Annotated in this window: 48 protein-coding genes and 1 pseudogene (2 of these 49 cut by a window edge); 29 read left to right on the top strand and 20 right to left on the bottom strand. The window is 61.3% G+C overall.

Features of this window, described 5'->3' with window-relative positions; all coding sequences use genetic code 11:
* The 6 genes from AC4LE2_RS12665 to AC4LE2_RS12640 form a co-directional block, all read left to right on the top strand.
* Positions 1-734 carry the 3' portion of a pyocin-S2/colicin E7-DNase domain-containing protein gene (locus AC4LE2_RS12665; protein WP_491828126.1) on the top strand. It extends 1099 nt beyond the left edge of the window, so 734 of the gene's 1833 nt are visible here — the last part of the coding sequence; its start codon lies beyond the left edge, outside the window; the stop codon is at positions 732-734.
* Positions 735-778: 44 nt separating this feature from the next.
* Positions 779-1378, top strand: a complete 600-nt coding sequence (locus tag AC4LE2_RS12660; protein WP_491826096.1) for a MiaE family protein — start codon at positions 779-781, stop codon at positions 1376-1378.
* 139 nt (positions 1379-1517) lie between these two features.
* Entirely contained in the window at positions 1518-1991 is a 474-nt protein-coding gene (locus tag AC4LE2_RS12655; RefSeq protein ID WP_491826095.1) for a MarR family winged helix-turn-helix transcriptional regulator, read from the top strand.
* Complete coding sequence (locus AC4LE2_RS12650; RefSeq protein ID WP_491826094.1) at positions 1988-3445, top strand: efflux transporter outer membrane subunit; 1458 nt, start codon at positions 1988-1990, stop codon at positions 3443-3445. Before AC4LE2_RS12655 ends, AC4LE2_RS12650 begins: the two co-directional genes overlap by 4 nt.
* A 15-nt stretch (positions 3446-3460) precedes the next feature.
* Complete coding sequence (locus tag AC4LE2_RS12645) at positions 3461-4699, top strand: HlyD family secretion protein (RefSeq protein ID WP_491826093.1); 1239 nt, start codon at positions 3461-3463, stop codon at positions 4697-4699.
* On the top strand, positions 4696-6225 hold the full coding sequence (locus AC4LE2_RS12640; RefSeq protein WP_491826092.1) for a DHA2 family efflux MFS transporter permease subunit: 1530 nt from the start codon (positions 4696-4698) through the stop codon (positions 6223-6225). Before AC4LE2_RS12645 ends, AC4LE2_RS12640 begins: the two co-directional genes overlap by 4 nt.
* A 13-nt stretch (positions 6226-6238) precedes the next feature.
* Here the strand turns inward: AC4LE2_RS12640 and AC4LE2_RS12635 are convergent, their stop codons facing one another.
* A complete protein-coding gene (locus tag AC4LE2_RS12635; protein WP_491826091.1) occupies positions 6239-7042 on the bottom strand; it encodes a TlpA family protein disulfide reductase in 804 nt (267 codons plus the stop codon).
* Positions 7043-7176: 134 nt separating this feature from the next.
* Here AC4LE2_RS12635 and AC4LE2_RS12630 point away from each other — a divergent pair, with 134 nt between their 5' ends.
* The 4 genes from AC4LE2_RS12630 (at position 7177) to AC4LE2_RS12615 (ending at position 11550) form a co-directional block, all read left to right on the top strand.
* Complete coding sequence (locus tag AC4LE2_RS12630; protein ID WP_491826090.1) at positions 7177-7860, top strand: response regulator; 684 nt, start codon at positions 7177-7179, stop codon at positions 7858-7860.
* The gene (locus AC4LE2_RS12625; protein ID WP_491826089.1) at positions 7857-9197 is read left to right on the top strand and encodes an ATP-binding protein; all 1341 of its coding nucleotides are present in this window, start codon (positions 7857-7859) and stop codon (positions 9195-9197) included. The genes AC4LE2_RS12630 and AC4LE2_RS12625 overlap by 4 nt, the downstream gene beginning before the upstream one ends.
* Before the next feature lie 182 nt (positions 9198-9379).
* Positions 9380-10120 carry a gamma-glutamyl-gamma-aminobutyrate hydrolase family protein gene (locus AC4LE2_RS12620; RefSeq protein WP_491826088.1) on the top strand — a complete coding sequence of 247 codons (741 nt, stop codon included), beginning with the start codon at positions 9380-9382 and terminating at the stop codon, positions 10118-10120.
* A 137-nt stretch (positions 10121-10257) separates the two neighbouring features.
* Positions 10258-11550 carry an MFS transporter gene (locus AC4LE2_RS12615; RefSeq protein WP_491826087.1) on the top strand — a complete coding sequence of 431 codons (1293 nt, stop codon included), beginning with the start codon at positions 10258-10260 and terminating at the stop codon, positions 11548-11550.
* A gap of 18 nt (positions 11551-11568) precedes the next feature.
* Here the strand turns inward: AC4LE2_RS12615 and AC4LE2_RS12610 are convergent, their stop codons facing one another.
* Positions 11569-12498: a DUF1853 family protein gene (locus AC4LE2_RS12610; protein ID WP_491826086.1), complete on the bottom strand. Its 930-nt coding sequence runs from the start codon at positions 12496-12498 to the stop codon at positions 11569-11571.
* 138 nt (positions 12499-12636) lie between these two features.
* Between AC4LE2_RS12610 and AC4LE2_RS12605 the strand changes: the two genes are divergently transcribed.
* From AC4LE2_RS12605 to pepN, 6 genes are read left to right on the top strand one after another with little or no spacing between them, the layout of a single operon-like run.
* A complete protein-coding gene (locus tag AC4LE2_RS12605; RefSeq protein ID WP_491826085.1) occupies positions 12637-13527 on the top strand; it encodes an NAD(+) kinase in 891 nt (296 codons plus the stop codon).
* Positions 13527-14498, top strand: a complete 972-nt coding sequence (locus AC4LE2_RS12600; RefSeq protein WP_491826084.1) for a metallophosphoesterase — start codon at positions 13527-13529, stop codon at positions 14496-14498. Before AC4LE2_RS12605 ends, AC4LE2_RS12600 begins: the two co-directional genes overlap by 1 nt.
* On the top strand, positions 14495-15370 hold the full coding sequence (locus AC4LE2_RS12595; protein WP_491826083.1) for a rhomboid family intramembrane serine protease: 876 nt from the start codon (positions 14495-14497) through the stop codon (positions 15368-15370). The genes AC4LE2_RS12600 and AC4LE2_RS12595 overlap by 4 nt, the downstream gene beginning before the upstream one ends.
* Before the next feature lie 36 nt (positions 15371-15406).
* Complete coding sequence (locus tag AC4LE2_RS12590) at positions 15407-15667, top strand: YeaC family protein (RefSeq protein ID WP_491826082.1); 261 nt, start codon at positions 15407-15409, stop codon at positions 15665-15667.
* Positions 15664-16494 (top strand): DUF2797 domain-containing protein, encoded by an 831-nt coding sequence (locus AC4LE2_RS12585; RefSeq protein WP_491826081.1) that lies wholly within the window; start codon positions 15664-15666, stop codon positions 16492-16494. The genes AC4LE2_RS12590 and AC4LE2_RS12585 overlap by 4 nt, the downstream gene beginning before the upstream one ends.
* A gap of 11 nt (positions 16495-16505) precedes the next feature.
* Positions 16506-19163 (top strand): aminopeptidase N, encoded by a 2658-nt coding sequence (gene pepN / locus AC4LE2_RS12580; RefSeq protein ID WP_491826080.1) that lies wholly within the window; start codon positions 16506-16508, stop codon positions 19161-19163.
* Between the two features lie 98 nt (positions 19164-19261).
* Here the strand turns inward: pepN and AC4LE2_RS12575 are convergent, their stop codons facing one another.
* The 4 genes from AC4LE2_RS12575 to AC4LE2_RS12560 form a co-directional block, all read right to left on the bottom strand.
* Positions 19262-19984 carry a FadR/GntR family transcriptional regulator gene (locus tag AC4LE2_RS12575; protein ID WP_491828125.1) on the bottom strand — a complete coding sequence of 241 codons (723 nt, stop codon included), beginning with the start codon at positions 19982-19984 and terminating at the stop codon, positions 19262-19264.
* A gap of 129 nt (positions 19985-20113) precedes the next feature.
* A complete protein-coding gene (locus AC4LE2_RS12570) occupies positions 20114-20836 on the bottom strand; it encodes a hypothetical protein (protein WP_491826079.1) in 723 nt (240 codons plus the stop codon).
* A gap of 133 nt (positions 20837-20969) precedes the next feature.
* The gene (locus tag AC4LE2_RS12565) at positions 20970-21707 is read right to left on the bottom strand and encodes a hypothetical protein (protein WP_491826078.1); all 738 of its coding nucleotides are present in this window, start codon (positions 21705-21707) and stop codon (positions 20970-20972) included.
* 51 nt (positions 21708-21758) lie between these two features.
* The gene (locus tag AC4LE2_RS12560; RefSeq protein ID WP_491826077.1) at positions 21759-22508 is read right to left on the bottom strand and encodes a hypothetical protein; all 750 of its coding nucleotides are present in this window, start codon (positions 22506-22508) and stop codon (positions 21759-21761) included.
* A 305-nt stretch (positions 22509-22813) separates the two neighbouring features.
* On the opposite strand from AC4LE2_RS12560, the gene AC4LE2_RS12555 reads away from it, so the two are divergent.
* Together AC4LE2_RS12555 and AC4LE2_RS12550 are read left to right on the top strand one after the other, a co-directional pair.
* Positions 22814-23830 (top strand): IS30 family transposase, encoded by a 1017-nt coding sequence (locus AC4LE2_RS12555; protein ID WP_491823487.1) that lies wholly within the window; start codon positions 22814-22816, stop codon positions 23828-23830.
* 169 nt (positions 23831-23999) lie between these two features.
* On the top strand, positions 24000-24842 hold the full coding sequence (locus AC4LE2_RS12550) for a hypothetical protein (protein ID WP_491826076.1): 843 nt from the start codon (positions 24000-24002) through the stop codon (positions 24840-24842).
* Positions 24843-24903: 61 nt separating this feature from the next.
* Here AC4LE2_RS12550 and AC4LE2_RS12545 read toward each other — a convergent pair whose 3' ends face one another.
* A complete protein-coding gene (locus AC4LE2_RS12545) occupies positions 24904-26643 on the bottom strand; it encodes an IlvD/Edd family dehydratase (RefSeq protein WP_491826075.1) in 1740 nt (579 codons plus the stop codon).
* 193 nt (positions 26644-26836) lie between these two features.
* Between AC4LE2_RS12545 and AC4LE2_RS12540 the strand changes: the two genes are divergently transcribed.
* The 4 genes from AC4LE2_RS12540 to AC4LE2_RS12525 all read left to right on the top strand — a co-directional run bounded on the left by AC4LE2_RS12540 (position 26837) and on the right by AC4LE2_RS12525 (position 30713).
* Entirely contained in the window at positions 26837-28147 is a 1311-nt protein-coding gene (locus AC4LE2_RS12540; RefSeq protein WP_491826074.1) for an MFS transporter, read from the top strand.
* A 22-nt stretch (positions 28148-28169) separates the two neighbouring features.
* Positions 28170-29159: an AraD1 family protein gene (gene araD1 / locus AC4LE2_RS12535; RefSeq protein WP_491826073.1), complete on the top strand. Its 990-nt coding sequence runs from the start codon at positions 28170-28172 to the stop codon at positions 29157-29159.
* 49 nt (positions 29160-29208) lie between these two features.
* A complete protein-coding gene (locus AC4LE2_RS12530) occupies positions 29209-29490 on the top strand; it encodes a DUF5629 family protein (protein WP_491826072.1) in 282 nt (93 codons plus the stop codon).
* Between the two features lie 65 nt (positions 29491-29555).
* Entirely contained in the window at positions 29556-30713 is a 1158-nt protein-coding gene (locus AC4LE2_RS12525; protein ID WP_491826071.1) for a lactonase family protein, read from the top strand.
* Between the two features lie 50 nt (positions 30714-30763).
* On the opposite strand, the pseudogene AC4LE2_RS12520 reads toward AC4LE2_RS12525, so the two are convergent.
* The 3 genes and pseudogenes from AC4LE2_RS12520 to AC4LE2_RS12510 form a co-directional block, all read right to left on the bottom strand.
* A pseudogene (locus tag AC4LE2_RS12520) lies at positions 30764-30960 on the bottom strand (T6SS immunity protein Tdi1 domain-containing protein); the annotation flags it as partial.
* Positions 30953-31805, bottom strand: a protein-coding gene (locus tag AC4LE2_RS12515) for an IS5 family transposase (RefSeq protein WP_491826070.1) whose coding sequence is annotated in 2 segments (ribosomal slippage) — positions 30953-31465 and positions 31467-31805 — 852 coding nt in all. Because the reading frame shifts where the segments join, the coding sequence is not laid out codon by codon here. The pseudogene AC4LE2_RS12520 and the gene AC4LE2_RS12515, both read right to left, overlap by 8 nt.
* A gap of 72 nt (positions 31806-31877) precedes the next feature.
* On the bottom strand, positions 31878-33002 hold the full coding sequence (locus tag AC4LE2_RS12510; protein WP_491826069.1) for a DUF6861 domain-containing protein: 1125 nt from the start codon (positions 33000-33002) through the stop codon (positions 31878-31880).
* 690 nt (positions 33003-33692) lie between these two features.
* Between AC4LE2_RS12510 and AC4LE2_RS12505 the strand changes: the two genes are divergently transcribed.
* Both AC4LE2_RS12505 and AC4LE2_RS12500 read left to right on the top strand, forming a co-directional pair.
* The gene (locus AC4LE2_RS12505) at positions 33693-34187 is read left to right on the top strand and encodes a CesT family type III secretion system chaperone (protein ID WP_491826068.1); all 495 of its coding nucleotides are present in this window, start codon (positions 33693-33695) and stop codon (positions 34185-34187) included.
* On the top strand, positions 34184-37621 hold the full coding sequence (locus tag AC4LE2_RS12500) for a hypothetical protein (protein WP_491826067.1): 3438 nt from the start codon (positions 34184-34186) through the stop codon (positions 37619-37621). Before AC4LE2_RS12505 ends, AC4LE2_RS12500 begins: the two co-directional genes overlap by 4 nt.
* Positions 37622-37642: 21 nt before the next feature.
* Here the strand turns inward: AC4LE2_RS12500 and AC4LE2_RS12495 are convergent, their stop codons facing one another.
* The 10 genes from AC4LE2_RS12495 to AC4LE2_RS12450 form a co-directional block, all read right to left on the bottom strand.
* Positions 37643-41281 (bottom strand): AAA family ATPase, encoded by a 3639-nt coding sequence (locus AC4LE2_RS12495; RefSeq protein ID WP_491826066.1) that lies wholly within the window; start codon positions 41279-41281, stop codon positions 37643-37645.
* Positions 41278-42510 (bottom strand): exonuclease SbcCD subunit D C-terminal domain-containing protein, encoded by a 1233-nt coding sequence (locus AC4LE2_RS12490; RefSeq protein ID WP_491826065.1) that lies wholly within the window; start codon positions 42508-42510, stop codon positions 41278-41280. The genes AC4LE2_RS12495 and AC4LE2_RS12490 overlap by 4 nt, the downstream gene beginning before the upstream one ends.
* Before the next feature lie 13 nt (positions 42511-42523).
* Complete coding sequence (locus tag AC4LE2_RS12485; protein ID WP_491826064.1) at positions 42524-44131, bottom strand: BatD family protein; 1608 nt, start codon at positions 44129-44131, stop codon at positions 42524-42526.
* Entirely contained in the window at positions 44128-45861 is a 1734-nt protein-coding gene (locus AC4LE2_RS12480; protein ID WP_491826063.1) for a VWA domain-containing protein, read from the bottom strand. Before AC4LE2_RS12480 ends, AC4LE2_RS12485 begins: the two co-directional genes overlap by 4 nt.
* On the bottom strand, positions 45858-46880 hold the full coding sequence (locus tag AC4LE2_RS12475) for a vWA domain-containing protein (RefSeq protein WP_491826062.1): 1023 nt from the start codon (positions 46878-46880) through the stop codon (positions 45858-45860). Before AC4LE2_RS12475 ends, AC4LE2_RS12480 begins: the two co-directional genes overlap by 4 nt.
* Positions 46873-47385 carry a DUF4381 domain-containing protein gene (locus tag AC4LE2_RS12470; RefSeq protein WP_491826061.1) on the bottom strand — a complete coding sequence of 171 codons (513 nt, stop codon included), beginning with the start codon at positions 47383-47385 and terminating at the stop codon, positions 46873-46875. The genes AC4LE2_RS12475 and AC4LE2_RS12470 overlap by 8 nt, the downstream gene beginning before the upstream one ends.
* Positions 47382-48350, bottom strand: coding sequence for a DUF58 domain-containing protein (locus AC4LE2_RS12465; RefSeq protein ID WP_491826060.1), 969 nt, complete (start codon positions 48348-48350; stop codon positions 47382-47384). Before AC4LE2_RS12465 ends, AC4LE2_RS12470 begins: the two co-directional genes overlap by 4 nt.
* 9 nt (positions 48351-48359) lie before the next feature.
* Positions 48360-49319, bottom strand: coding sequence for an AAA family ATPase (locus AC4LE2_RS12460; protein ID WP_491826059.1), 960 nt, complete (start codon positions 49317-49319; stop codon positions 48360-48362).
* 159 nt (positions 49320-49478) lie between these two features.
* Positions 49479-50477: a GTP 3',8-cyclase MoaA gene (moaA, locus tag AC4LE2_RS12455; protein WP_491826058.1), complete on the bottom strand. Its 999-nt coding sequence runs from the start codon at positions 50475-50477 to the stop codon at positions 49479-49481.
* 196 nt (positions 50478-50673) lie between these two features.
* A complete protein-coding gene (locus AC4LE2_RS12450; RefSeq protein WP_491826057.1) occupies positions 50674-51441 on the bottom strand; it encodes an AraC family transcriptional regulator in 768 nt (255 codons plus the stop codon).
* Positions 51442-51552: 111 nt separating this feature from the next.
* Between AC4LE2_RS12450 and AC4LE2_RS12445 the strand changes: the two genes are divergently transcribed.
* The 5 genes from AC4LE2_RS12445 to AC4LE2_RS12425 all read left to right on the top strand — a co-directional run.
* Positions 51553-52368 carry a sulfite exporter TauE/SafE family protein gene (locus AC4LE2_RS12445; protein ID WP_491826056.1) on the top strand — a complete coding sequence of 272 codons (816 nt, stop codon included), beginning with the start codon at positions 51553-51555 and terminating at the stop codon, positions 52366-52368.
* Positions 52369-52464: 96 nt separating this feature from the next.
* A complete protein-coding gene (gene tpx, locus AC4LE2_RS12440) occupies positions 52465-52965 on the top strand; it encodes a thiol peroxidase (protein WP_491826055.1) in 501 nt (166 codons plus the stop codon).
* Between the two features lie 158 nt (positions 52966-53123).
* Positions 53124-54416 (top strand): MdtA/MuxA family multidrug efflux RND transporter periplasmic adaptor subunit, encoded by a 1293-nt coding sequence (locus tag AC4LE2_RS12435; protein WP_491826054.1) that lies wholly within the window; start codon positions 53124-53126, stop codon positions 54414-54416.
* Positions 54413-57607, top strand: coding sequence for an efflux RND transporter permease subunit (locus tag AC4LE2_RS12430; protein ID WP_491826053.1), 3195 nt, complete (start codon positions 54413-54415; stop codon positions 57605-57607). The genes AC4LE2_RS12435 and AC4LE2_RS12430 overlap by 4 nt, the downstream gene beginning before the upstream one ends.
* Positions 57604-57671 carry the 5' end (the start) of an efflux RND transporter permease subunit gene (locus tag AC4LE2_RS12425; protein ID WP_491826052.1) on the top strand. Its footprint extends 3040 nt past the window's final position, so 68 of the gene's 3108 nt are visible here — the first part of the coding sequence; the start codon lies at positions 57604-57606; its stop codon lies beyond the right edge, outside the window. The genes AC4LE2_RS12430 and AC4LE2_RS12425 overlap by 4 nt, the downstream gene beginning before the upstream one ends.

Raw genomic sequence — 57671 nt, 5'->3', positions numbered from 1 at the left:
GGGAAAACATCCCGCTGCCGTACCGGCTATTGTTGCGGTCGGTCAGCGGCGTGTTCAAAGTGAGTGTTTGCAAGAGTACCCCTCCGTTGGCAAGTGAGGTGCCTGTGTTGGCCGCCACGGCACTACCCGAAAGCGATGGTTATCAGTTGTCGCTGCCGTCAGGTGAAATCTTTCAATGGCGTTTTCGCCTTCCTCTGTTATCGCAGGAAAATGCTTTGACAGGCCCGATGCCGTCGTTCGGGAGGGTGGAGCCAGGCAAATGGTTTGAACCCCAACCTATAGACACAATGTCGCTCGACGGATTTTACGAATGCGTCGTGGTTTTTCCCCAAGGTTCTGGGATGGGTCCGCTTTACCTAAGCTGCGCTCGAGTGCACGACTATGCCGGGCTGACCACAGGCGCGGGCGCGGCGGAGGTGGACCAGTGGTTCGATAGGGTGCGGGCAGGTGGGGCAAGATTACCTGCTCCTCTGGCAGCAGCCCTGGCTCAGCAACCTTGGGAGGACTTTGAGGCACTCAAGCGCGCCATATGGCAGCGAATGACGAGCGTTCCGGTTTTAGCCAGCCAGTGTTCTGCTGAGCAGCTCGAAGCAATGGCGGCAGGCAACGCGCCGTTGTTGAACGGCCAACCCATCGTGATCGGCCACCGTACGCCTCCAAGCTATAGCGGCCTCTATGATCTCGGCCAGCTATGGTTCACCTTCCTAGCCCCCACAACGATGCCGCTACACTGACGCTTGCGTATACTGCGCTGTTTTCAACCCACACGAGACAGCGCATGTTGCCTGACATCCCTGACTTTCTAGGCTGCCCTACGCCCCAGGCGTGGGTCGACGCTGCCTTGGTGAACCAAACTACCCTGCTGATTGACCACAAGAACTGTGAGTTCAAGGCGGCGTCCACGGCGTTGAGCCTGATCGCCAAGTACAACACTCACATCGACCTCATCCACTTCATGTCCCGTTTGGCCCGCGAAGAACTGGTTCACCATGAGCAGGTGCTGCGTTGGATGAAAATGCGCGACGTGCCGCTGCAGCCTCTGAACGCAGGCCGCTACGCCTCGGGCCTGCGTAAACTGGTGCGCGCCCATGAGCCGGTGAAGCTGGTAGACACGCTGGTGGTCGGCGCCTTTATCGAAGCCCGCAGTTGCGAACGGTTCGGCGCGGTGGCCGTTCATTTGGATACGGACTTGGGCAGCTTTTACAGTGGCCTGCTCAAAAGCGAAGCCCGGCATTTCCAGGGGTACTTGAGGCTGGCGTATCACTACGGTGACGCAGCGGACATAGAACGCACCCTTATTAAGGTGAGGGCCGCTGAAGCGGAGCTGATTCAGAGCCCGGATCCGGAGTTCAGGTTTCACAGCGGCGTCCCTGCCTAAGCCTCCACACCTTTCCTACTTGCCCTAAAACACGCCGTAGATCACCTGGGATCACGGCCGAGGGTCATTACCTTGACAATAGCTGCCTAGGCAGTAATATTTGGCAACACTCTCTGCCTGAGCAGCAATTGTTTACCTCATGAGCCACTTTACTCCCGAGAACTTCTACGACAGCCAGATTGGTATGTTGCTAGGGCGCACCAACAGCCTCAAGGACCGCATCCTTGACCAACACTTGGAGGTGCATGGGGTGACGGCGGCGCAGTTCAAGGTGCTGATCATGGTTGCCGAGTGGGGGATAGACAGCCCTGGCGACCTGTGCCGGCACCTGTCCCTGGACAGCGGCTCCATGACCCGGATGCTGGACCGGCTTGAGCATAAACAGTTGATCCGCCGCAACCGCAGCGAGGCGGACCGTCGGCAGATCCGCATCGTGCTGACGGCAGACGGCGAGCAACTGGCGGCGCGCCTGCCGCATGTCGGCGCGCAGGCCATGAACCGCTTGGCGGGCGTGTTGGAAAAGGCCGAATTGGCTGAGTTGGAACGGATACTCAAAAAAATTCTGATCGATGCCGGCGACCCCTCGGCGTGCTGGCGCATGGGTAAAAAATGAAGCCTTCCCTGTTGTATGTGAAGTTGATGCCACTCGCCTTGGCCGTAGCCCTAGCAGGCTGCGCCAACGACCATGGTCTTGCGCCAGATGCCCAGCTTACGGACGCTGCCAGCCTGCACATGGGCCAAGGCGTGGCGAAGGTGGTGGTGAGCCCAGCTGCATGGCCTTCAGCGACTTGGTGGGCGGGGTTGGGCGACCCACAGCTGAACGCGTTGATCGACGAAGCCTTGCGTGACAGCCCCAACGTGCAGGTGGCTGCTGCCCGCGCGCACCGCGCCATGGCCGAGGCTAATGCCGTGGACGCCGACCGCAGCCCTTACATCGGCGCGGACGCCGAGGTCTCGCGTTCACGCCTGGCTAAAGTGCAAGACCCGCTGCTTCGGGGCGAGCGTTATTCGACTCTGCGTACTGCAGAGGTAACCTTCAACTACAGCTTCGACCTCTGGGGGGGCGAGCGCGCTGCCTGGGAAGCCGCCTTGGGCCAAGCCCGCGCGGCTGAAGTAGACCGTCAGGCCGCGCGGCTGACCTTGGCTGTTGACGTGGCCAGGGCGTACAGCGATCTGGCCCATGCCTACATCGCTGCCGACCTTGCTCAGGAAGACCTCAAGCGCACGGGGCAATTGCTCACGCTGGGGCGTCAGCGTCTGGCGGCTGGCATCGACAGCCAGTACCAGTTGCAACAAACGGAAAGCCTTGAAGCCAGTGCGCAAGAGCAGGCGGTGGATGCGGAGAAGCAACTACGCAGCGCTCGGATTGCCCTGGCGGTGTTGTTAGGCAAGGGCCCGGAGCGCGCCGACGAAATCGCTCGCCCCACCACGCTTAACCCCGCCGTAGTGGCGCTGCCCTCGCAGCTGCCTGCCGACCTACTGGGCAGGCGCCCGGACGTGGTTGCCGCGCGTTGGCGGGTAGAGGCATCCAGCCGCGATGTAGAGGTGAGTAAAACCCGCTTCTACCCCAACCTTAACCTCACGGCCGCGGCGGGTACGCAGTCGATGCTAGGCGACGCGTTGTTTGGCAGTGCCAGCCGGTTCTTCAACATTGCACCGGCGGTGTCCTTGCCGTTGTTCGATGGCGGCCGCCTGCGTGCTGGCCTCGACGCCAGCGACGCCGACCATGAGCTGGCCGTTGCCCAATACAACAAGGCGCTGGTCGGCGCGCTGGGTGAGGTGGCAGACGCCATCAACCGCCTTGAAGCGCTCGGCCGGCAGGTGGCGGCCAAGCAGCGGGCAGTCGACGTAGCCCAGCAATCCTTCGGCACCGTCACGCAGCGCTACGGCTCGGGGATCGGTAACTACCTCGACGTGCTTACTCTTGAACAGCAGCTGCTCGGCGCGCAACAGCAGTTGGCCAGCCTTACGGCTCAGCGTATCGACGTTTCGATTCAACTCATGCAGGCCCTAGGCGGCGGTTTTCAGGGTCAGGCCCTGGCCAGTGCCTCGGCCCCACGCGATTAATCAAGGTAATTTTCCATGGCCACTGCCAACCCCCAAGCCACTGATGACAAGGCTGACAACGCACAACCCAAGGCCAACCCGCGCAAGCGCAAGCTGATGTTGCTGCTCTTGCTCGCGGTGGTAATCATTGCCGGCCTCGCGGTATTTGCCTGGTACGAACTGCACGGCAAGTTTTACGAGGAAACCGACGACGCCTACGTGAACGGCAACGTGGTGGAAGTCACCCCGTTGATCGCTGGCACCGTTATCAGCATCGGCGCCGACGACGGCGACTTTGTGAAGGCCGGGCAGGTGATGATCAGCTTCGACCCCGCCGATGCGCGTATAGCACTTGAAAACGCTCAAGCCAACCTGGCCAAGACCGTGCGACAAGTGCGCGGCATGTATAGCAACGTAGACAGCGCACGGGCCCAGGCCAATGCCCGTCGGGTAGAGCTGCAAAAAGCGCAAGAGAACTACAACCGCCGCAAGACGCTGGCGGCCAGTGGTGCGATTTCGCAGGAAGAGCTGTCCCACGCCCGCGATGACCTGGCGTCTGCCCAGAGCGCATTAGGCACGGCCCAACAGCAACTGGCAGGCACGGCGGCTCTGGTAGACGACACCGTGATTTCCTCTCACCCTGACGTTCAGGCCGCCGCCGCACGGCTGCGCGACGCTTACCTGGCCCGCGCCCGTACCACCTTGGTAGCCCCGGTGTCGGGTTATGTGGCCAAGCGCACCGTTCAGCTAGGCCAGCGCGTACAGCCTGGTACCCCGACCATGGCGGTGATTCCGCTGGAGCAGGTATGGGTAGACGCCAACTTCAAGGAAACCCAGCTGCACGACATGCGCATTGGCCAGCCGGTGACCCTGGAGTCGGACCTGTACGGCGATGACGTGGCTTACACAGGCACGGTGCAGAGTATCGGCGCAGGCACCGGCAGTGCGTTCTCGTTGTTACCTGCGCAGAATGCGACCGGTAACTGGATCAAGATCGTGCAACGGGTGCCGGTACGTATCGCGCTGGACCCTGAACCGTTGAAAAAGCACCCGTTGCGTATTGGGTTGTCGACTGTCGCCACGGTGGACCTGCACGACCAGAGTGGCGCCGTGTTGACCCAGCAACCCCCTCAGCAGGCGGCCTTCTCCACCAGCGTTTATGAGCAGCAACTCGACGAGGCCGACACCATGATCGCGCGCCTGATTCGTGAAAACAGCGCCTCTGGCAATGGTGCCCCCGGCAGCAGCGCCCCTGGCAAGACTGCACAACGATGAGCGGCAATGCGTCATTCACCCCGCCCAGCCTGGTCCTCAGCACCATTGGGTTGTCACTGGCAACCTTCATGCAGGTGCTGGACACCACCATTGCCAACGTGGCGTTGCCGACCATTTCCGGCAACCTGGGGGTCAGCGCGGAGCAGGGCACCTGGGTCATCACCTCGTTTGCGGTCAGCAACGCGGTAGCACTGCCCCTTACCGGGTGGCTTAGCCGGCGCTTCGGCGAGGTAAAGCTGTTTATCTGGGCGACCCTGCTATTCGTGCTGGCGTCGTTCCTGTGTGGTATTTCCACGTCCATGCCCGAGCTTGTAGGGTTTCGCGTAGTGCAGGGCATGGTGGCTGGGCCGCTGTACCCCATGACCCAAACCCTGCTGATTGCCGTGTATCCCCCTGCGAAACGGGGCATGGCTCTGGCGCTGCTGGCCATGGTGACGGTGGTCGCGCCCATTGCGGGGCCGATTCTGGGCGGATGGATTACCGATAGCTATAGCTGGCCGTGGATCTTCTTCATCAACGTACCCGTGGGCTTGTTTGCCGCGGCAGTGGTTCGCCAGCAGTTGGCCAACCGACCGGTACACACCAGTCGCCAGCCCATGGACTACGTGGGCCTGATCACCTTGATCATCGGGGTAGGCGCCTTGCAGGTGGTGCTGGACAAAGGTAACGACCTGGATTGGTTTGAGTCCCAGTTCATTATCATTGGCACCGTGATCTCGGTGATCGCCCTGGCGGCGTTCGTGATCTGGGAGCTTACCGATGAACACCCGGTGGTCAATCTACGGCTGTTCGCGTTCCGTAACTTCCGCGTGGGCACGGCGGTGCTGGTAGGCGGGTACTCCGGGTTTTTCGGGATCAACCTGATTTTGCCCCAGTGGTTGCAGACCCAGCTGGGCTACACTGCCACCTGGGCAGGGTTCGCAGTAGCGCCGTTGGGCATCCTGCCCGTGCTGATGTCGCCTTTCGTGGGCAAATATGCCCATAAGTTCGACCTGCGCATCCTGGCGGCACTGGCGTTCACGGCCATTGGCCTGAGTTGCTTCATGCGCGCCGGCTTCAACACTGAGGTGGATTTCACCCATATCGCACTGGTGCAGCTGTTCATGGGGATCGGCGTGGCGCTGTTCTTCATGCCCACATTAAGCATCTTGCTGTCGGACCTGCCGCCCAAGCAGATTGCCGACGGCTCGGGGCTGGCGACCTTCCTGCGCACGTTGGGAGGGAGTTTTGCCGCCTCCCTGACCACTTGGATCTGGAGCCGTAGGGCCATCCAGCACCATGCGTACCTGAGCGAACACATCAACGTCTACGACTCCACCACCCAGCAGGCGATTCAGCAGATGGGCGGGGCCACGGACAAAACCTACGCGCAGCTTGAGCAAGTGGTTAACAGCCAGGCCTACATGCTTTCGACCGTGGACTACTTCCAGATGTTGGGGTGGGTATTTGCAGGGCTGATTCTGCTCGTGTGGTTCGCCAAGCCGCCCTTTACCGCCAAGGCCGGCCCAGCGTCCGGGGGGCATTGACCGGATTACCCGGCTAGCGATCGAATACCTCCAGTGCATGGGCAAGGCTGGCCGGCGACAGCGCGCCGAGGTGGCTGCCCACCAGGCGACCGTCGGCGCTGTAAAAGAGCGTAGTGGGCAGAGCCATTGCCCCAACGTGTTTGAGCAGGGCGCCGTTGGCGTCGAACAGCACGTGCTGGAGGTCGAGGCCTACGGTGCTGAGGAAGGTGGCTGCGGTCGCAACGCTTTCGCCCTGGTTTACGAACACGAAGCGGATGCCTGGGTGCTGCTGTTGGGCGGCGACCAGCACAGGCATTTCACGTCGGCAAGGAGGGCACCAGGTGGCCCAGAGGTTGACCACCATAGGTTGCCCTTGATAGCGCGCCAAACGGGTCGGAGCGCCGTGTGCGTCGGCCAGTGCTAAGGTAGGCAGTGCCGTATCGTCTCGCCAGCACAGTGCCGCGTTGCCCACCCCCCACACCACCAGGCCTGTGGCCAGGCTCAGGCCCAATGCCTTGCGCGCCTGCGGGCGCCGCCAGCCCCTGAGCACTGTGAACACTACGACCGCCGCCACGCCCAAGGCAGGCAAGAAGCCCCCGTCACGCGGGTCTAGCGCTTGCCAAGGGTTGGCGTGGTAGTGCGCCCGGTACACCACCACAAAGCCCAACCGCGCCACCAGCAAGGCACCGACGAACAGCCAGAACACCTCCGTACCTACCGGTTGTCGCAGGGCCTTTGGTGCGAAGCGGTGGCCTACCCAGGTGGCCAGGCCCAGGGCCGCAAGCAGCACGAGGTGGGCGGTGGAGAGGGCCAACGGGCCGAGGGAGAGGCTTAGCATAGGGCGCTCCAGCAAGGGTCGGCTCACAGGCTGGCCAAAGAGGGTTAAACGGGCGTTAACCACCCTGGCGAAGCGGATAATGCAGGGTTAATCCTCCCAGGTGTAGGCTGTGGGCCTGTCAACAGGTTACTGCCATGCACGTATTGCTTTGTGAAGACCACGACCTTATCGCCAGCGGCATCGTTGCCGGCTTGGCCGCCCAGGGCGCGGTGGTGGACCGGGTCGGTACCGCCAGCGCCGCTGAAGGGTTGCTCAGCGTGGCCCATTTCGACGTGATGATCCTGGACCTCGGCCTGCCCGATGAAGACGGCCTCAAGCTGTTAACGCGCCTTCGACACCAGGGCCTGACCTTGCCGGTGCTGGTGTTGACCGCGCGCGATGCCGTCACGGACCGCGTGACCGGCCTTGAAGCAGGCGCTGATGATTACCTCCTCAAGCCCTTCGACCTGCGCGAGCTCAATGCGCGCCTGCACACGTTATTGCGGCGCATGGCCGGCCGCACCCTCAACCGTATCGAGCATGGCCCGTTGTGCCACGACCCCGGCACCCGCGAAACCTGGCTGCACGGGCAGCCGGTCGACCTGTCACGGCGCGAGCAGGCCCTGCTTCATGCCCTGCTTCAGCATCGCGGCCGGGTGCTGAGTGCCGAGCAGCTCAAGGACAGCCTGTATGGCTTTAACGATGAGGTCGAAAGCAACGCGTTGAACGTTCACATTCACTACCTGCGGCGCAAGTTGGGTAATGGGATCGTCGAAACCGTACGCGGCTTGGGGTATCGCCTGGGCCCGGCGGGCACTGCAGGGCGGGAGCAGCCATGAGCTTGCGGTTACGGCTGATGCTGATCCTGGGTATTGCCTTCCTGGTGATTTGGGCGCTGGCAGCAGCCTGGATGTTTCGTGACTTGCGTGGGCAGATGATGTTTTCCCTGGACCAACGCCTGGTGGCCTCTGCGCGCATGGTGGCAGGGCTGGTTCAACAATTGCCTCAGCCCTTGGCGAGCGCGGCGCCGGGCGCCGCTATCACGGCCGACCAAGGCAGCCTTCCCGATGGCATGGCGTGCAAGGTCAGCTCCTTGCGTGGCGAGATCCTTGCGACCAGTCAGCAAGGCGTGGAAGCCGCCTTGGGTGAAGAGGGCATGGGCTTTCACGACAAATTGATCGATGGCGAGCACTGGCGCAGTTTTACCCTCAGCCACGGCGACGTACGTATCACCACGGCCGACCGTCAACAGGAGCGCGAAGCCTTGAACCGGTCGGTGGTGCTGGCCGCGTCGGTGCCCGTGTTCATGGCATTACTCGGCAGCCTAGGCGTGCTGTGGCTTGGGGTTGGGCAAGGCCTGGCGCCCCTCAACCGTATTCGCGATGCCCTGACCCAGCGCCGCGCCGATTCGCTTGAGCCTCTGTGCAGCCGTCGCTTGCCAGCAGAGCTTCGGCCGTTGGTACACACCCAGAACCAACTGTTCGCCCGTATTGGTCAGGCCATGGAGCGTGAACGCCGCCTGACCGACGACGCTGCCCATGAGCTGCGCAGCCCGCTCACGGCGATTAAAACGCACCTGCAGGTGGCCCAACTCACCCATGGAGCTGCGCAGGACGCGGCACTTGCCCAGGCGGAGGAGGGCGCTGACCGCCTGCACCGCACCCTGGAGCAATTGTTGCTGCTGGCGCGGGTAGAGGGCCGCCTGGCGTTCGAGGACAGCGACCTTAGCCCCGTCGCTGACGTGGCCCGTTTGGCCATCAATGACACCCGGGCCCAGGCGACGCACCCTATACAGGCGGTGTTACAAGAGGGCAGTGCCCAGGTTGCCTTGGCCGTCCCCTTCACGCTGGCGGTGGTAGCCTTGCGTAACCTGCTGGAAAATGCGGTGCGCCATGGCGGCAGCGCAGGGGCGGTGCAGTTAGAGGTGCTGCGTGACGGTGAGCAGGCGGTGTTCAGGGTCCGCGACCAGGGGCCGGGCTTGGGGCCTGATGAATTGGCACACCTCACCGAGCGGTTCTGGCGCTCCTCGCGTAGCCAGGGTTGCGGGTTGGGGTTGGCAATTGTGGACGCCATTGTGCAGCGCTGCCACGGGCAATTGCGGTTCTACCCGCTGCCTCAAGGGTTGCTGGTGGAGCTGCGCTTGCCCTTGGCGCCCGAGCCACCCCAGGCCGTTTGAAACTTCCGGTGGGTACGTTGCCGCCAGCTTGGGGGATCGTCTAGTATGTTTGACACTGATCTCCCCTCACGGATGAACTGGCCTTCAATCAAGGCTGCTGCTCTGTGTTGTGATTGAAATGTTTTACAACAGACCTTCCCTGGCGGTGCTTCGTGAACAGCGTAACTTCAAAAAGCCGGTCTATGCCGGTCGTCCTGATGACCATGGGCGTGCAAGAGCGCAAAGGCCACCTGTACCAGGTCATGACCCATAAATACATCACGCCCTTAGTGGAGATTGCCGGCTGCGTGCCGGTGCTGGTGCCCACCTGCTGCGGCATAGGCGCGCTGGACGCGTACCTGGACATGGCCGACGGCGTTTATCTGACAGGCGCCGGTTCGAACATCGACCCGGCACTGTACGGCCAAGAAAACCTTACCCCTGAAAAACCCCAGGATCCCGAGCGTGACCGGTTCGACCTGGCGCTGATCCATGGCGCACTTGCCCGTGGCTTGCCGCTCTTTGCCATCTGTCGGGGTATGCAAGAGGTGAACGTGGCCTTGGGCGGCGACATTCACCAAAAGCTGTATGCCTTACCCGGTGTTGAGGACCACCGAGAAAACCCTGAGGCCCCGGTTGCGCAGCAATATGCTGATAGCCATGGGGTAAACCTTGAGCCTGATAGCTGGCTGACCCAGGTGCTGGGGCGCGAGAGCATTCGTGTGAATTCGCTGCATGGCCAAGGCATCGACCGCCTGGCCGCAGGCCTTGAGGTGTTGGGGAGGGCGCCTGATGGCGTGATCGAAGCGTTTCACGCGCCAACGCTTTCACCCTTCCTGGTGGGCGTGCAATGGCATCCTGAATGGCAGGCGTCACAGAACCCGGTGTCGGTGCAGTTGTTCGACGCCTTCGGGGAAGCCTGCCGCCAGTTCAAAGCAGGCTAGCCTTTGCCTGTTAGCAGGCATTGATTTCCCGGCTCGGGCCGTTGCGCGCCCTAGGGTTTGCTATCCTGCGCGCGTCCATGGCGCCCCGGCGCCGTTCGAGAACCGCCACAGGGACGTGGCATAGGTACTAGAGCCTTATGACTGTCCACACCAACCCACCCACCTTACTCTCCCGCGCAGACCACAAAACCCTTGGCCTGGCGGCCTTGGGTGGGGCGCTGGAAATCTACGACTTCATTATTTTCGTCTTCTTCACCACCCTGCTGGCGGACCTGTTCTTTCCGCCTGACATGCCTAAATCCCTCAGCCTGCTACAGAGCTTCGGTATCTTCGTGACCGGCTACCTGGCGCGCCCATTGGGCGGTTTGGTAATGGCTCACTACGCCGACCGGCTGGGGCGCAAGCGGGTGTTCAGCCTCAGCATCCTGATGATGGCGCTGCCCTGCCTGGTGATTGGGGTAATGCCCGTGTATGCCGACATTGGCTATTTCGCCCCTGCGATCTTGCTGGTGTTGCGGGTATTGCAGGGCGCAGCCGTGGGGGGCGAGGTGCCCAGCGCCTGGGTATTCGTGGCTGAACACGTGCCCAAAGCGCGGCGTGGCTACGCGCTGGGGTTCCTTCAGGCAGGCCTGACATTTGGCTACCTGCTGGGCGCGCTGATTGCCACCGCGCTGGCCAAGGCGCTGACGCCCGAACAAATGCTGGACTTCGGCTGGCGGCTGCCGTTCTTGCTGGGCGGGGTATTTGGCTTGCTAGGGGTATGGCTGCGCCGTTGGCTTAGCGAAACGCCCGTGTTCCTGGCGATGCGCGAGCGTCGTGAGGCCAGCGCTGCCTTGCCCTTGGCTGAGGTGATGCGGGCTCACCGTAAGGCTTTATTGCCTGCGGTCTTGTTAACGTGCGTGCTGACCACCGCCGTGGTGGTGCTGGTGGTGCTCACGCCCACCCTGATGCAACAGCGCTTTGGGCTGCCTGCCGCGGACACCTTTGCGCTCAGTAGCATCGGCATCGTGTTCCTCAACCTGGGCTGCGTGCTGGCAGGCCTGCTCAGTGACCGTATCGGGCCGTGGCGGGCGCTGGGGGTGTACAGCCTGTTGCTGCCGCTGGGTACGTTGATGCTGTATGGCAGCCTTATGCTGCACACCACAAGTGTGGGCCTGGCCTATGCCGTCGCCGGCCTATGCAGCGGCGTGGTGGGCGTTGTGCCCTCGGTCATGGTAGGGCTGTTCCCGCCGGCCGTGCGGGTGTCAGGCATTTCCCTCACCTATAACCTGGCCTATGCGCTGTGGGCGGGGCTCACGCCCCTGGGGTTGCTGGCGCTGAGTGCGTGGACGCCGTGGGTATTGGCGGGCTATAGCCTGCTCATGGGCATGGTAGGCGTGGCCTGTTACCTGGCCTGGCGGCCGTCGCGACCTGCTGCCCGGCCTGCGTGACCCTCGTAGTGTGCAGCGCTACCCAGGCCAACCATCACGCACCAGGAATAACCGCTGCGCCTCTACGGCCCATTCACCTTGAGGCACCATGCGTACCAGCAGCTGCGCCGGCGCGTCGGGTGCGAGCGCCGTGAGCCACTCATCCAACGCGTGTAACGGCCAGAGTTCTCGGGTTGCGCAGCGTGCCGGGGCCAACCACTGGGCGCGCGGCAAGGGTTGCCAGTAGCCCCGCGCATTCGCCGCCAAAGCCGGCCATTGGCAGCGGTGCAGCCAGTCGCCGCGCAAGTGATCGGGGTGGGCGCCTGCCGGTGCCTCGCCGTGGGCGTGCCAGGGATAGAACAGGTACCCGCCTAGCCATAGCCACGGCTGAGGGGGCGGCAAGCCGAGGCTCTGTAGCCGCTGGCGGGCGGCGGGTTGCGTTGAAAGCGGTAGCTGGTGGGCCGCCAGGTGCAGTAGCTTTCTGTCCAGGCGGTCGTCCCGGCTGGGCCCCAGCCAATCGGACGTGCTCTCGCCGCTGGCATCGTCCCGGCCTAGGTAAAACTTTACTGCAAGCTCTACGTGGTGAACGCCGTCGCGGTCACGCAGCAGCACGTCGATCTCGCCCAAGGTAGTGCCGTTTTCCCGCACGGGCAGGTTCGCGGCCACCAATTCCACGCCAGGCGCCTGACGCAATGCGAACTGCCATAGCCGCTCGTAATACAGGCCTAAACGGCGGGTCGAACTCATACTCAGCCATTCACTCAAAAGGCTATCGTCGGCATCGAGCCCGTGCAGCCATTGCTCCATCAGCCCAGGCGTCGCTGCCCAGTCGCTTCCTTGCAGGGGGTGCCGTTGTGCCCAGGGCGCCTGGCTGAGCATGGCAGGGGCCGTGAGTACCCAGGCGAGGTCACGGACTGCCGGGCGGCGCAGGCGGGTGGGAAGGGTGCTGAGGCAAGAAAATGGATTCATCGGTGGAGCATAGCGGGTTATAGGTGATTGATGAACGCATAACAGGTGAGGGCCGCAGCCTATACGGTATGGCATTTTGTATGCCCGCCGCTTTGCCGCATAATCGAGGCCCCGCCTCATACAACCCCTGGGAGCCCCATGGAGCAGTTTCGTAATATCGGTATCATCGGCCGCCTCGGTAGCACGCAGGTGTTGGACACTATCCGCCGGCTGAAGAAGTTTCTGGTAGAGCGGCACTTGCACGTGATTCTCGAAGACACCATCGCCGAGGTGCTTCCAGGCCACGGTCTGCAAACCTCCACCCGCAAGCTATTAGGCGAGGTATGCGACCTGGTGATCGTGGTGGGAGGCGACGGCAGCCTATTGGGCGCGGCCCGGGCATTGGCTCGGCACCACACGCCGGTGCTTGGCGTTAATCGGGGCAGCCTGGGCTTTTTGACAGACATCAAACCCGACGAGCTGGAAACCAAGGTCGGCGAGGTGCTGGCCGGCCATTACCTGGTTGAAAGCCGCTTCCTGCTTGAAGCCGAGGTGCGCCGTCATGGCGAGGCGATCGGCCAGGGCGATGCCCTGAACGACGTGGTGCTTCACCCTGGCAAGTCTACGCGCATGATCGAGTTCGAGATTTATATCGACGGGCAGTTCGTGTGCAGCCAGAAGGCAGACGGCCTGATCGTGGCCACGCCCACCGGCTCTACCGCCTATGCGTTATCGGCAGGTGGGCCCATCATGCACCCCAAGCTCGACGCCATTGTAATCGTGCCCATGTACCCCCATACCTTGAGCGGTCGCCCTATCGTGGTAGACGGTAACAGTGAGCTCAAAATCGTAGTAGCCAAAGACATGACGATCTATCCGCAGGTGTCTTGCGATGGTCAAAACCACTTCACCTGCGCGCCGGGCGACACCATTACCGTGAAGAAGAAACCCCAGAAGCTGCGACTGATTCACCCCCTTGACCACAATTACTATGAAGTCTGCCGCACCAAGCTTGGCTGGGGCAGCAAGCTGGGCGGCGGAGGCGAGTGATGCTGGACCCCTCCAGGCGGTATGACCTGATTGGCGACGTGCACGGTTGCGCCCATACCCTTGAACAGTTGCTCGACACCCTAGGCTACAAACAGCGGGGCGGCATCTGGCAGCACCCCTCGCGGCAGGCGGTGTTCCTGGGCGATATCATCGACCGGGGGCCGGGCATCAGGGAAACCCTGCACATCGTGCATGACATGGTGGAGGCCGGCCATGCCGGGTGCATCATGGGCAATCACGAATTCAATGCCCTGGGCTGGGTCACGCCAGGGCTGCCGGGCAGTGGCCAGGATTTCGTTCGCCAGCATACGCCGCGTCACCGTCGGCTGATTCAGGCCACCCTGGACCAGTTCGCCCAGCATCCGGCGGACTGGGAAGATTTTCTCAGCTGGTTCTACGAGTTGCCGCTGTTCGTGGACGCTGGGCGCTTTCGTCTTGTCCATGCCTGTTGGGACAACCGCGTGATCGACCCGCTGCGCCAGCTGTTCCCCGATGGCCGGGTGGACTCGCATTTCATACAGGCGTCCAGCGTGCCACGTAGTTTCGCGGCCAATGTGTTTGACCGCTTGCTGCGGGGTACCGACATGCGCCTGCCCGGTGGCCTGGCCATTACCGGCGGTGACGGGCTGAGCAGGGCCTCCTTTCGGACCAAATTCTGGGAAGACGACCCGCAGACCTACGGCGATGTTGTATTCCAGCCAGATGCCTTGCCTGACGACGTGGCCAGTACGCCTCTAAGCCCCCATGAAAAACAATCCTTGCTGCGGTATGGCACCGATGAGCCATTGCTGTTCGTTGGCCATTACTGGCGCAGCGGCCACCCGGCACCGATACGGCCAAACCTCGCTTGCCTGGATTACAGCGCCGTGCTCTATGGCAAGTTGGTCGCGTACCGGCTTGACGATGAAACCATACTAGACCCCGCCAAGTTCGTATGGGTGGACGTTACCCGGCCGGAGCCTTCCCGTTGAAACCCATCCCTGCTTTACGCTTGCCCGTCTCACTCGACCTCAGGGGCTTTGTTCGCCTGCTGCAACGCCTTCAGGTCCCTTACCGGGTAACGGAGGAGGGGCCTGAGCAGGTGGTGTGGGTCCCCACCCTGGACATGGCTGAGCGCGTCAGCGAGTTGTATGACCGCTACCCCGACGGCGACAGTGCGCCTATTACCGCCGGGCCTGCGGCCTTGCCGGGGCCAGGGCGTGCCACACGCTTCTGGCAGCAGGTGCGCACCAGCCCGGTCACCATGGCGGTGCTACTGCTCTGCGTACTGGTAGGTGCCATCAGCTTGCTGGGTGACAACCTTGAGCCTTTGCACTGGCTTACGTTCGTGGACTTTCACCAAGAGGGCGACTACGCCTGGTTCAAGCCCTGGATCGAAACCCTCGAAGCAGGGCAATGGTGGCGCCTGGTTACCCCCATGTTCATACACTTCGGCCTTCTTCACCTGGCCATGAATGGCTTGTGGTACTGGGAGCTGGGGCGGCGCATCGAATGGCGCCAGGGCCGCTGGGGCCTGGCCGGCCTCACGCTGCTGTTCGCCGCTACCTCCAACCTCACCCAGTACCTGTGGAGTGGGCCCGCGCTGTTCGGTGGCCTGTCCGGGGTGCTGTATGGGCTGCTGGGGCACCTGTGGCTGTTTAATTGGCTGGCGCCGACGCCGCTCTATCACATGCCCAAAGGGGTATTGATCATGATGCTGGTATGGCTGGGCCTGTGCCTGTTGGGCGCTGCCAGCCTGCTGGGCTTTGGCGAAATCGCCAACGGCGCCCATGTGGGCGGGTTGTTGGTCGGTTGCGTCACGGGCCTGTTGGGCGGAACGCTTGCCCGCCGTAAAATAGCCTGACCTTCGCTTGTTTCTTTACGACACTCGGACGCCTCAATGACTACCTTCAGCGACATGATCGAAAACCTTACGCCGGACATCTACGAAAGCCTCAAGCTCGCCGTAGAAATCGGCAAATGGCCCGATGGGCGCAAGCTTACCCAGGAGCAGAAAGAGCTGTCCTTGCAGGCCGTCATCGCCTGGGAGTCGCAGCATCTGCCTGAAGACCAGCGCACCGGTTACATGGGCCCCCAGGAATGCAGCTCCAAGGCAGCGCCGGTGGCCAATATCGTGTTCAAGTCGGACGCTATCCATTGACTGAACTGGTTCGTGGTTCCGTCAGCAAGATGGCCATACGCATGGAGGGCCACGTGGCCTCCTACGATTTGCGGGTAGGCGATACCCGTGTGCCACTCAACCCCCTGGTGGGTCAGCACCTGAAATTGCAGTACTTGGGTGCCATTTATTGCACCGCGTGCGGCAAGCGCACCAAGAGTAGCTATAGCCAGGGTTACTGCTACCCTTGCATGACGCGCCTGGCTGCCTGTGACCTGTGCATCATGAGCCCGGAGCGTTGCCATTACGATCAGGGCACGTGCCGTGAGCCTACATGGGGCGAGCAATTTTGCATGACCGATCACATCGTGTACCTCGCTAACAGCTCAGGCATCAAGGTGGGCATCACACGCTCCACCCAGTTGCCTACTCGATGGCTTGACCAAGGTGCTATCCAGGGGTTACCGATTCTGCGCGTGTACACGCGGCAGCAATCGGGGCTGGTGGAAGACCTGTTCCGCTCCCAGGTGGCCGACCGGACCAACTGGCGTGCCTTGCTCAAAGGCGCAGCCAATGAAGTTGACCTGATTGGCGTGCGCGAGCAGCTATTCGACAGCTGCGCCGCAGGCCTCACCATGCTTCAAGACCGCTTCGGGTTGCAGGCTATTCAGCCGCTACCGGATGCCGAGGTGATGCGCATCGAGTACCCCGTGCAGGCTTACCCTACCAAGATCACCAGCTTCAACCTGGACAAGGACCCGATCGCCGAAGGCACACTCATGGGCATCAAGGGTCAATACCTCATATTCGACACCGGCGTGATCAACATTCGCAAATACACGGCCTATCAGCTCGCCGTGCACCAGTAGAAGGAAAGGCCATGCGCACCGAACAGCCCAAAACGATCTACCTGAAAGATTACCGGGCCCCCGACTACCTGATCGACGAGACCCACCTGACCTTCGAACTGCATGAAGACCACACGCTGGTCCATGCGCAGTTGGTCATGCGCCGCAACCCTGCGGCCGGGGAAGGGCTGCCGCCGCTGGTACTCGATGGCCAGGAGCTGGAACTGCTGTCGCTCAAGCTCGATGACCAGGACCTGAACGCCGACACCTATACCCTGGATGACATGCACCTGACCCTGCAGCCCACAGCAGCGAGCTTTGTGGTGGACACCAGCGCGCGCATTCATCCGGAAACCAACACGGCCCTGGAGGGCCTGTACAAGTCCGGCAAGATGTTTTGTACCCAGTGCGAGGCTGAGGGCTTTCGCAAGATCACCTGGTATCTGGACCGCCCGGACGTAATGAGCCGGTTCACCACCAGCCTGAGTGCAGACAAGCAGCGTTACCCGATCCTGTTGTCCAACGGCAACCCGGTTGCCAGCGGCGAGGGTGAAGACGGCCGCCACTGGGCGACCTGGGAAGACCCCTTCATGAAGCCGGCGTACCTGTTTGCGTTGGTAGCCGGGGACCTGTGGTGCATCGAGGATATCTTTACGCGGGCTTCGGGCCGCGATGTCACCCTGCGCATTTATGTCGAGCCTGAGAATATCGACAAGTGCCAGCACGCCATGACCAGCCTTAAAAAGTCCATGCGTTGGGACGAAGAGGTGTACGGGCGCGAGTATGACCTCGACATCTTCATGATCGTGGCGGTCAACGACTTCAACATGGGGGCCATGGAAAACAAAGGCCTGAACATCTTCAACTCCAGCTGCGTGCTGGCCAAGGCCGAGACGGCGACCGACGCCGCTCACCAGCGCGTGGAAGCGGTGGTGGCCCACGAATACTTCCACAACTGGACAGGCAACCGAGTGACCTGCCGCGACTGGTTCCAGTTGTCCTTGAAGGAAGGCTTCACGGTGTTCCGCGATGCGGAGTTTTCGGCCGACATGAATTCGGCCACGGTCAAGCGTGTAGAAGACGTGGCCTACCTGCGCACGCACCAGTTTGCCGAAGACGCCGGCCCCATGGCACACCCGGTACGGCCGTCCAGCTTCATGGAAATCTCCAACTTCTACACCCTGACGGTGTACGAAAAAGGCTCTGAGGTGGTGCGCATGTTGCGCACGCTGTTCGGGCCTGCAGGTTTCCGAAAAGGCAGTGACCTGTTCTTCGAGCGCCATGACGGCCAGGCCGTGACCTGTGATGACTTCGTCAAGGCGATGGAAGATGCCAACGGCGCCGACCTGACCCAGTTCAAGCGCTGGTACAGCCAGGCGGGCACGCCACGTTTGGCCGTTGCGCAGACCTTCGACGCCGCTGCCCGTACTTACAGCCTGACCTTCCGTCAACACTGCCCGGCGACCCCGGAAAGCGCAGAAAAACTTCCGTTCGTTATCCCGGTAGAGCTGGGGCTGCTCGACAGCCAGGGCCAGGACATTCCCTTGCAGTTGCAGGGTGAGGCCGCCCCTGGCGCCACTACGCGTGTGCTGTCAGTTACCGAGGAGGAGCAGACATTTACCTTCACCGGCATTGAGCAGCAGCCGCTGCCGTCGTTGCTGCGTGGCTTCAGCGCCCCGGTCAAGTTGCAGTTCCCGTACAACCGTGACCAGCTGATGTTCCTCATGCAGCACGACAGTGACGGCTTCAATCGCTGGGACGCAGGCCAGCAGCTGTCGGTACAGGTGCTGCAAGAGCTGATCGGTCAGCACCAGGCGGGCAAGGCATTAACCTTGGAGCCTCGACTGATCGAAGCCTTCCGCACCCTGCTCACCGACACCCAGCTGGATCAGGCCATGGTAGCCGAGATGCTCTCGCTGCCCGGTGAGGCCTACCTGATGGAGCTCAGCGACGTTGCCGATGTGGACGCTATCCACGCCGCTCGCGAGTTTGCCCGCACACAGATCGCAGAGACGCTGTTCGATGCCTTGTGGCAGCGCTACCGCGAGAACCGCGAGGTGTCTCGTGCAACGGCCTATGAAGCCAGCGCCGAACACTTTGCACGGCGCAGCCTGCAAAATATTGCCTTGTCTTACCTGATGCTCACGGGGCGGCATGAGGTGTTAGCGGCTGCGCTGGAGCAGTTCGAGCACTGTGACAACATGACCGAGCGCCTGACCGCCTTGGCCGTGCTGGTGAACTCACCCTTCGAGGCTGAGAAAGCCAAGGCCCTGGAAAGCTTCGCGGAACACTTCAAAGACAACCCTCTGGTGATGGACCAGTGGTTCAGCGTGCAGGCGGGCAGCACTTTGCCCGGCGGTTTAGCGCGCGTGAAGGCCTTGATGGAGCATCCGGCGTTCAGCCTGCGCAACCCCAACAAGGTGCGCGCGTTGATCGGGGCCTTTGCAGGGCAGAACCACGTGAACTTCCATGCGCCGGACGGCAGTGGCTATCGCTTCCTGGCCGACCTGGTGATTCAGCTCAATGCCCTTAACCCACAAATCGCCGCGCGCCAGCTCACCCCGCTGACCCGTTGGCGCAAGTTGGGCGGTGCGCGCCAGGCCTTGATGAAAGGTGAGCTCGAACGCATCAAGGCCAGCGGTTCGCTGTCCAGTGACGTGTTCGAGGTGGTGAGCAAGAGCCTGGCGTAACCCCTGTTTCGCCAACTGGAATTGGCTCCTGCGTTTACTCTGTGGCAGCCAACGCCAGTTGGCGAAACTGTCCGGCAGGGCGAGTTGCTTAACTTGGCTTACAGCCCCAACTGTTGCCCCAGCACCACGCTTAGTGCGTTACGGGCGTCGTCCAGTTGCACGAGGGCGGCGTGGCGGGCGGCGAGGGGGTCGCCGCTTTCGATGGCGGTCAGGATCGCCCGGTGCCGTGGCATGGCGAACTCATGCAAGTTAGGGCGTTGATTGGAATGCCGCAATGCCTCGCGCATGGCCATGGTTAGCATGTTGCACAGGTGCGCCAGCAAATCGTTATGGGTGGCATCGGCAATGCGTCGATGAAAATCCAGATCGGGCTGCAACAAGGCCTCTGGCGTGGCGGCCTGCTCCATACGGTCATAGGCCTCACCGATGGAGGCGACATCCTCTGGCGTCGCGTGTTGTGCAGCCAGTGCGGCGGCGGCAGGCTCTATGATGGAGCGCACGCTGGTGAGCAGCGCGAAGAATTCGTTCTGTGGTGTGGTTTGCATCACCCAATGCAACACATCGGGGTCGAGCAAATGCCACTCCCGACGCGCTTTCACCACCGTGCCCACGCGCGGCCTCGAATACACCAAGCCCTTGGCCACCAGTACCCGCGTTGCCTCACGCAGCACCGGCCGGCTGACCGCATACTCTTCACACAACGACGCTTCGGGTGGAAGCTTTTGATCGGGCGGAAAGCGGCCAGACACAATGTGCATGCCCAACTCCTGGACGATACGGGCGTGCATGCTCTTGCGTTCAGAGGGTTTGCGGTAATCCATGGGGCGGGGCGATACCTGCGCTGGCGGAGCGGGCATGATAGCGCAAAGCAGGGGGGATGCCGACGGGCAAATTAACAAGTCGCATAAGGAACGCGCACAGTTTGGCTATAGAGGCTTTCATAACCTAGGTTAATCCTTATTCGGCAAGTCAGATGCATCCAAGTATTTATTTAGATCAAGCCCATAACCTGAAATATTGACTTTCTTACCAAATAGGGGGTCAAAGTAAATTGGCCGTCCTTGGTCATCTGGCGTCTGAAGTACAGTGTGCAGAACAAAGTTAAAACTATCGCCTTTTGAGCGGCCAGGTATCATTGACTTCTCATCTATTTCAAATTTGAAATTTCCTTTGAGTTGCTTGAGTTGTATGTCTCTATGACCTGCCGTCCATGCTAAAAATGCATAAAGCTTACAAATTGATTCGCAGTCTCCTTCTTTATGTGTTGCAAGCTCATATACGTTACGAAGTGCTTTAGAGTCGTAGCGAATTAGTGTGTAGTTCTGGATATTTTCAGAGATCTTGCTAAATAATTGAGCTGCCGGCTGTTTGAAATGTATGCCTTCCAAAAGCTTATCGGCGATCAAGCTAAGATTCTTGGCGTCTTGCATCTGCTGGTTCAGATCTCTATGGTACTCAGATGGCTCAAAGCGCTTTTTTTCCGTTAAGCTTTTGAGACGTTTGTTAACCATTTCATGTAGCGCTAGTACAGGGGTTGGTACAGGTAAAGGACGGTCTTGAGCAGAAAGCCTTATGATAGCAGGTGGCATGTTTTCCAGTTCTTGATCAGTCTGAACTGATGTCGTGGGGCACAACGGTAAGCATCGGCTCAAAATTCTAATAATATTTGCCATTAATTTTCTCGTATTGTACTTAAGGGGCTCTGATAAATTCTATGCGTCAATACTCCGAGGTATGAGTGGTCTAACACCCATAAAGGGTTCCTTTCGGGGGCGGAAAATTTATTATAGTTGCAAGACCAGCAGTCTAACCGCCCCAGCAAAACCTATAAATAGTGTTTTCAGCCCATTCGGAAACATCTTCGTAGCGGGTAAATAAACCGAAGTGCCCAATAAAGTGATCAAAGCACAGCAGTGCAGTTTTACCGTTTTCGTCTATTTCGCAAATTACGGCATAGGCAGTATTTTTATCTCTGCCAAGAAATCTATAACGTAGGTTATCGCAATGGGCCAGGGGTATATCGAAACCTGAGCGTTCAATGTCTGATTTCAGCATCGTTAACACTGGCCGCCGTTTACCGGGCCCTACCTCTGGTAGGGCCCAATCGCTCAGTGGGTCCGCGCTAGTGTGATAATTCTGCTTGTTGTACACCAGCACCCCTCCACACCCATGAAGAATGCTGTCACCTATCCACTCAGGGGCTGCCCCATACGTCCTGCGCGAATGACCGAAATACTGGCCTGTTACATCCCAACAGAAGAACCCCCGTTCGTTCTCATAGCTAGTTTTACATAGTGCGCCGTAGCCTACACTCTGCCCTGATGAGTCGGCCAGTTGATAAATGGTTTCGCAACTCCGCTTGAGCCCCCGCATACGTGTGAACTCTTCTTTTGAGCTTAATAGGGCTAATGCCTCTGGCCTTTGAGCCTCTGTAAGTTCTTCTAGGGTATAGCCGACCTGCGGGTAGAAAGGCTCCTCATCAGATAACCAGGCTAAGGCTAAAGGCGAGAAAAGCGTAGGTAGGATAGATAAGAGTATTTTCATGGGAAACGTTTATTGAGTTTAGTGTTAGTACCGGGTGCGATGAGCGGTTGGTTATTCGCCCCAACAAAACCTGTAAATAGTAAGCTCGGTCCACCTGGAGGTGTCTCTATGACGCGTAAATAGGCCAAAGCGCCCTTCTGGATTGCCAAAGCAGAAGACTGCCTTGTTTTGGGCGCGGTCGATTTCGCAGGTGGCTCCATAATAATCGCTTCCTTCTCGGCCAAGGCTTACTACGCGAAAATCTTCGCAATCCGGGTCTATCTCAAAGCCTAATTCTTTAAGATCGTAATGCAGTAGTGTTCTAACAGGGCGCGTTTCCCCCCACCCAACGTCAGGCAGCTCTAAGCCGTCGGGGGTATCGACCAACTCGATGTCGTTTTCGGGACCCCTGTAATCAGGGGTAGGTACCTCCACTCCGCCACAGCCATGAAGGATGCTGTTACCTATCCATCCGGGATCTGCACCCTCTCGTTTTTGTGCATAGCCGAAGTACTGGCCCTTTGCATTCCAGCAGAAGAAGCCTTTTGCGTGTTCCTTGCGGGCGCTGCAAATAGCGCCATAACCCACGCTTTGATCTGTTGGGTGAGTTAAGTGGTAAAGGGTTTCACAACGCTCAGTGAGCCCCTGTATGCGTTGAAATTCTCTAATCGAGCCTAAAACCTCTAGCGCCTCTGACCTGCTAGCGCCGGTTACTTCTTCCAGGTTGTAGTTGAGCGTTTCATAAAATACTGGCTCTTCGCCTTCGTTCGCGAGGGCTGATGTCGAAAAGATAGCAGCGAAGAGGTACGAGCGGTTTTTCATAAGTGAGCTTTAGGTGAGTGGTGGTAAAGATTTAAGCACAGCGAACCCATTTCCTAAAGCGATCAGATCCAGCGTTTTTGAGACACTATGTGTATCTAGGTGGAAGCAAGTAGCCAGCGTGGGGATGTAGAGGAACTGGTTCAGCCTGACTGGTAGCGCTTTAGGCATACAGGCTAGTGGTGAGCAAACTAATCCGTTTGTTCATAACTATTAGGAAATTTACACATGGAAGGCAGGATCGAAGAAAACGCAGGATAGCGGCAAAAACTGAGTGCAACACCTGACCTTTCCGGTACGGTATGCCTATGTCCTATCAAGAGCTCAACATCGAAGAACGCGTGACCATCCAAATAGGCACTCTTCAGGGCCTGAGCCTGAGGGCCATTGCCAGGATGCTCGACCGAAGCCCTTCGACCATCAGCCGCGAAGTGCGCCGCAACAGTCTGACCGCTCATCGCTATTCAGCCAGCCAAGCCCAGCAACACATGCGCTCTCGCCGCCAGGTCTGCCGCCCTGCGCTAAAGCTGGTCCCAGGCAGCGACCTGTTCGATCTTGTGGTCTATCTGTTGCGACAACGCTTTTCCCCACAGCAAATTGCAGGCAAGCTCAGGTCCATGGAATTTCCTAACTTTGAAGACACCTTCGTCTGTCGCGAGACCATCTACAACGCCATCTATGCGCTGCCAGTGGGCGAGCTTCGCAAGGAACTGATCATCTGCCTTCGCCAAGGCAACACCACCAGGCGCCCACGGTCTGGCGGTGTTGACCGGCGCGGTCAAATCCCTGATCTGGTCAGCATTCACGTACGACCGCCAGAGGTAGAGGATCGGCAAATGCCGGGCCATTGGGAAGGCGATCTCATAAAGGGCAAGGCCAATGCATCGGCTGTCGGGACCCTGGTGGAGCGAAGTACAGGCTATCTGATGCTGGTCAGGATGAACGATGCGACGGCCACCTCGGCTGTTGAGGGCTTTAGTGCGGCATTGAATCGTATGCCACTGGCGGCGCGTAAAACGCTGACGTATGACAGGGGTCGTGAAATGGCGCGGCACGCTGAAATCACCCAGCGCACTGGCGTGGCGATCTACTTCTGCGACCCGCACAGCCCTTGGCAGCGGGGCAGCAACGAAAACATTAACGGATTGATCCGCCAGTATTTGCCTAAGGGAGCCGATCTGTCAGGTGTAAGTCAGGAGCAACTGGATGCCATTGCGTACCAGTTGAACATCCGTCCGCGTCAGCGATTTGATTACAAATGCCCCATTGAAATGATGACGGCTATGATGGCTAAGCATCACCAGCCCCCCTCCTTAACTCAATAGCTGTGTTGCACTCAGCCTTGGCAACCGCCCAGTTAAAAAAAGTAAGGCGCCCACCCCTAAATTCTTTAGAGAGTATATAAGGCTAGCGGTAAAGAGCGGGGAGGTAGCGCGTACCAACCCTTACAAGTCAAGCATATCAACTGGGGGAAGTGGTTTGGCGTTTGGGGCGATGCAAAATGACACCGCCACAAGTACCAGTAACACAACAGCGCAAGAGTATTTTAGAAAAATACTCGATGCAGACGTAGCCGCGAAACACTTGAGCGAGGCCAATGCGGATACCATTTATAAAGCGGCACTAAATAGCCCAAGGTCACTTAGCAAAGCGGATAGAAAGCGCGTAGACGCCGCTTTGATGCGAAACAAGGCGCTAGTGGATGAGATAGACACCAAGCAGTTAGATAATAAGATCATGCCGGAGGTTGAACTGGCCTTGAAAGCGGCAGAAAAGAACCCCAACGGGCCGGGCGAGCTGAACAGGGAAAACCCTAACCTTGGCTTTATTGCAGAGTTGGCGATGTGGTCGAATCGAAGTGGGGGGTTGATAGCAACCAGCGTATATCTTGAGAAAATGTCGAACATCAACCGTGTGGATTGGGAGCAGGGTTACCTTCGCCAGCAGGAACAGTTCACAAGAAAGAAACACCCGGAAAGAAAGAAAGAAAGCTTTCCCGGTTGGCTGAAAAAAGTAGACCGAGCCATCCAAGACGCCGAGCAGGGCACACGCCCTCGTACAGAACCCAAACCTGGGGCCCAGCCTACACCGGAGCAAGCAGGTGCCATGCACCCCTATGGCGGCAAGAGCGGGCGCAGCGGCGTGGTTGCCTACCTTATCGAGGGTGACAGCATCACCCTGCGCTTCGTCGACCGGCCAACCCTCTACCTATATGACGCCCACCGCCCAGGCGTCGCGGCCGTGCAGGAGATGCAGCGCCTGGCTAAGCGCGGCACGGGTTTGACCACTTACATCAACCAGCACGTGCGCAAGAACTACGCACAGAAAATCGGCTGACCTGGCGGCTCTGTCTCCACGCCGTTGCCGAGGTGGTTAAGGCTCGGCAACACGTGATGCCTCAATGCGAATGCCGCGGCACCTCTGACCCCCGGCACCCCACCAAAAAGTCAAAGTCACACCCCTGGTCAGCCTGCATCACGTGCTCGATGTACAGCTGGCGGTAGCCCCCAGGAATGAGATTACTTTTCTCCGGCTGCCAGTCGGCAAGGCGTGCTTGCAGCTCTTCATCGCTGATGTCCAGGTGCAGGCGGCCGGTGGCGCAGTCCAGTTCAATGAAGTCGCCTTCCTGCACGGCCGCCAAGGGGCCGCCCGCAGCGGCTTCAGGCGCTACATGCAGTACCACGGTGCCGTAGGCCGTGCCGCTCATGCGGGCGTCAGAAATGCGCACCATGTCCGTCACGCCTTGGGCCAGCAACTTTGCTGGCAGGCCCATGTTGCCCACCTCGGCCATGCCAGGGTAGCCCTTGGGGCCGCAGTTCTTCATCACCAGGATGGAGCTGGCATCTACGTCCAGGTCGGGGTCGTTGATACGTGCCTTGTAGGCTTCGAAGTTTTCGAACACTACCGCTCGCCCACGGTGCTGCATCAAGGCCGGGGTGGCGGCGGAAGGCTTAAGCACGGCGCCGAGCGGGGCCAGATTACCGCGCAGCACGCAGATACCGCCGTCGGCCACCAGCGGATTATCTATGGCACGGATCACCTCATCCTTGCCATAGATGGGGGCGTTCTTGACGTTGTCCCACAGGCTCTTGCCATTGACGGTCAATGCCTCGGGGTTGGGCAGCAGGTTGTGCTCGCCCAACCGGCGCAGCACGGCGGGCAGGCCGCCGGCGTAATAAAACTCTTCCATCAGGAAACGCCCCGAAGGCTGGAGGTCGACCAGCGTAGGGGTGCCACGGCCGACACGGGTCCAGTCGTCCAGGTCAAGGGGTACACCCATGCGCCCGGCAATGGCCTTGAGGTGAATCACCGCGTTGGTGGAGCCGCCGATGGCCGCGTTCACCCGGATGGCGTTCTCGAAGGCTTCGCGGGTCAGCACCTTAGACAGGCGCAGGTCTTCCTTGACCATCTCCACCGCACGCATGCCCGACATGTGCGCCAGCACGTAGCGACGCGAGTCCACCGCAGGAATCGCGGCGTTATGGGGCAGTGACACGCCCAGGGATTCAGCCATGCACGCCATGGTAGAGGCAGTGCCCATCGTGTTGCAGGTGCCTGCCGAGCGGGACATGCCGGCTTCGGCGGAGAGGAACTCATCCAGGCCGATCAAGCCGCCTTTATAGGCCTCGTGCATCTGCCACACGATGGTCCCGGCGCCAATGTCGCGGCCATTATGTTTGCCGTTGAGCATAGGCCCGCCGGTGACCACGATGGCCGGTATGTCGCAGCTGGCTGCGCCCATCAGCAGGGCAGGAGTCGTTTTATCGCAGCCTGTCAGCAGTACGACGCCATCTACCGGGTTGCCGCGAATGGCTTCTTCCACGTCCATGCTGGCCAGGTTGCGGGTCAGCATCGCGGTGGGGCGCAAGTTGGACTCACCGTTGGAAAACACCGGGAATTCCACTGGAAAGCCGCCCGCTTCCAATACCCCGCGCTTTACGTGCTCGGCGATCTGGCGAAAGTGTGCGTTGCATGGGGTGAGTTCGGACCAGGTGTTGCAAATGCCGATGATGGGCTTGCCATGGAACTGATGGTCAGCAATGCCTTGGTTTTTCATCCAGCTGCGGTACATGAAGCCGTTTTTATCGTTGGTGCCGAACCATTGGGCCGAACGCAGAAGGGGTTTTTTATCAGACATGACAGGCTCTCTTATTGTAAGACTAATAGCGGCGCATTCCCTTAAAATAGGCGGATCTTCGCAATATTGGAAGGCCTTGTTGCTTAAATAGTATTACTATATAGTCGCTTTAACCCTGAGCGGTACAGGCTTATTGCCTGCTAGGCCGCATTCCAGACAGGTCAATAAAAACAACACGCTGGAGACCCTCACCATGAGCCAGGAACTTGGGCTTATTCGGCGCATCACCTATAAGCTGATCCCCTTTCTTATCCTGCTGTACTTGGTGGCCTACGTAGACCGCTCGGCGGTAGGTTTCGCCAAGCTGCACATGGGCGCTGACATCGGCATTGGCGACGCCGCCTACGGGATGGGTGCGGGGCTGTTTTTCATTGGTTATTTCCTCTTGGAAATCCCCAGCAACCTGATGCTGGAGCGCTTTGGCGCGCGGCGATGGTTCGCCCGCATCATGCTGACCTGGGGCGGCATTACCATCGGTATGGCGTTTGTCCAGGGGCCCTATAGCTTCTATGTGATGCGCTTTCTGCTCGGCGCGGCGGAGGCAGGGTTCTTCCCGGGCGTGCTCTACTACATCACCCAGTGGTTCCCGGTGCGTCATCGCGGGAAAATCCTCGGGCTATTCATCCTCTCTCAACCTATTGCCATGATGATTACCGGCCCTGTGTCCGGCGGCTTGCTGGGCCTGGAAGGGGTACTCGGCCTGCATGGTTGGCAGTGGCTGTTCATCGTGATAGGAGCCCCGGCGATGCTGCTCACCTGGCCGGTACTGCGGTGGCTGCCTGATGGCCCTCGGCAGGTAAGCTGGCTGAGCGACGCGGAAAAAACCTGGCTGATTGGCGAGCTGGAACAAGACGCGCGCGCTTACGGGCAAACCCGTCATGGCAACCCGCTCAAGGCGCTGAAGGATGGCCGCGTGCTGTTGCTGGCCGTGTTCTACCTGCCCGTGACCTTGAGCGTCTATGGCCTGGGCTTGTGGCTGCCTACCCTCATCAAGCAGTTCGGCGGTAGCGACCTCACCACCGGCTTCGTGTCCGCAGTGCCTTACGTGTTCGGCATTCTGGGGCTGTTGATCGTGCCGCGCAGTTCGGACCACTTCAACGACCGTTACGGTCATCTAACGGTGCTGTATGTGCTGGGGGCAGCAGGGTTGTTTGGCGCTGCCTGGTTCGCCGCACCGATGCTGCAACTGGCTGCCCTGTGCGTGGTGGCCTTTGCGCTGTTCTCCTGCACGGCGGTGTTCTGGACGCTGCCAGGGCGATTCTTCGCCGGGGCCAGTGCCGCAGCCGGTATTGCCCTGATTAACTCGGTGGGCAACCTGGGCGGTTACCTGGGCCCGTTCGTGGTGGGTGCTTTGAAGCAATCCACCGGGCAATTGTCCAGCGGGCTGTACTTCCTCACCGGCGTCATGCTGTTCGGCCTGGTGCTAACCCTGATCGTGTACCGGGTACTAGAACGGCGCCATGTGCTGCCTGCCCAGGCCTTCGCAGCCAGCGCGCGTTCCTGACCCTTTTAGAGAGAGGCTATTTATGCGTTTAGTACAACTGCACACCCCCGACGGCCAGCGTCAGGTAGGCCTGGTGGGCGGTGATGAGGTACAGGTGCTGGCTGAGGTGGCCAGCACCCGGGAACTGGCCCTGCAGGCGATTGCCGAGGGCCGCGACCTGGCCAGCCACGCCCAGCACTGCACCCATGGTGAGCGCTTGAGCTACCGCCAACTGCTCGAAGAGCAGCGCATTCTATCCCCGCTGGACCACCCGGACCCGGCCCACGTGGTGGTGACCGGCACAGGGCTGACTCACCTGGGCAGCGCCGCCACCCGCGACAAGATGCACCAGCAGGCCCACGACGACGCCGTGACCGACAGCATGAAAATGTTCAGGTGGGGCGTGGAGGGCGGCAAGCCACCGGCGGGTCAACCGGGCGTGCAGCCAGAATGGTTTTATAAGGGCGACGGCAGCATCGTGGTACGCCCCGGTGATGATTTCCCCTTACCGCCCTTTGCCGAGGATGCGGGTGAAGAGCCTGAGTTGGCCGGCCTGTACGTGATCGGGCCGGACCGTCGCCCGTACCGCTTGGGGTACGCCCTGGGCAATGAATTCTCTGATCACGTCATGGAGCGCAAGAATTACCTGTACCTGGCGCATTCCAAGCTGCGCCCTTGTGCCTTCGGCCCTGAGCTGCGGACAGGGGCGCTGCCTGAGCATTTGGCCGGGACCAGCCGTATTTACCGCAATGGCGAGGTGCTGTGGGAAAAGGAATTTCTGAGCGGCGCCGCCAATATGTGCCACAGCTTCGAGAACCTGGAATACCACCACTTCAAATATGCGCAGTTCTTGCGGCCAGGGGATGTGCACGTGCATTTCTTCGGCACCGCCACGTTGTCCTTTGCCGACGGCATTCAGGCGCGCCCTGGCGACCGCTTCGAAGTCAGCCTGCACGCCTTTGGCGAGCCTCTGGTCAATGGTATCCGCCCTGCGCAGGCGGTGTTTGAGCCCGGTAGCGTCGGGGTGTTATGAGACGCGCCTGAGGGTACAATGGGCGCCTTTTTGACCGGAGGCACTCGCTATGACCAACGCCCTTGTTCAGGCCCTTGAGACCACCGACATGGTGATGATCGACGACCTGTACGCCTTTGAGTTTGACCTGGACGAGGAGGGTGCGCTGGTCATCCTGTGCATGGATGGCCGCGATGAGCGGCGCTGGGTGTTCACCTCCGAGCAGGTCGCGGCTGCAACGCAAGTTTCACCGGACGGCCTTTGGAAAATACAGGCACCCGGTGCCGACCATCAGCTACGCTTGCTCGAAGCCTTCGCCGCTGAAGACGAAGACGAGGACGGCCCTGCCTGATGCGGTAAGGGGGCATACACTTCAACTTTTCTGCGCGGCCACGGTCTTCACCCTGGAGATTATTAATGCTGCGAGTTCTGATGTCTTTGACCCTTGCCGGCGCCGCCACCCTCGGCTCCACCCATGCTGTTGCAACCACCTACGACCTGTTGGTCGGCACCTACACCCAAGGCACGAGCGAAGGCCTGTACCGGCTGCGGTTCGACAGCCAGACCGGGCAGATCGCAAGCGCACCCGCGCAGGTGCTCAAGGCCCATAACCCGTCTTGGCTCACCCTGAGCAACGACCAGACGCGCGTGTTCGTTGTAAACGAAAACGGCCCTGGCCAAACAGACACCGTGGGCCGCGTGAGCGCGTACCGGGTAGACCCTACCTCACACGAGTTGACCTTGATCAATCAGGTTGAAACTCATGGCGATGAACCTACCCATTCCAGCCTGAGCGAAGACGAGCGCTTCCTGTTCGTGGCCAACTATGCCGTTCAGCCTAACCCCGGCGGCAACCTGGCGGTGCTGCCGGTGAATGAAGACGGCAGCCTGGGTGAGCGCGTTCAGGTGTTCAGTAATGCCCCGAGCAAGGTGAATGCCGAACGCCAGGCCAGCAGCCATGTGCATTCAGTGGTGAGTGACAAAGGCTATGTGTACGCCAGCGACCTGGGCGCCGATAAAGTAGCGATTTACCGCTATCAGCCTCAGGCAGAGCTGCCTCTGCATCCGGCCAGCCCCGCCGAGCTGAAAATGCCCCCCGGCAGCGGCCCACGGCACCTGCTGTTCGACGCCACCGGCACCCATGCCTGGCTCACCCTTGAAATGCCCGCCCAGATCGCCAGCCTGAGCGCGCACGCCGGGAAGCTGACCCGCACGCAGCTTCAAGACCTAGTGCCTGGCCAAGCGCCAGCGATGGGGGCGGGGGGCGGGCTGCACCTCTCGGCCGATGGCCGTTTTCTGTATGTAAGCAATCGCGGCAAGGTCAATGAACTGGTGGTCTATGCCGTGAACCAAGAGGGCGGCCTCAAGCCGCTGCAACGGCGTTCGGTGGATGGCGATCACCCCCGTGAATTCACCCTGGACCCGAGCGGCCGCTATGTGTTGATCGCGAACCAGAAGAGCAACGAGATCGTGGTGATCGAGCGCGACCCTCACACTGGCCTGCTTAATCGCACCGTGCAGCGGTTCAAGCAAGACGCGCCGTCGGACCTCAAGTTTTTAGCGCCGGTGCGCTAGCCCTGCAAGCGTTAGGCTCTGTACGCAATGGTTTGGAGCCTGGCCTGGCCTTACACGCCGTAAGGCTTAAGCTGTGCGAGCTGGGCCAGCAGGATCAAATGCTCCACTGCTTTTAGTTTCTCAACGTGATCAAGCGTTGCCGATCCACCCAGCATTAACGCTGGAACAAAACCATACATTTCATCATGGCGCAGCGTGCCGAGTTTTTTCTTGCCGGGTTAAATAAATCTTCTAGATCGTTAGGCTCTGTACGAAATTAACTGTCGCAAACACCTTAACGAACAGGCGAGTGAAACCATCGCTGAAAAGCTTTTGGCCAGCTTGTCGTAGCGCGTACCAATCCGGCGATTTTCCTTTAGCCAGCCAAACATCCGTTCAATGATGTTGCGCTGAGCATACTTGGGCTTGTCGAACAGTCGGGGGAGTCCAGGGCGGGGCTTGCGCTTCATGGTCCTGGGTGGGATCACCGGCTGCATACGGTCGCGGTCGCAGTACTGGCGCAGCGCTTCGCAGTCGTACCCTTTATCTGCAAGCAGCCACTTGCAACGTTTGCGAGGACGGCCACGTAGGGTAGGCACATAGGCCTCGTCGAGCAGTGATTGTGCGTAGTTGATGTCACTGGCGTTGCCGCCTGAAAGCAGAAAACGCAACGGTATGCCGTTGGCATCGCAGAGCATGCGAATCTTGGTGGTCAGTCCACCCCGGCTACGACCGAGCGCATGATCCTGCGGTTCTTCAGACCCCCTTTTTCCCGGCGCCGCTGGCGGCTCGGGTGGCGCGTACTGCCGTGGAGTCAATCATCCACGTCTGCACGTCGATGAGTCCCTGTTCGTTGAGCCGTACATGCAGGCGCTTGAGCACCTGATCGAACGTGCCTGAATTTCTCCAGTCACGGAAGCGTTGATAGACCGTTGACCAAGGACCGAAACGTTCAGGCATATCCCGCCAGGCAGCACCTGAACACAGCACCCAGAGGATGCCGTTGAGCATCAGCCGATCATCGGCCCTGGGGCGCCGGCTGTACCGTGGTGAAGAGAAAAGGTCTGCGATCAACGCCCAGGATTCGTCTGCAATTTCGTAGCGTTTGGCCATCAGAGAAGCTCCCCCTTGATGGACATGAACTTTACTGATTGTGTACGTAGGTGCTAGTTGAAATCGTTTCGATCAATTTCGTACAGAGCCTAGATTCTGAATTTTAGGCCGCCATTGCGGCCCGATACTGGAGTTAACCTGTCTGTCGCCGAAATCGGCTATGACATCCTTGCCACCGGCACTCAGATCGGGGTTATGCAGTCCAGCAAGGTTTGCCATCGTTTCCTTGGCTTTTTTAATTGCAGCTTTCTCCGCTTCGCGTGCGCTCAAGTCTGGAAAATCATTTTGGAAACGCTCTTCTAACTGATCTTGCAAGTCTTTGCGAGCTGTTCTAGCCGCCGCCGGACTACGCTTCAACGGATTAGCGATATTCTCCAAATACTCATCAACCGTCAGCCGATTCAGCCCGTCCTCCTGCCCCTTCAATTGCCGTTCGAACTCCCCAATCTTGGAAGCTGGCATCTTGTCAGCCTTGAAGCACTCGACATTATGAAGCGGCATGGTGTTCGGCCTCCCCTTGGGAGGCTCTTTGTCTTTTCCGGGCGGTCGATTTGGCGACGCCATGTCTTGGGTGGTTAGCGCACCACGAGGAGGTTCTGGCGCTTTCAAATCGGGATGCTGTTTCAGGCCTTCTTCATGTTTGATCATCCACTGGCCAAGCTTTGCGCCTCGCTCGCTGCTTCGCATTTCGGTGGCGAGCGCACCTGCGTTGCCACGGCCTCGTGTCAGATAGGCCACGATAGCGCTGAGCAGGAGAATCACTACGGCCTCATGAGCGCGTGCAATATCCCACGCACCTTGTTGCGCGGCCATGTTGTCATCGGAAAAGGAACCGAACGGATTGCCGGTTCGCTCCCGAGGGCCGTTCCAGGCGGTGGAAACCCCGCGAATGTAGCCCGTAGCTTTCGGCTTGAGGTTTTCTGTAAAGAATTCAGTGATCGAGCCCAGCCCTAGCACGCCCAGCATCCACGTTCCCGCTTGCACACCGACCAGAGCCCCCGCCGTTGCACCTGGGAACGCGCCGATGCCGCCTGCAAGTAACCCCACGCCCCCTCCTATTGTGGCGCCGGTTAATGCACTGCCGACAATGATCATGGCCATGTCGACCACTGCGCTAATCATCTCCCTGAGAATGCTTCCTATATCCAGGTCAGAAAAGCGCTTCAGTAGGCTGTTGGCAGCCTCTTTTTCGCCCAAATCACACGCTCGACGGACGCACCTTATCCGGCGATAGATCAGGTCGATACTGGGTGCATTCAGAAAGCTGGGTGAGCTGAGGGGTTCACGCCCCTTTCGCGTTCCCTGAGCCCGCCCGTTCTAAACAGACGTTCGACATGAGCTTCGATATCGAGCCAACTGGGAACCTTTGTCCATAAAGGCATTCATTGCTCCTGCGTTCGGAGAAAATGGGGAACGTTAAGCGTTGCGCCGTGCCCTGTCAAAAACGATCTTAAGATCCAAACCGCTGATGCAGCGGCAGTCGGCATGGCGCGTGCCTTATGACTCCCATGCTACTGCTGTTTAGGCAGTGTCACGTAGATTAGTGTCAACACATTTCGCGTGCAGAGCGCTAGGGCGCCACGCTCACCTCGCTCAGAAGAGCAACTAGATCGTGAAAGCAAGACGCGCCGTCGGACCTCAAGTTTTTGGCGCCGGTGCGCTAGCGGGCTAATCTGCCCAGGCTGGCCTCACCCTGCGCACGGCAGCGCCCAACCTCCCCGGCGCTAACAGTTAGCCTGGGAATCTGTGACGGCGGGCGCACTGCAGCACAGTAAGCGCCAACAGGCCGCTGCTTATGGAACCCGTATTTCACCTTGCGCCACTTAGCCTGCTTACGCGCCTGCCACCATGGCTTCGGCGTCTGCTGAGGCTAATGGAGCTGCGCATATGGGCGATAACGATTTCCACCAACTGGTTACGCGTTTACTCAGCGTGATCAAACTGGCCCCAAGCCAGATGCCAGCCCAGCTGGCGTATACCCTCAAGGTCGATGACACGCTGCAAATAGACCTGATAGGCCTGCAACCGGGGTTTGTTAATTTGCGCGCCATAGTGGGCCAACTGCCTGGTTCTACCGGGAGCGACACCTTACTGCGCTTGCTCTATGCCAACGCCTTTGCGTTCGAGCACCCGCCTGTGGCCATTGGCATCGATCCCGATACGGCGCACATCATGGTGTGGAGCCGGCAGGCGCTTGCAGAGCTGAGTGACGACACCCGCTGTCAGTGGTTTGACCGTTTTATCCGAGTAGCCTCAGCCGTACAGGCATGGCTGGCCTCGGCCGACCATAGCCGTAGGCTGGAGGTGGACAATGGCGCTAAAGCAACTGCCAGGCATCAACCGCGACCATCCTTGAGTGGCAAGGGAGGGCTAATCCGATGACCCGCTGGGATAAATTGCCTGAAAGCTTTCCCTTCCGCATACGCGACGCTGCCGATGACATCGTTAAGGTCTTCAAGGCTGAACAGGGCGGCCTACTTGACAGCGGTAGAACGGTAGAAATTGAACCCTTCACTAAAGCCAACATGGACAAGATCGACCAAGTCATTCACCTGCTCAGAACACAAGACAAACCGGCAGTTGAATACATTACGAACCAATTTCTCGATACGCACCGTTCCAGCGGCAGGGGCCATGTGGTGGGTGCGTTACTGAGCAATACCGAGACCCAGGGCGATTACTTCGATCTGGATACCGCGGCCAAACAGTGCTTGGCCAACAGGATGGGCAACTGCGATCGGGTCAACGCAACGGCCAACCGCATGATCACCTTGTTTGATATCAAAGCCCCTGTGCTGCTTCATTGGACCGAAGCCGGCAACCACAACGTCACCTTGGTGGGCGACCCGCGCATGAAGGAGTACGCAGAGCGCAACACGTTGGTATTGGATGCCTATGCCGTGTTCCCTATGCCCCACACCCTGGATGAAGCCGCGTATAAGGTGCGCGTTCCCTACGCAAACGAAGAGGGTCACGAAGACCTTGAAGTCTGGGATCCGCACAACCCAGAGGCTGACCGTTTTGAGGATGTTGATCGTCCGCCGGCGATAAGCGACGCATCGCAACACGCCTGGTTACAGGCTAAGGGGTGGCCTACGCGCTACGGTGCGGATGTGGTGAAGGCGTGGCACGATGCAGAAGTGCGGGAAACAGGCAAGGCGCCTGACCGATGGGAATACCTGTTCAGTTGCAAAGACCCGTCAGTGCGCTACACAACCGCCGATGGCGCTTCTGAAGCCAGAAATACATTTCCGAAAGCCTTCGTAGAGCAACGCGCCCAAGGGTTTTTGGAGCTGCATAAACGCTATCCGGAATCGCCGCAGTCGAACCCGACGAAACAGCAAAGTACGCAGCGGGTTTCCATGCGCGCGACCCCCGCAAGAACGAGGGCGGCGCTTGCCAGCAGCGGTGCAGGTGAGCGCGCCTCTACGCTAACCAATGAAGGGCTGAACCTGCAATCAAGGCTGCTGCACGTAACGCCGATGCACACCAAGGTGATCGATTCGCAGACCGGTGAAGTGCTGATGGAAATGCACGGGTCGCAGATTCCGCTCGACAAAGTCAACCATGGCTTCCCCATCAAGGACCCTAAAAAGCCCTACGCGATTCACCCTGACTACGTTTCGCCCACTGACCCGTTCAGCTGTCATAAGAACGTCAAGGTCAAGGGGGTCGAACTGCCGGCAGAAACACGGGGAATCATGCAGCGCTATTTCCCCGTCGAAGCGGCGCAGCCGGGTTATTTCGCGGCACGTGCCGCCGAAGTCAAAGCAGAATATGAGGCTTGCCTCACGGGCGAGAAACCACCTTCTGCAATGAGCTGGACCCCCAAACGCCTAACCGCGCAGGAGTGCCATAACCCGGTGCAGGCCAAGGCCCTGGTCGGCGCCTTCGGTGTACTGGCCGTACCGGGTACCGAACAAAACATTGGGGGCATGGGCCCTGCGTTTGCGGGCGCGGAACTCAAGACAGGCGCGCAGCGCCGGCAATACATTGAACAAACCAGCAAGGGCGCCTTCGATGACTTCTCCATGCGGGCAGGCGACCCCAAGGATGCGACGCAAGTGGCACGCTTCGCACCCTACGGTGGGGGCAACCTTGCACAGTTCATGAATGGCAAGGCCCTGCCAGAGGACCAGGCGCATTTCATCGCAGTGGACGTTATTGTCCATACAGCCAATAAATTCGGTGAACCTCGACGCGTCGTGGCGCCGCATTTCTTTCAGATCGCAGAGGTGCCAGAAGGCAAGCAGGCCATTCTCGATTACGGCGACGGCGGCTATTTCTATGGCGGCAAACGCCCCGGTATGGCGTTGCAAGATCCAGAGGACACGGAGATTAAGACAGAACCCATGGACGATGATGATGTTCCCATGGGCGATGATGCTCCCATGCTACCGGCGAGCAGTTCGCTGACCAGCCCGGCCAGTGCCAAGCGAGCAGCCTCTCGCCCGGCAGCGGGATCAGCGAAGCGGCACCAAGCGGCGTTCGAAGCACGGGTCAATCCGGGGCGGGCAACACGTTCGCAGCACTCGTTAGGTAGCCTTGGCGATAGCGGGCCGTCGGCCGACTCGGCCATTGACGCACGACGTGGTTCAACAGTCAGGCGCATGCATTCGCTGACCCTCAATGAGCCGGATGAATCGGAGGACGATGATCTTTCATCGTTATCGAGCGTGCCTGATACGGAGGAGGATGAGAGCGAATTCGAGGGCAGCGAGGGTGACCACTCGCAAGCCGGTAAAAGGGCCGCTGATGGGCCCAGCAGAGCAAGTGGGAAGGCACCTTCAGGCCCTTATAAGAGCGATGACGAAACCATTGCGCGATTGTCTCCCGGAACCTGGGAGCGAGCCCAGACTATGGCTCAAGAGCCTAAGTTACCGGAGGGCGTTACGTTCCACGAAGCTACCGAGACGAAGCGAAACCCCTACTACCAGTCCCGTTTGCGGCAACAACCGGTGGGGTACTTTACCCTTAACGAAGGCCGAGACAACCTTAAGGCCAGAACCCTTGCCATCGCCATGAGGCTCGAAGCGGAGGCCCGTGAGGGGGCGCCGCGCAAGGATGCGGACATCATTGCCAAGTTCCCGCCAGGGTATTGGGAAAGCGCCCAGGTGACCGCCCAAGAGACGAAGTTGCCAAAGGGCGTGAGTCGTATCGGTAACAGATTCATTGCAAGCATGAAGGTTGACGGTAAAACGAAAAGTCTAGGCAGTTTCTCGATAACCTCAGACCGTCCGGAAGTTATGGCTAAGGCTTTGGCCATTGCTACCAGGGCTATAGGCGTAATGGGTAATGACGTGGACGCCATCGACCAAGCTACGATCGACGGCTTTGAGCCAACTGTATGGGCAACTGCGCAACAGAGTGCTCTAGAACCGCGCTTGCCGCGTGGCGTAACCTTCAGTCCGCCAGGGGCTAAGTCAACCAATGGCCTTTATGGTGTCCAATTCAACAACAAAGCCTGTGGTTCTTTTGCGCTTAGGGAAGGCCGTGGCGATCTCATGGCGCGGAGTTTAGCTATTGCCACCCGCAGCACGTTGGAAGCAGCGGCAGGTAGTGGAGATGCCGCCATCATCGCTGGTTTTGGCCGAGAGTTGTGGGAACGCGCCAAGACAGAAGCCAGAGAGGAACGTTTGCCCAAATACGTCACCTACACCCCGCCAAAGGGCCCCATATCTGCTGTATATAACGCGTGGATGAGGGTTGATGGAAAAAAACTCAGGCTTGCACATTTTTCCGTTATGGCCAACCGCGACGAGCTTACAGCCAAAGCGATGGCGATTGCCAAGCTCTGGGAGGTAAAGCCAGAGTAGGGCCCTGCCGGCGTGAGTACCTCAAGGCACCACACTGACCTCGCTCAGCCCATTGCCCTGACGCTTGACCTGGATCTGCACGGGAATCCGCTCGTGCATTTCCTGCACGTGGGAAATCACCGCCACCTTGCGGCCCTGGGCCTGGAGGTTGTCCAAGGCGTCCATGGCCAGTTGCAGGGATTCAGGGTCCAGGCTGCCGAAGCCTTCGTCGATGAACAGGGACTCGATGCGCAAGGTGCTCGACGCCATGGACGCCAAGCCTAGGGCAAGGGCGAGGGACATCAGGAAGGTTTCGCCGCCACTCAGTGAATGCACCGAACGAACCTCGTCGCCCATCTCCGTATCCACCACCAGTAACCCCAAGGCGCTGCCTCCGCGTTTGAGCCGGTAGCGGCGTACCAATTGAAGGAGCTGGGCATTGGCGTGGCGGATTAGCAAATCAAGGTTGTAAGCCTGGGCGATCTTGCGTAAGCGGTCGCCTTCGGCAGAGCCAATCAGCGCCGAGAGCCGGCCCCAGCGGCGGTGTTCGGCCTGGGCCTGGGCCAATTGTGCGGCCAGGGCTTCGCGGGCTTGGCGTCGACGGTCGTCTTCAAGTTGAGCGGCGCGGGCTTCGGCGCAGGCCTGTTCCAGGCGTTCACATTCGGCGCCAGCGGTCACGAGCGCCTCAGCCAAGGCCTCAGGGCTGAGGTCGTGGGGCTGGGGTTGGGCGTGATGAGCCTGCACCTGTTGTTGGCGTTCGCGCAGCAACACCGCGCCCTGTTCGCGGCGGGTGTGCGCTTGGCCAATCTGCTCACGCAGGGCACTGACGGCGCTGTCGGTGAGCGTCAGAAGCCGCTCCAGCGCGCCATCGCTCAATTGCGGGTGGGCCTGGCGCCAACTCAGCAGGGTCGGCTCCAGTTCGGCAAGCTCCGCCTGGGCACTGGCCTGTTGGTCGGTCAGGGCCTGGTGACGCGAGCGGGCGGCTTGCGCATCGCTCAACGCCTGTTGCAGGCTGGCGCTGGCCTCGGCATGGGCTGCGCGTGCGTAGGTGACGGCCTGTTCCAACTGAGCCTGCCAGGCGTCAGCGCTGGGCTTGCCGCCCAGGTGCTCGGCCAGGGTAGCCCTGGCGTGCTCGCACTGCTGCTCCAGGGCTTGTACATCAGCCTGCAACCCCTCCCGCTGCTGGGCCAGGCCCTTGAGTTGCGCCTCTTCCACCTGAACCTGTTGCTGGCGTTGTTCCTGTGCGCGGGCTTGGGCCTGTTGCTGCTCCAGCAAGCGCAAGCGCTGGTCTAGGGCGCTGGATACGTCTGCCAGCGCAGGGCCTGGGGCCGTGCGCAAACGCTGCAAACGGTCCTCAGGCAGCAGTGTGGCGAAGGCCTGAAGCGCTTCATCGAAGCGCTGCTCTTCACCTTGGAGCTGCTCTTGGTGGTAGTGCAGGGCGCGGGTACTGTCATCCACGGCCTGTTGGGCATGGCGCGATTGTTCGAGCTGGCCGGTGGCCTGAGCCTGGGCCGCCAGCAGCGTTTTGAGTTGCGTGTCGTCGTTATCGATTTGCTGCCGCACCCGGCCCAGGGCCTCGGTGAGCCAGGCCTGACGGCGCGGGGCGGGGGTGGCGAGCAGTTCGTCGTGGCGCGGTAGGGCCTTGAGCGCTTCCAGGGCAGCTGCCTGTTGTGCATCCAGGCGCTGCTGCTGCGCCCTGAGTTGCTTCTGCTGCTCGATCACTGCGGCCACTTCTGCGCGCAGTTCTGCCAAGCGATTAGAAAGCCCTTGCACCCTGGCCTGTGCGGCTTCTATGTCCTCAAGGCCTTGGGCCTCCAAGGCCTGGGCCATGGCGTTGGTATCGGCTGCCTGGCCCTGCGCCGGGTGCTCGGAGCTACCGCATACCGTGCAGGGCTCGCCGGGTACCAAGCCTGCACGCAGCCGCGCCAGGTGCTGGCGTTCGAGTACTTGCAGCGTTACATCCAGAGCCTGGGTGGCGGCCTGGTGTTCGGCACTTACGGATTTGCCCTCGGTGGTGCGCGCCTGGCGCTGTTCAGCCAGGGTTTGTTGTTGCGCGTTGAGCTCGGCAAGCCGCTCCTCCAGCTCAGCCCATCGGCGCCAGTGGTCCTCCAGCGCCCCGAGGCCTTCCAGGCCGCTGCGGTTATCACGGATCAGCCCGCTAAGCAGTTGCAGGCGCTCGCTTAGGTCTCGCGGGTCACCAAGGGTGCCGTTGAGTTCATCCAGCCCTGCCTGCACCCCAGCGTGATGTTCCCGAGCGGCTTCGAGCGCCTGGCGCAGGGCCGGGAGTTCGCTGGCCAGCTCGGCCTTGCGAGCGGCCCCTTTGACCAACTGTTGCAAGCGGGGTTGATACGCGTCCCAGGCACTGGCCAAGCGTGCGAAGGGGGCGCTGGCTTCCAGGCGGGCATCGATCGCTTGGGCCACGTCGGCGCCTTCGCGCTGGGCCTTGGTTAATTCCGCCAGGCCGCGCTCTGCTTCCCTGTACTGCTGCTCAGCCTGGGCCTGGCGGGCCTGTAAAGGCGCCAGTTGTTGCTCCAAGTGGCGCAGCGCGCTGTGCTGCTCGAAGGCCAGGCGCAGTGCTGGTGCTTGGCTGGAGTGGGCGGTACTGGCGGCGTCGAGGGAGGTCTGCGCGGCGGTTAAGGTGGCCTGCACGCTGTGGGCGGCCTGGCCCTTGGCGGCTACGTCGGTATTGGCCTCGGCGATGCCAAGGGTGACGGTGTGCAGTTGTTGGGTCAGGCGCGTTTGCCGCTCCAACACTGGGCGTTGGGGGGCCAGTGCCTCAAGGTGGGCAAGGTCCTGGCGCTCGGCTTCCAGCTGCTGCCACTGCTGCTCGGCGGCGGCCATTTCCTGTTCGGCGGCTTGGGCTTCAGTCGCCAGGCGCAGGCCGTCGCGTTGATGCTGCTGCTGGCCTTCCAGGGCACGCCGCTGGGCTTGAGCGGCGGTCAAGGCCTGGCGGGCGGTGTTCAGGCTGTTATCCAGGGCCAGGCGAGCGTCATCGTCCAAGGCGGCGAAGGCGCCTTCTTGGGCTTGCAGGGCTTCGAGCTGTTGGCGCGCGCTGCGGGCTTTGTCATACGCACGGCGGCCCAAACGGCTATACAGCGCGGTATCCGTGAGTTTCTCCAGCAACTCGCTGCGCTCATTGTCATCGGCCTTCAAAAACGCGCTGAATTCGCTTTGGGCCAGCAACACCGCGCGGGTGAACTGCTCGAAATTCAAGCCTAGGCGGGCTTCAAGCAGGGGGCGGTACTCGCCTTTTTGGGTAGCCAGCAGGCGATCGCTGTCCAGGTCCTGAAGGGTCTGGCGGCTGGGTTGCAGCTTGCCCCCCGCTTTATCCCTGGCGCGGTTGGCCTCCCAGCGTGCGCGGTAGCGCACCCCGTCGATGCCGATGAAGTCCACTTCTGCAAAGCCTGCGCCAGCGCCCCGGCGCAGCAGGTTACGCGGGTCGCCGGTGGCTATTTCGTTGTCCCCGTCGGGTACCTTGGCGTCACGCCCCGTGGCGCCCAGCCGAGGCACCAGGCCGAACAGCGCCAGGCACAAGGCGTCGAGCAGGGTGCTCTTGCCGGCGCCGGTGGGGCCGGTGATCGCGAACAACCCGGCGCTGGCCAGCGGCTCGGCGGTGAAGTCCAAGGCCACCGGGCCTGCCAGCGAGGCCAGGTTTTTCAGGCGAATGGCAAGGATTTTCATGGCTGCTGCTCCAAGTGTTCTTCTTGCAGGAGCAACAGGAAGTCTTCCAGGGTGCTGTCGTCCACCGAGGTGCCGTATTGCTCTTCCCAGGCCCGGCTGAACACCTGCTCGGGGGTGAGTTGCTCCAATTGTTGCAACACCTCGCCCTCGGGCCGCTGACCGCTGCCATGGTAGTCCACGGCAATGCGCACCAGCCGGGCCGCTTTGCCTACCAACGCGGCTTCTATCTGCGCACGCAGGTCCGGTTGAGGCTCGTCGAGCACTACGCGCACTTCCAGCCAGGGGTGCTGCCCCAAGGCGGCGAGCAGGTCCGGGGCCGGCAGCGCGTTCAGGGTAGCCAGCACCTCATCCAGGCGGGCGGGGCCTACCCTTAGCAGGTCCACGGCGCGCGGCACCCGGTGCGCCTGCACCTGCGCCAGTTGATCGCCGGTGAAATCCACCTGCAGCACTTGGTGGGGGTAGTCCACCTCGGAGAACGACAGCGGAATGGGCGAGCCGCTGTAGCGCAAGCGTTGCTCACCGTTAACCTGCTGAGGCTTGTGCAAGTGCCCCAAGGCCACGTAGGCCACGCTTGCGTCGAACAGGCTGGCGGGTAAGGCTTCGGCGCTGCCGATCACCAGGCTGCGCTCGGAATCCATCGAGACTGTACCTCCAGCCATGTGGGCATGGCTGATGGCGATCAAGGGCTGGCCCGGCGCCCGGCGGGCATTGGCGGCGGCAATCAACCGCCGATGTACTTCGCCAATGCCCAACAGGTAATTGTCCCCAAGGTGCGGGCCGGTGACCTCGGCAGGGCGCAGGAAGGGCAGTGCCAGGCACCAGGCGGCCGTGGCGCCGCTGGCATCGGTCAGAGGAATGAGCAAGCGTCCGCTGTCGAGTTCGCCATCGTTAAGCCATAACACGCGGCCAAGGGCATGGGTGCGCAGCCGGCGCATGAGCGGGCCCGGCAGTTCGATGCGTGAGCCGGAGTCGTGGTTACCGGCAATCATCACGATGGTCAGTGACGGTAGCGCTTCATGGGCATTGACGATGAAGTCATACAGCCGCTCCTGAGCCTTTAGCGGCGGGTTGACGGTATCGAAGACATCGCCGGCGATCAGCAGGGCATCTGGGTGCAAGGCCGTGATACGGCCTAGCAGCCAAGTGAGAAACGCATGGTGTTCGTGGTCTCGGTCCTGGCCGTGCAAGCTTTGGCCCAGGTGCCAGTCGGAGGTGTGCAACAAGCGCATGGCAATCTCGACACTATTTAGGGTAAAGCGGTGGAAGGTTTTCCTCCGCCTGATCGGTCTGGCCGCCTGAAGGGATCGCATTGACGGCGTGCCACAGGCGAGCGCCTTGCCAATAAAGGCCCGCTTCGCTGTACAGCGCACCGTTGAGTGCATCCAGCGCCTCGGACAACGTAGGGTACAGCACAGCGAGCTGCGCCAGGGTCTGGGGTTGCTGGCGTACCCAGGCATCCAACGCCTGGCGGGACGCCTGAGGGGCGTTGTTCAGGCAGGCACGGCGAAGGTCTTCCAGCAAGCTGCGCGAGCTTGGCCCTACAGGGGCGAGCCGTGACACCGCCGGCCGTGAACGCGCGCGCCGCCACAGGCCAAAGCCCAGGAGCGTAGTACCTATCAGCACGGCCGTAGCCAGTTGCCATGGCCAGACCCGTGGTGGCGGCGCAGCGAGCGGCGCCGGGGCAGCCTGCACGGGCGCGTCGGCCCGTTCACTGGCCTTCAGTGCCCGCGCAGGCAGGCTGGCGCGTTCAAGGTGGTCTTCGAGCGTATTCCACCACACCACGTCCACGGCGGGCAGCTCGGTGGTGCCGGCCCGTACAGGCACCAAGGCTTCCCGCTCCTGACGGCTGCCGACCATGCCGCGCTCGGTACTCTGGTCGTCCAGTTGCGCCTGATCGGGGTAGCGCCGCAGGCTGGGCAGCGTGCTGTCGGGAAGGGGCGGCAACTGTGCGCTGGAGAGGCCATCGGCCTTGAGGGTAAGGGTGCGTGTCAGCGAGTCGCCTACCTGGAGTTGATCTGGGGCCGGGTTCCACTGCTCGGTCAGGGTCAGGCTGCGTGCGGGCAGCCAGGTGGCGCCCTCCGGGTACAGCGCAGGTTTGGCCAGCACTTGCACGGTCATGCGCGCCGAGCTGGCCTGCACCTGCCCGCCCGCCCGAGGCTTGCCTGCATCGTCGGCGTACACCCGCGTGGCGGTGAACCGAAGCGCGGGAATGATCAATTGGCCACTGTGCTGGGGGTACACTGCGTAGCGGGTTTCGATCACCCCATGGCGCACACCTTTGACCTGCTTTTCATAGGTACGCCGGCTGCCCAATGGGGCCACTCGGGCATCGGCCAGGGCGGGCGTGGGCAAGACGCTGTCGTCGTACAGCGCGACCGAGTGATAGACGCGCACCGTCAGCACCAACTGAGCCTGTACATACACCTGCTGCTGATCGAGCACCGCTTCGATGAAAACGGGCGCCGTGGTGGCTGGCGAAGGGCTGTTGGCGTCGAGCGCCTGCAGGCTCACGGGCTGGCTGTGCAGTTCGCCTACACTCAGGCTGGGCACTATTAGCGTGCCACTGGCCTTGGCCGTGAGGGTGATGATCCAGCGGGTGCTGGCTTGATCGTTCTGAAGCGTGGCCAATTGATTGACCTGGCGCACGTCACCTACGTCGAACTGGGCGTCCAAGGGTCGGGTGTCCGGGCGGCCGAACAGCGTAACGTCGTGGGTTTCCAGCGTCAGTTCGAAGGTTTCTCCCACGGCCAGGCGGGTGCGGTCGACGCTGGCCAGCAGCGTGGCAGCGAAGGCGGAAAGGGGCGTTAAGCCCGTCAGTGTAAATAACAAAAGGGTACAGAGCCGTTTCATGGGAGGGACCCCTGCCGTTGTTGCTCTTCATACAAGAATTTGCGGCGCAGCAGCTCTGACGGATCGTCCGGGATCTGCCGCAACCACTGCTCCAGGGACTGCTTGGCTTCTTCATCGGGTGGCTCGCTGGCCTGGGCCGCTTGCGGGCCCGCAGCGCCAGGCTCGCCTTCGCCCTGGCCACCGCCTTGGCCAACGGCGCCCTGCGCGCTAGCGGTACTCGCCCCCGGCGTGGAGGCAGTGGGTGTCTCACCAGGCGCGGCCGAGCCTGACCCTTGCGCTTGCGCGGTTCCCGCAGGCGGGGCAGGTGGTTCATGGGTGGCATCGGCTGTGCCAGGTGCGGCCTGGGCAGCGTTGGTACGGGCATCAAGCAGGCCTTGCACCAGACGGCGGTTGTCCCGGGCGGCGACCAAGCCTGGGTCGCGCTCCAGCGCCTGATCGTAGGCCTGTATCGCTGCGCTTAACGCGCCGCTTTGGGTCAGGGCGTTACCCCGGTTGTAATGAGCGCTGGCACTGTCAGCCTGGGCAAAGTAGGTGGCGGCCTCTGCGTAGCGCCCCGCCTTATAGAGGGCAATTCCTTTCCACTGAGGGTGATTGAACCGCTGGGCAGCGAGGCCAGGCTCGCCTTGATCCAGCAGCCGTTGGCCTTGCTGATCGGGTCGCCACCAGAGGTCGTCGACACTCAGGGCGTAGGCCGACCTAGGCACCCCACCCATTGCGAGCAGCAACGGTAAACAGAGCAGCCAACCCCGCCGCCCGGCCAGGGCGGCAATGCCCAACAGAGGAAGTAGCAGCCAGTAGCCTTGGTCTGCCCAGCGGTCCAAGGGGTGGGCGCCGGCAGTATCGCCCGGCAGCAGCGCGCCAGGGGGGTCGAGCAGGCCCAGGGCTCTCAGATCATGGTTGCCTAGCGCCGCCGTCTGGTAGCGGCCATGGGCCGCATTGGCCAGAGTCGCCAGCCGCGCGGCCTCCAGCCGGGGCAGGGCAATGGCCCCGTCCGCGCCTTTGAGCAGCTCTCCGCTTTCGAGGGTGACCGGAGCCCCTTCAGCGGTGCCCACCCCGAGCACCGCGAGCGGCGGGGCATAGTGGCCCAGCCAGTGGCCGATGCCTTGCTGCTCCACTTCACTGACGCTGGAGGCGATCAGCAGAAGGCGCCCTTGCCCTTGGCCGGCTTGAGCGAGCAAATCCAGTGCCTGGCGGACGGCCAGGTCAGCGCGTGCGCCGGGTACCGGCATCAAGGACGGTTTGAGCGCCGCCAGCAGGTTGGTGATGGTGGCCTGGTCATCGGAGAGCGGCACCAAGGTATGTGCGCTGCCGGCATATACCACGATGCCAGTCTGCGCCGTGCCTCGATGCTGCAACAGGTCAAGAATCTTGCGGCGGGCCTGGCTCAAACGGTCTGGGGAGGCGTCCCTGGCCAACATGCTGGGGGTCAACTGAAGGACGATCACCAAGGGGTCATCCGGGCGTGGCGCTACCCGTTGATCGCGTTGCCAGCCTGGGCCTGCCAAGGCAAGGCCGGCCAGCAGCGCAGCCAACCCGAGCAACAGCCGCGGCCAGCGGTCAGCCCGGCCCTGACCGCCACGCAGCAGCGTGTGGTGAAACGCCCGAGGCAACAGCGCCTGCCAGCGGCCTGAACGCCGCCGCCGTAACCACAGCGCCCAGCACAGCCCTGCCAGTAGTGGCCAGGCCAGAAACCAGCCGGCACGTGCCCAGTGTGGCCAGAGTTCACTCATGCGCGCCGCCTCAACGCCTGTGCCCAGCGCCAGCGACGGGCCAGCGGCAAGAGGCGCAGCCCCACCTGAAGCGCTACCAGTAGCACTGCGGCCGCCAAGGGCCACGGGTACAGCTCGTGCATGGGGCGAATGCGCGTGGGTGCCTGGTTGACCGGCTCCAAGCGGTCGAGCGCCTCGCCAATGCCTTGCAGGTCCTGGCCGTCGCGTGCTCTGAAGTACTCACCCGCCGTGGCGCTGGCAATGGCTTTGAGTGCCGTTTCGTCCAGGTCGCTGCCAGGTGTGATCCCGAATGCGGTATTGACTGCCGTGGCCTGCGGGTCCGCCCCAATACCAATGGTATGAATCCGCACTTGCTCGGCTGCGGCCAGGCGGGCGGCCGTCAGCGGGTGGATCTGCCCACCGTTGTTGGCGCCATCGGTGACGAGAATCAGCACCCGGCTGTCGGCGGGGCGCAGGCGCAGGCGTTTGACCGCCAGCCCAATCGCGTCGCCTATCGCCGTGGTCTGGCCGGCAATCCCGACCTGGGCATCGTCTAGCCAGGCGCGAACCGTTCGCCGGTCAAAGGTAAGGGGCGCTTGCACGTACGCACGGCTGCCAAACAGGATCAGCCCCACCCGGTCACCTTCGCGGTTTTCCAGAAAGTCGCCCAGCAGGTGTTTGATCAAGGCCAGCCGGCTGACGTTTTCGCCTTGCCACTGCATGTCGGGGTAGTCCATGGATCCGGACACGTCCACGGCTACCAGCAAGTCTCGGCCGCTGGCCGGCAGGGGCAAGGGCGGCCCGAGCCATTGCGGGCGGGCACAGGCTGCCAGCAGCAGCAACCAGACCAGCACGTAGGGGAGTTGCTGTCGCCAGCCGGGTAGCCCAAGGCCGGGCTTGCGCTGGCTCAGCACCGCCAACTCTTCGAGAAAGCCCACCTGCAACACCTGTTCGCTGCCGCTGGCCGGTGGCAGCCAGCGTCGCAAGGCCCAGGGCAGGGGCAGCAACAGAAAGACCCAAGGCCAAGCCAGCTCAAGCATGTTTGCGTATCCAGGTGTCCACGGCCTGATACAAGCCGTTGATCGCCTTGTCGTCGAGCTTGCATTCGGGGCGATAGACCCCCTCTACCAGAATCATCCAGCGCGTGAGGCCGGCGGCGGGGCAGCGGTTGTCCAGAAACGCAAGCCAGGTGCGGCCATTGAGGGTATGGCTGTGGGCATGGGGGTAATGGTTGCGGCACACCCGCTTGAGCAGCGCATTGAGTTGCTGCAGCCACGCCCCCGCCGGTGCGCCATCGTAGGGGCGCGGCATGAGGGCGAGTTCTGCCAAGGCTTCCAGGCGGGCAGGGTCCACGGCAGGCTCATGGTCTAGTGGTGCGCTGAGTTCAGGCTCCGGCACCGGGGTGGGGCGCCGATGCCACGCCCAAGCAGCGCCCGCAGCAGCCAACACTATAAGCGCCGCCACTATCCACCACCCTGGTGCCAGGGGCCAGGCGCTGACCGGTGCCGGCTCGATCAAGGGGCGCAGGCCCTGCAGGCCGCTCATGGCAAAATGCTCGCGGTATGAGGCGCTTTGCTGCCGGGCTTGGGCCGGGTGCTGGTGTACTCGCGCAGTTGGTCCACCACATCGGCACGGGTACTCAGCGGCAACACCAGTACCCCCAGCTTATGCGCCAGGCGCTCCCAGCGCGCCTTGCGTGCCTCGGCCAACGCCTGGTAGCCCCGGCGCAGCTCGGCGTCGCTGGTGTCGAGGGTGACGGCATCGCTGCCCTGACCGAAGCTCAGCACGCCTGCCGCTGGCAGCGCGTGGTCCATCGGGTCGCTGATGGGCAGCAGCAGCAAGTCGCAGTGCCGCGCCAGCAGGCTCAGCTGTTGCTCGGTGCCGTCTACCAGGGCGCGCTCGTCGCAGATGATGATTGCCAGGCTGCCAGGGCGCAGCACCTCGCGGGCACGGCGTAAGGCACTGCCCAACGGGTCGGTGGCGGGCGCTGTGTCGGTGCTCAAGGCCGCGTTGACCCGTGCCAGCCGATTGAGCAGCTGGAGCAGGCTTTGTTTGCTGCGCCGGGGTTTGATCTCGTAGTGCTCCCAATCCCCGTACACCAACCCGCCGATGCGATCGTTGTGCTCCAGGGTGGCCCAGCCGAACAACGCCGCCACTTGGGCAGCCAGCGTGGACTTGAACGCCACGGCCGAGCCGAAGAACAGCTGCCGGCTCTGCTCCACGAGGATGAAAATAGGCCGCTCGCGCTCCTCGTGAAACAGCTTGGTATGGGGCTCCTGAGTGCGGGCGGTGACGCGCCAGTCGATGTTGCGCACATCGTCACCGGCCTGGTACACACGCACCTGGTCGAAATCCACGCCGCGCCCGCGCAGCTTGGAATGGTGCAGGCCGATCAACGGGCTACGCTGGCCCGGCCGGGAAAACAGCTGCACCTCGCGCACACGGTGACGCATCTCGATCAACTGGGCGAGGGTCACGGTGATGTTGGCGGCGGCGAGGGTGCGGTCCATAGGGTGGGCTCAGGCCACGGCGACCACGTCAAGGATACGCTCGATGACCCTGTCTTGGTCTACGCCGGCAGCCTCCGCCTCGAAGGACAGGATGATACGGTGGCGCAGCACGTCGAAGATCATGGCCTGGATGTCCTCGGGGCTCACGAAATCGCGGCCCGCCAGCCAGGCATGGGCGCGGGCGCAGCGGTCCAGGGAAATGGAGCCGCGAGGGCTGGCGCCGTAGGCCAGCCATTCGGCCAGCTCGCTGTCGTATTTGGCAGGGGTACGGGTAGCCATCACTAACTGCACCAGGTATTCCTCCACCGCGTCCGCCATGTACAGGCCCAGGATCTCCTTGCGCGCAGCGAAGATGGCCTGTTGGCTTACTCGCCGCTCGGGCTTGGTTTCACCGTTAAGGGCTTCGCCACGCGCCTGCTGCAGAATGCGCCGCTCTACTGACGCTTCGGGAAAGCCGATTTTCACGTGCATCAGGAAGCGGTCCAGCTGCGCCTCGGGAAGCGGGTAGGTGCCCTCTTGCTCGATAGGGTTTTGCGTGGCCATTACCAGAAACAGCGGGGACAGGTCGTAGGTGCTACGGCCTACGCTGACCTGGCGTTCGGCCATGGCTTCGAGCAGCGCGGACTGCACCTTGGCCGGCGCGCGGTTGATTTCGTCTGCCAGTACCAGATTGTGGAAAATAGGGCCTTGCTGAAACACGAAGCTGCCCGTTTCCGGGCGGTAGATTTCAGTGCCGGTGATGTCCGCCGGGAGCAGGTCGGGGGTGAACTGGATGCGATGGAACTGTGCCTCTACCCCCTCAGCCAGCTCTTTGATGGCCTTGGTCTTGGCAAGCCCGGGCGCCCCTTCAACCAGCATGTGACCATCGGCCAACAGGGCGATGAGCAAACGGTCGATGAGTTTGTCCTGGCCAAGGATCTGGGTGGAAAGAAAGCTGCGCAGCGCGGTAAGCGCTTCACGATGTTCCATCGGTGGGGTTCCTGGGTGGCCGGCGGCGGGTGCCATGGCAAGCGGGCCCGTATTTTAATGCATAGCCGGTTGGAAATCATATCCGTTGCGCTTAGGCCGCGACCGGCTGCCCCGCCAGCAGGCCTGACCGAACCGGCCCAGCCCGCAAGCCCAGGCTCGCTAACCGCCGGTCATGTTCATGAAGCGTACAACCTGTACCTCGTCGTTGAGGGTAAAGTCATGGCGCAAGGGCTTGAGCGCCATCGCCTCGATAATCGCCTGCTCCAGACGCTCGGGGTGGCCGGGGTTGGCGCGCAGCACGGCCTTGAGGTCCATGGCGTGTTCGTTGCCCAGGCACAGCAGCAGCCTGCCTTCGACGGTTAACCGCACGCGGTTGCAGGTGGCACAGAAGTTATGACTGTGGGGTGAAATGAAGCCAATTCGCGTGCCTGGAGCCTCGGCCACGCGCCAATAGCGGGACGGGCCGTGAGTCGTGTCGGTGGCGGGCATCAGGGTATAGCGCTCGGCAATACGTTCGCGCACCTGATCGCTGGAATAGAACGCCTCGGCCCGGCTGTGCTCGGTGATCACGCCCAAGGGCATCTCTTCGATGAAGCTGATATCCAGCCCCCGGTCGATGGCAAACCCGACCAAGTCGTTGATCTCGTGGTCGTTACGGCCTTTCATCACCACGCAATTGAGCTTGGTATGGACAAAGCCTGCCGCATTGGCCGCGTCAATACCGGCGATCACCTGGTTCAGGTCACCGGTACGGGTAAGCTGGCGGAAGCGTTCCGGGTCCAGGCTGTCAAGGCTGATGTTCAGGCGGTCGAGCCCTGCATCGAACAGCGGCGCTGCCAGTCGGCTCAACTGCGAGCCATTGCTGGTCATGCACAACTCTTGCAAGCCGGGGAGGGCGGCGATCTTGGCGCACAGGTCTACGATCCCGGCGCGCACCAGCGGCTCGCCGCCGGTGAGGCGGATCTTGCGCGTGCCCAGCGCCACAAAGGCCCTGGCCATCTCCGTCAGCTCTTCAAGGGTAAGGATGCGCTGACGCGGCAAGAACTCCATGTCTTCGGCCATGCAATACACGCAGCGAAAATCGCAGCGGTCCGTGACCGACATGCGAAGGTAGTCGGCGCGTCTGGCAAAGCTGTCGGTAAGGTACTGCTGCGACATTCATGCCTCGCTTGGTAAAAGGATGCTGGACGACGTAAGCGCTCAGGCCGCTCACAGTCCTTGCTTATGCAAGGTAAGGCTTCTGACCCGCGTCGTCTAATTGCTTGTTGCGATGGAGTGATAGACCACCTTGATAGGGTGGTGTTCGGTTGGGGTGCATGGCGGGCACCCGCTACGCTGACTCTTCTTCAAACCTCTATGGGTCAGCAAGGTACCTACCGGGAGCATGGCCCAGCACCCTACGGAACATGGTTGAAAAGGCAGCCGGGCTCTCGTATCCGAACTCCAATGCGATACGCGTGATCGAGTCGCCTGCGGACAGGCGAGCCAATGCAAGCACTACAGTGGCACGCTGGCGCCATTGGCTGAAACTCAAGGTGGTTTGCGCCTTGAAGGCACGCGCGAAGGTACGCTCGCTCATAAACAACGCATTTGCCCAGTCTTGTGGCGATTCATGAATGTTCGGCGCCTGTATAAAGCGTTCACATCTGGCCAGCAGTTTTGCATTGCCTGGAAGGGGAATATGGAAGGCGAGCGCAGGTGCACAGCCGATTTCGCACAAGGCCAACTGCATTAATGCACCGTCTCGGGCGAATTCATCGTACTCAAGGGGCACTGCTACCGCCTCTTTGAGAAGGCGCCTCATGAAAGGCGTAACACTGATGACTTCGCACGACTGTCTGGACGCAGGCACGGCTGCAGGCTCGATGTACAAACTCCAGGTGCTGACGCCCAGGAATACCACCTCATGGCCAACGCCGGGTGGAATCCACACGGCATGTTGAGGGGGCACGACCCAATTGCCGGCCGCGGTAGTGACCTTCATCAACCCGGTAGCGCCATACAACAGCTGCGCGCGTCGGTGGGCGTGATGAGCGAGCAAAAATCCATGAGGGTAGTCCGCCCCCGTCGCTACTACTGGCCGTGGAGTGTGATCAAGCTCACCTATAGGTACGTTTCTCATGAAGCGCTCAGTAAGGTTTGGCCGAAACTCAAACGGGGTTGGCGGAAGCGCTCGGGCGACGCGCTCACAAGCACTTTAGTGTAAGCGGCCAAGTTTAAGAGACTGGATGCCATGAGCAACCTGCTGCTTGTTTTTTTTGGAATGTTCGCTGGCGTGACCACGGTGCTGTTCGGCTTCGGCGGCGGCTTTTTGATCGTGCCTGTCTTATACCGCCTGCTGACCCTGAACCCTCACGTAGACGACCCTGCCGTTGCATCGGCAATGCATATCGCAGTGGCAACATCGACCTGTGTGATGATTGTCAATTCATCTATGGCCACTTACACGTCTGCGAAACAGGGCGCATTGCTGCGGTCATTCATCTGGCCGCTGGGAGGCTTTATCGGGCTTGGGGCGTTAGGGGGCGCGTTGTGCGCAGAGGGGGTGGGAGGTGAAGTGCTCAGGTGGGCTTTTGTGATCTATCTGGGCGTCACCCTCATCGACTGCGTAGTGAGCGGTGGATTCATACGAGGGGTGCCGATGCCCACGCCACGGCCCTTAGGCAAGGGCTCAACCGTCGGCGCTGGGCTAGGTATAGGCGCCATCGCCACCCTGCTTGGCGTGGGCGGTAGCGTGATGACCGTTCCGCTGCTCAGGCGCCGTGGGCTGACCATGGCCCAGGCGACAGCGATGGCAAACCCTTTGAGCCTGCCCGTCGCCCTCGTTGGGACGAGCATTTATGCCTTACTGGCAGAAGCCGGTGGCGTCGACCTTGGAAGCGCCTACCTGGGGTATGTCAACATTGCTGCCTTCCTGCTGCTGACCGGAGGCGCTGTCGTAGGTATGAAAATAGCCATGCCTTGGAAAGCCAGGATCCCGGATGCTGTTCACGCGGTGGTGTATGTCGCCTTGCTTTTTGCGGTCATGGGCAGCATGGCCGTCATTTAGTAACAGCAAGTTTGGCAATGACGCCCACCCACAGACAACCACCCCCCAGTCATGGTTAACTCATGCTCCTTTCACAACCAACTGAAGGAAGGTTTCATGACGCAAGTGACCCACAAAGGCAACCCCATACGCGTGGATGGGCAACTGCCTGCTGTAGGCAGCCAGGCCCCGGGATTTACGCTGGTGGCGGGCGACCTGAGTGACAAGACCCTTGCCGACTTCGCCGGCAAGCGCAAGGTACTTAACATCTTCCCAAGCGTAGATACCCCGACCTGCGCGACCTCGGTGCGTAATTTCAATACCCAGGCCAGTACCCTGCAAAACACGGCAGTGCTGTGCATCTCGGCAGACCTGCCCTTTGCACAAAAGCGCTTCTGCGGCGCTGAAGGCCTGAAGCACGTGGTGAACCTGTCCACCCAGCGCGGGCGTGAGTTCATCGAAAATTACGGTGTGGCCATTGCCGAGGGCCCCCTCAAGGGCCTGACGGCGCGTGCCGTGGTGGTGCTCGATGAACACGACAAGGTCCTGCACAGTGAGCTGGTGTCCGAAATTAGCCAAGAGCCCAACTACGAAGCGGCGTTAGCGGTACTGAAGTAACCCTTGGCAGCACGGCCATCTGTCCGGGCCGTGCTGCTGTTTATACGTCTGTATGGGTAGCGCGCGGTTAGCCATACGTAAAAGACCGGTAAATGCGCTTTGCGAAAGGCGCTACAGTGCTTATCGTTCAGCGTCCTGAAGGAAAGCTGAGCAGTCTCATGGTCGACCCTACCCGTAATCCCCGTTCCCGCCCCCTTCGCCTGGCCTTGCTTGTGCTGCTACTCGTAGCCCTGGGCGCAGGCGTTTGGTATTGGAAGCAGCACCAGGCCCCCTCTAATGAGCAGGGCGCTGCACGGCCGGCCGGCAGCAAGGCGGCCAAGCCTGCCTGGGGAGAGGTAGGCGGGCCTACGCCGGTGCGCGTGGGCGACGTTACCCTTGGAGACTTCCCGGTGTACCTCAAGGCGCTGGGCACGGTCACCGCACTCAATACCGTCAATGTGCGCACCCGCGTCGGGGGCGAACTGGTCAAGGTCAACTTCCAGGAAGGGCAGGCCGTGAAGGTCGGTGACTTGTTGGCGCAGATTGACCCGCGTGCCTACCGGATCGCGCTGCAGCAAGCCGAAGGCACCTTGGGGGAGAATCAGGCGCAGCTTAAAAATGCCCAGCTGGACCTCAAGCGTTACCAAGGGCTGTTCGCCCAAGACAGCATTGCCCGCCAGACCCTGGATACCCAGAGCGCACTGGTGGCCCAGTACCAGGCCACGGTTAAAACCAACACCGCAGCCGTGGAAGACGCCAAGCTCAACCTTCAATTCACCGACATCCGCGCACCCATCACGGGCCGGGTTGGCTTGCGCCAGCTGGATGCAGGCAACCTGCTTGCGGCCAACGACAGCACCGCAGTGGCGGTGGTGACCCAGATGCAGCCGATCAGCGTGGCCTTTACCTTGCCCGAAACCCAGATCGACGCAGTGCTGGAGCGTTACCGCCAGGGCGAAAAGCTGCGGGTCGAGGCGTGGGACCGTGCAGACCGCCAGCAGGTAGCCACGGGCGTGTTGGCCAGCCCTGACAACCAGATTGACACCGCTACGGGCACCCTGAAATTCAAGGCACGCTTCCCCAACCAGGAGGAGCGGCTGTTCCCCAATCAGTTCGTCAACGTGCGGCTGCTGGTGGATACCCTGCGCCAGGTGGTGCTCGCCCCCAGCGCAGCCATCCAGTTCGGCACAGAGGGCAGCTTTGCCTACGTGCTGGACGGCGACACAACCGTGCGGGTACGTCAGCTGAAAGTGGGCCTGACCGACGGCAATGTCACGGTTATCGAAAGTGGCCTGGCCCAGGGCGACCGTATCGTACTCGAAGGTACCGACCGCTTGCGCGACGGTGGCCCGGTGGAGGTCGTCAAGGACAGCCGTGATGTACCGGCGGCGGCGGGTGGCCAGTTGCAGGGGGCCGGCCCTGCGTCTACCTCGCCAGGCAAGGCCGAGCGGCAGGGCAAGGGCGGCGCATGAACCTTTCACGCCTGTTCATCCTGCGGCCGGTCGCCACCACGCTGAGTATGCTGGCGATCGTCCTGGCCGGTTTGATTGGCTGGCGGCTGATGCCCGTTTCGGCCTTGCCGCAGGTGGATTACCCCACCATTCGCGTGATGACGCTCTATCCAGGTGCCAGCCCGCAAGTGATGACCAGCGCGGTGACCGCACCGTTGGAGCGGCAGTTCGGGCAAATGCCGGGGCTTGAGCAAATGGCCTCTACCAGCTCCGGCGGAGCGTCGGTGATTACCCTGCGCTTCAGCCTGGCGCTGGACATGGACGTCGCCGAGCAGGAAGTGCAGGCGGCCATCAATGCGGCCAACAACCTGCTGCCCAACGACCTGCCTGCGCCGCCGGTGTACAACAAGGTCAACCCGGCCGATACCCCGGTACTGACCATCGCCATCAGCTCCAAAACCCTGCCGCTGCCCAAGGTCAACGACTTGGTCGACACCCGCATGGCGCAAAAAATCGCCCAGATCGGCGGTGTGGGCATGGTCAGCATCGCCGGTGGGCAGCGCCACGCGGTGCGCATCAAGGTCAACCCGCAAGCCTTGGCGGCTGCCGGGCTTAACCTGGCGGACGTGCGTACCCTGATCGGTGCGTCCAATGTCAACCAGCCCAAGGGTAATTTCGATGGGCCCACGCGGGTCTCCATGCTCGATGCCAACGACCAGCTGCGCTCGCCTGAAGAGTACGCCAGCCTGATCCTGGCCTACCGCAACGGTGCGCCGCTGCGCCTGCGCGATGTGGCCGAGATTGTCGATGGCGCCGAAAACGAGCGCCTGGCTGCCTGGGCCAACCGTAACCAGGCGGTGCTGCTGAACATTCAGCGTCAGCCGGGGGCCAACGTGATTGAGGTGGTGGACCGGATAAAGGCCGTACTGCCCAGCCTGACCGCCGGCCTGCCTGCCGGGCTGGACGTCACCGTGCTCAGCGACCGAACCCAGACCATCCGCGCCTCGGTCAGCGACGTACAGAAGGAGCTGTTGTTTGCCATCGTGCTGGTGGTGATGGTGACCTTCGTGTTCCTGCGCAAGCTCAGTGCCACGCTGATCCCCTCCATCACTGTGCCACTGTCGCTGATCGGCACCTTCGGCATCATGTACCTGGCCGGGTTTTCGGTGAACAACCTCACGCTCATGGCCCTGACCATCGCCACCGGCTTTGTGGTGGACGATGCCATCGTGATGCTGGAGAACATCGCCCGCCATATCGAGGAGGGCGAAACGCCATTCCAGGCCGCGATCAAGGGCGCACGGCAAATCGGTTTCACGCTGGTTTCTCTGACGTTCTCACTGATTGCAGTGCTGATCCCGTTGCTGTTCATGGGCGACGTGGTAGGGCGGCTGTTCCGGGAATTCGCCATCACCCTCGCGGTGGCCATTCTTATTTCGCTGGTGGTGTCGCTGACCCTCACGCCTATGATGTGCGCACGGATGCTCAAGCGTGAGCCGCCGGAAGACCAGCAGTCGCGCTTCTACCGGGCCAGTGGTGCCTGGCTCGATTGGCTGGTGGCGCGGTATTCGAGCGGCCTGGGCTGGGTGCTGCGGCATCAGCCCTTTACCTTGCTGATCGCCGTGGCCACCTTGGCGTTGACAGTGGTGCTGTACTTACTGGTGCCCAAGGGGTTTTTCCCAGTACAGGACACCGGCTTTATCCAGGCGGTCTCCGAAGCGCCGCAGGCCATCTCGTTCCAAGCCATGAGTGAGCGCCAACAGGCTCTGGCCAAGATCATCCTGCAAGACCCTGCCGTGGACAGCCTGTCGTCCTATATTGGCGTGGACGGCGATAACGCCACCCTCAACAGCGGCCGCTTGTTGATCAACCTCAAGCCCCATGCCTTACGCACAGACAGCGCCGCGCAGGTGATTGACCGGCTGCAACCCAAGGTGGATAGCCTGGTGGGCATGCGCCTGTTCATGCAGCCCGTGCAGGACCTGACCATCGAGGACCGGGTCAGCCGCACCCAATACCAGTTCAGCATGACCTCGCCCGACCCGGACCTGCTGGCGGAGTGGACGGCCAAGCTGGTGAGCGAGCTGCGTCAACGCCCTGAACTCAAAGACGTTGCCAGTGACTTGCAGGACAAAGGCTTGCAGGTGTACCTGGACATCGACCGTGACGCCGCCATGCGCCTGGGGGTGCAGGTAACCGACATCACCAACGCCTTGTACGACGCCTTCGGTCAGCGGCAGATTTCGACCATCTACACCCAGTCCAACCAATACCGTGTGGTGTTGCAGTCCGCCGACGGTGGGCGCCTGGGGCCTGAAGCCCTGGAGCAGCTCTACGTAAAGGCTTCGGGCAACACCACCTCTACCAGCACTGAGCGCGAGATGGCCAGCGGCACGGGGTCGGCCACCGCCACCAACGACACCACTACCACCTCAACCACCAACACCAGTGGCGCGCAGGTAAGGCTGTCCAGCCTGGCGCGGATTGAGCAGCGTCAGGCCCAGTTGGCGATCTCCCACCTGGGGCAGTTCCCGGCGGTCACGCTCTCGTTCAACCTCGCCCAGGGCGTGGCCTTGGGCGAAGCGGTGGAGGTGATCGAGCAGGCACAACGCGACATTGCCATGCCTCTGGGCGTGCAAACCCAGTTCCAGGGCGCGGCGGCGGCTTTCCAGGCATCGCTGTCCAGCACCTTGTTGCTGATATTGGCGGCCGTAGTGACCATGTACATCGTGCTGGGCGTGTTATACGAAAGTTACATCCATCCCATCACCATCCTGTCCACCTTGCCGTCCGCGGCGGTGGGCGCGCTATTGGCGTTGCTGCTCAGTGGCAATGACCTGGGCATGATCGCCATCATCGGCATCATTCTGCTGATCGGTATCGTGAAAAAGAACGCCATCATGATGATCGACTTCGCCCTGGACGCTGAGCGCACCCGAGGTCTGGCGCCCCAGGACGCCATCTTCGAGGCCGCCATGCTGCGCTTCCGCCCGATCCTGATGACCACCCTGGCCGCATTGTTCGGCGCCTTGCCGCTGATGTTCGCCTCTGGCTCCGGCGCAGAATTGCGCCAACCGCTAGGGCTAGTGATGGTCGGTGGGCTGTTGGTGAGCCAATTGCTCACGCTGTTCACCACACCCGTGATCTACCTCTGGTTTGACCGCACCAGCCGCCGCCTTGCACGTCGTGGCAGCTCGCAGGCCCACGCGTGAACCTCTCCGGGCCTTTCATTCGTCGGCCGGTGGCCACCTTGCTGCTGAGCCTGGCAATCATCCT

The sequence above is a fragment of the Pseudomonas sp. 9.3L genome (assembly GCF_058536285.1).
The sequence above is the reverse complement of the archived record's forward strand: the minus strand, read 5'-3'. Positions and strand labels throughout refer to the sequence as shown.

Excerpts from the sequence above, each read along its gene's own strand:
- AC4LE2_RS12590 (WP_491826082.1), top strand. The coding sequence starts at position 15,407 with ATGACTACCTTCAGCGACATGATCGAAAACCTTACGCCGGACATCTAC.
- AC4LE2_RS12645 (WP_491826093.1), top strand. The coding sequence starts at position 3,461 with ATGGCCACTGCCAACCCCCAAGCCACTGATGACAAGGCTGACAACGCA.
- AC4LE2_RS12505 (WP_491826068.1), top strand. The coding sequence starts at position 33,693 with ATGGGCGATAACGATTTCCACCAACTGGTTACGCGTTTACTCAGCGTG.
- AC4LE2_RS12570 (WP_491826079.1), bottom strand. The coding sequence starts at position 20,836 with ATGGCAAATATTATTAGAATTTTGAGCCGATGCTTACCGTTGTGCCCC.
- AC4LE2_RS12445 (WP_491826056.1), top strand. The coding sequence starts at position 51,553 with ATGAGCAACCTGCTGCTTGTTTTTTTTGGAATGTTCGCTGGCGTGACC.
- AC4LE2_RS12650 (WP_491826094.1), top strand. The coding sequence starts at position 1,988 with ATGAAGCCTTCCCTGTTGTATGTGAAGTTGATGCCACTCGCCTTGGCC.
- AC4LE2_RS12615 (WP_491826087.1), top strand. The coding sequence starts at position 10,258 with ATGACTGTCCACACCAACCCACCCACCTTACTCTCCCGCGCAGACCAC.
- AC4LE2_RS12620 (WP_491826088.1), top strand. The coding sequence starts at position 9,380 with ATGCCGGTCGTCCTGATGACCATGGGCGTGCAAGAGCGCAAAGGCCAC.
- AC4LE2_RS12465 (WP_491826060.1), bottom strand. The coding sequence starts at position 48,350 with ATGGACCGCACCCTCGCCGCCGCCAACATCACCGTGACCCTCGCCCAG.
- AC4LE2_RS12565 (WP_491826078.1), bottom strand. The coding sequence starts at position 21,707 with ATGAAAATACTCTTATCTATCCTACCTACGCTTTTCTCGCCTTTAGCC.
- AC4LE2_RS12430 (WP_491826053.1), top strand. The coding sequence starts at position 54,413 with ATGAACCTTTCACGCCTGTTCATCCTGCGGCCGGTCGCCACCACGCTG.
- moaA (WP_491826058.1), bottom strand. The coding sequence starts at position 50,477 with ATGTCGCAGCAGTACCTTACCGACAGCTTTGCCAGACGCGCCGACTAC.
- AC4LE2_RS12635 (WP_491826091.1), bottom strand. The coding sequence starts at position 7,042 with ATGCTAAGCCTCTCCCTCGGCCCGTTGGCCCTCTCCACCGCCCACCTC.
- AC4LE2_RS12485 (WP_491826064.1), bottom strand. The coding sequence starts at position 44,131 with ATGAAACGGCTCTGTACCCTTTTGTTATTTACACTGACGGGCTTAACG.
- AC4LE2_RS12605 (WP_491826085.1), top strand. The coding sequence starts at position 12,637 with ATGGAGCAGTTTCGTAATATCGGTATCATCGGCCGCCTCGGTAGCACG.
- AC4LE2_RS12630 (WP_491826090.1), top strand. The coding sequence starts at position 7,177 with ATGCACGTATTGCTTTGTGAAGACCACGACCTTATCGCCAGCGGCATC.
- AC4LE2_RS12600 (WP_491826084.1), top strand. The coding sequence starts at position 13,527 with ATGCTGGACCCCTCCAGGCGGTATGACCTGATTGGCGACGTGCACGGT.
- AC4LE2_RS12660 (WP_491826096.1), top strand. The coding sequence starts at position 779 with ATGTTGCCTGACATCCCTGACTTTCTAGGCTGCCCTACGCCCCAGGCG.
- AC4LE2_RS12545 (WP_491826075.1), bottom strand. The coding sequence starts at position 26,643 with ATGTCTGATAAAAAACCCCTTCTGCGTTCGGCCCAATGGTTCGGCACC.
- AC4LE2_RS12490 (WP_491826065.1), bottom strand. The coding sequence starts at position 42,510 with ATGCGCTTGTTGCACACCTCCGACTGGCACCTGGGCCAAAGCTTGCAC.
- AC4LE2_RS12460 (WP_491826059.1), bottom strand. The coding sequence starts at position 49,319 with ATGGAACATCGTGAAGCGCTTACCGCGCTGCGCAGCTTTCTTTCCACC.
- AC4LE2_RS12495 (WP_491826066.1), bottom strand. The coding sequence starts at position 41,281 with ATGAAAATCCTTGCCATTCGCCTGAAAAACCTGGCCTCGCTGGCAGGC.
- AC4LE2_RS12655 (WP_491826095.1), top strand. The coding sequence starts at position 1,518 with ATGAGCCACTTTACTCCCGAGAACTTCTACGACAGCCAGATTGGTATG.
- AC4LE2_RS12470 (WP_491826061.1), bottom strand. The coding sequence starts at position 47,385 with ATGAGCGGCCTGCAGGGCCTGCGCCCCTTGATCGAGCCGGCACCGGTC.
- AC4LE2_RS12560 (WP_491826077.1), bottom strand. The coding sequence starts at position 22,508 with ATGAAAAACCGCTCGTACCTCTTCGCTGCTATCTTTTCGACATCAGCC.
- tpx (WP_491826055.1), top strand. The coding sequence starts at position 52,465 with ATGACGCAAGTGACCCACAAAGGCAACCCCATACGCGTGGATGGGCAA.
- AC4LE2_RS12450 (WP_491826057.1), bottom strand. The coding sequence starts at position 51,441 with ATGAGAAACGTACCTATAGGTGAGCTTGATCACACTCCACGGCCAGTA.
- araD1 (WP_491826073.1), top strand. The coding sequence starts at position 28,170 with ATGCGTTTAGTACAACTGCACACCCCCGACGGCCAGCGTCAGGTAGGC.
- AC4LE2_RS12575 (WP_491828125.1), bottom strand. The coding sequence starts at position 19,984 with ATGGATTACCGCAAACCCTCTGAACGCAAGAGCATGCACGCCCGTATC.
- AC4LE2_RS12640 (WP_491826092.1), top strand. The coding sequence starts at position 4,696 with ATGAGCGGCAATGCGTCATTCACCCCGCCCAGCCTGGTCCTCAGCACC.
- AC4LE2_RS12480 (WP_491826063.1), bottom strand. The coding sequence starts at position 45,861 with ATGAGTGAACTCTGGCCACACTGGGCACGTGCCGGCTGGTTTCTGGCC.
- AC4LE2_RS12435 (WP_491826054.1), top strand. The coding sequence starts at position 53,124 with ATGGTCGACCCTACCCGTAATCCCCGTTCCCGCCCCCTTCGCCTGGCC.
- pepN (WP_491826080.1), top strand. The coding sequence starts at position 16,506 with ATGCGCACCGAACAGCCCAAAACGATCTACCTGAAAGATTACCGGGCC.
- AC4LE2_RS12475 (WP_491826062.1), bottom strand. The coding sequence starts at position 46,880 with ATGCTTGAGCTGGCTTGGCCTTGGGTCTTTCTGTTGCTGCCCCTGCCC.
- AC4LE2_RS12555 (WP_491823487.1), top strand. The coding sequence starts at position 22,814 with ATGTCCTATCAAGAGCTCAACATCGAAGAACGCGTGACCATCCAAATA.
- AC4LE2_RS12525 (WP_491826071.1), top strand. The coding sequence starts at position 29,556 with ATGCTGCGAGTTCTGATGTCTTTGACCCTTGCCGGCGCCGCCACCCTC.
- AC4LE2_RS12550 (WP_491826076.1), top strand. The coding sequence starts at position 24,000 with ATGCAAAATGACACCGCCACAAGTACCAGTAACACAACAGCGCAAGAG.
- AC4LE2_RS12530 (WP_491826072.1), top strand. The coding sequence starts at position 29,209 with ATGACCAACGCCCTTGTTCAGGCCCTTGAGACCACCGACATGGTGATG.
- AC4LE2_RS12625 (WP_491826089.1), top strand. The coding sequence starts at position 7,857 with ATGAGCTTGCGGTTACGGCTGATGCTGATCCTGGGTATTGCCTTCCTG.
- AC4LE2_RS12610 (WP_491826086.1), bottom strand. The coding sequence starts at position 12,498 with ATGAATCCATTTTCTTGCCTCAGCACCCTTCCCACCCGCCTGCGCCGC.
- AC4LE2_RS12540 (WP_491826074.1), top strand. The coding sequence starts at position 26,837 with ATGAGCCAGGAACTTGGGCTTATTCGGCGCATCACCTATAAGCTGATC.
- AC4LE2_RS12500 (WP_491826067.1), top strand. The coding sequence starts at position 34,184 with ATGACCCGCTGGGATAAATTGCCTGAAAGCTTTCCCTTCCGCATACGC.